Below are 56,698 nucleotides of genomic sequence, written 5' to 3'. Positions count from 1 at the left end.
TTTGCTGGGTCAAACTCAGCATATTTAAATAAATTGCGATTCATAAAGCGGCGGCAAAGGTCCTTCAAAATGGTATCCTCTTCCTCCTGCCACATTTGAAAATAATAAAGAATAATGGCTTCATCAAGTTTAATATAATCTTCAACTGTGATTTTTCCATTAAACATAGAGGAAAAATGATACGGATAGGATTTAAAGGAATAGCCTTGGCTTAGTAACGCTTTGGCACGATGCAAAATTTTCGTTAAAATAACCTCTGCACTTCGCGTAACAGGGTGAAAGTAAACTTGCCAATACATTTGGTACCGGCTCATAATATAGTCCTCAACCGCGTGCATGCCGCTTTGTCTAAATACAACCTGGTCTTCTCCTGGCTGCATCACACGCAAAATCCGCTCCATATCAAAATGGCCATAGCTAACCCCTGTAAAATAGGCGTCTCTTTGTAAATAATCCATGCGGTCAGCATCAATCTGACTGGAAATTAAGCTCACTACTAACTTGTTTTTCGATGTTTTCGCAATAACTTCTGCAACCTTCATAGGAAAATCCGGACTAATTGTTTTCAATACTTTATGAACCTCAGTGTCTCCGAGAATAATAGCTCTTGTAAAATGCTCGTGGTCGAGGTCAAAGACTTTTTCAAATGAATGGGAAAATGGACCATGTCCTAAATCGTGGAGTAATGCTGCGCATAGGGAGAGGAGCCGATCATCTTCATTCCATTCCGGCCTGCCAAAAAAGACATCATCTGCAATTCGCCGAATAATCTCATAAACCCCTAATGAATGATTAAAGCGGCTATGTTCAGCACCATGGAAGGTTAAATATGTAGTTCCTAGCTGCTTGATTCGTCTAAGACGCTGAAACTCTTTCGTTCCAATTAAATCCCAGATTACTCTATCCCTCACGTGAATATAGCGATGGACAGGGTCTTTAAATACCTTTTCTTCACGCAATTTCTCCACCGGATATGCCATCTTTTACCTCCGATTTTCTGATGTGTCTCTATTATATCCCGATTCCCACAACAATTCACTACAGAAATTCTGTCATTTCTACAGAATTCGACTGAAGCCTAGGTGTATAAAGGTTAAAAAGGTTTTGGGAAATTTATTACTTTTTTTGGAATTTGCTAAACCGCGATTAATAGGCTAAAAACGTTGATTTTTCCCGATTTTGGGCAATCGATATGTATCCCTTTTACCGTGGAACGTGCTTTTTCCCAGCTACGGGCAATGGAGACACGATCCTTTTACCGCGAAACGTCTTTTTCCACTGCTACGGGCAATGGAGACGCACTCCTTTTACCGGGGGACGACTTTTCCCACTGCTGCGGGCAATGGAGACACGATCCTTTTACCGCGGAACGTCTTTTTCCACTGCTACGGGCAATGGAGACGCACTCCTTTTACCACGGAACGTCTTTTTCCACTGCTGCAGGCAATGCAAACTCACTCCTTTTACCGCGGACTACCTTTTCTCCAATTAAGCCGTGTAATTGTAAAAAGAAAAAGGCTTCTGCACACTTTTCCCGCCCAAATAACTCAGAAAAACAAAAACCACCTCAAAGGTGGTTTTACTTTTTAAGCTTTTTGTTTATTTTTTCCATTAATTCTTCTTCCGTTAAACCGGCTAATGGACGATTATTCACGAATGCAAATGTTTTCTTTCGGCCTGGTCCGCAGTAGGACTGGCAGCCAATCTCAATACTCGCGTCCGGATCTATTTTCTTTAATAGAGGGATTAATGTTTTTAAATTCACACCCTGACAATCGTCGCAAACACGAAATTCGTTTGCCATATATATTACAACCCTTTCTACGGTCGAACGTGTAAATATTTATCGTTCATATATAAAATGAGCCAATGCGGCTACAAATAATTATTGTCCTTGCTGTATTTTACAGCTTCTTTCCTTTCAATGCAAGTTGCCCACATTATCTGGCAGTGAAATACGTTGCTAGAACATATGAATCTAAAGGGTATACATTACCTATCTAGTGAAAAACGAAAGAAAATAAAAAAATCTACTATCCTTATAATTCTCTTTGTATATTTTTCTTCTGAACTGTCCATCCTTAGATTAAGGAGTAAAAATGCAAATGAATTGGGAGTTGAGGAAATGAAAGTTCGTCAAGATGCATGGACGGAAGAAAATGATTTATTACTAGCGGAAACGGTTTTAAGACATGTGAGAGAAGGAAGCACACAATTAAATGCTTTTGAGGAGGTTGGTGATAAGCTCGACCGTACTTCGGCAGCGTGCGGATTTCGCTGGAATGCTGTTGTGAGGCATCAATACGAGAAAGCACTGCAGCTTGCGAAAAAGCAACGGAAACAAAGACATCGACTGCTTGGAAAGGAACAAGGTGGCAAGAAGAAGCTACTCTATTCCCCTCCAGTACCATCTGTGGCTGAAGTAGAATCTGTTACGACAACCGCCTTAATGATGGAAGCAGCTGAGGAACAAGCCGAGACAATGGAAATTATCGAAGCGCTGCCAGTCCCTTACTATTCTGAGGAAACGAGCTATTCAGGGGGAACCGAGATGAACCTTGATCATGTGATTGCTTACTTACAAACTTTAAAACATTCGAGTATTCAATTAGATATATTAAAAAATGAGAATGAAAGATTGAAGCGTGAGAATGCGCAAATTAAGAGCCGCAATGAAGAACTGGAAGGAAGAATTAGTCAGCTTGAAGAGAATTCAGACACGATCCAAGAAGATTACGAGACACTGATGAAAATTATGAATCGTGCCCGTAAGCTCGTCCTCTTTGAAGAAGAAGAGAGACCCGCCACCAAATTCAAAATGGACCGAAATGGAAACTTAGAGAAGGTTGCGGAGTAAAAAGAAAAGCGGAAGCGCCTAGGAGAGGGGAACTTCGACTAAAAACTGCCACGTCCTGTGGCAAACGTCGAAGTCAGCACATCCTGTGCAAGTCCGGCAAGCATAAGGCAAGCTGGCGAGAAGGTTGTACTTCACCTTCTTGACAGATTGACTTATGACCTCGAGGGGCTAGGCGCTCCTCCTAAAAGCTAACGCTTTTACTCGTGCGATGATAATCGCTACCGTAGCATTCCTTGTGGAGCTAGACAATAGAAAAAGTTCCAAGTTGGGAGTAAGGAGAAAGACAGCATATTCTCGATTAAGAAAAGCCGCAACAATTATGTTGACGGCTTTTCTTTATTTTCCTTCCCCTAGCACCTTTTCATTTCGTTCGACGATTCGTTTATGATAAGCATCAAACAATGCCATTTCTTCGCCTGTGAGCTCGCCTGAAAACAGATAGTTTGCTTTCTTTTTCAAGGCTTGCAAAAAGCGAAGCATCACATCTTGAATCGATAAGTTTGTTTGTAATAGTTCAGATAAGGAGGCCATGACTGAAGGCTTGATATTTGGATATTGAAATTTTGTGTCTACGTCTTTTTTGGAAATGGAATAAAAACGACCAATTTTTTCCGCACGGGCACTTCCGCTTCTATTGACACAAAGATAAATTTGCACAGCCACTCCATTTCGTAGGCGCCTTTGCGAAATCCCAGCAAACTTTTGATCATTTATACTTAAATCATAGCTCCCCGGACAATAGGATCCGACAATCTCTTTCGCTTCTATTTCAATATGAAAATCGAAAAACATTTCTTTTATGAGCATCCACATAGCGTCATAGCCCCGATTAATATCGATGCCTTTAACATTTTCCGAGAAAACAAGGGTTAAATTTAATACACCTTCATCCAAAACAACAGCAAGTCCGCCAGAGTTTCGTACGATGACACGATACCCTTCGCTTTCCAAATAGTCGATTCCCTCATCAAGATAAGGCAGCTTCGTATCCTGAATCCCTAGTACAATTGTATTATCGTGAACCCATGCTCTTGCAGTTGCTGGAGCCATGCCACCTCCAACTGATGCGCACAATGTATCATCCAATCCAAATGAATAGGTCGCATGTAAGTGAACGGCTAACGCCGATTGATCGATGATTCTCCATTTTTCTTGCAGTAAAAGGTCATTCATATTAAGTTCTCCTTTTTAGAGGATACTTTTCTAGTATAAAAATACATTTTATTAGTTGCTTTCAAACCATTTATGGGTGACTTTCATACTTTTATCGGCCACTTTCCCTATATATCGGCGACTTCTGGCCACCCCACATTATATCAGCTAAAAAGCTGAAAAAAAAGAGCCGAACAATGATGATCAGCTCTACTCTAATATCCTCATTTTAGCAAATAGCTTTAATCATTCAAAGCTTGCATCGCCGTAATCAATGCTAGCCTATAAACATCTTCTTCACTGCACCCGCGGGAAAGATCATTGACTGGCTTGTTCAAGCCTTGTAAAATCGGCCCAATTGCTGAAAAGTTCCCGAGACGCTGAGCTATTTTATAGCCAATATTACCCGCTTCTAGATTTGGGAAAACAAAAACATTGGCGTCGCCTTGAATTGGCGAATCCGGCGCCTTTTTCTTAGCGACAGATGGAACAAACGCCGCATCAAATTGAAATTCCCCATCAATCAATAGGAGTGGATTCCGTTTCTTCGCCTCATTTACAGCCTCTGACACTTTTTCTGTTTCCGGAGATTTGGCGGATCCTTTCGTTGAGAAGCTTAGCATCGCTACTCGTGGCTCGATATCGAACATTTTTGCTGTTTTCGCCGTCTCAATCGCGATTTCCGCTAAATCTTGGCTATCTGGGGCAATATTAATGGCGCAGTCAGCAAAGAGATACTTCTTATCCTCGCGAACCATGATGAAAACACCAGATGTTTTTCGTACCCCTTCTTTTGTTTTTATAATTTGCAATGCTGGCCGGACGGTATCAGCAGTTGAGTGGGCAGCCCCGCTTACAAGTCCATCTGCTTTATTCCTATAAACGAGCATCGTTCCGAAGTAAGTTTCATCTAAGAGAATTTTCCTCGCTTCCTCTTCCGATGCTTTTCCCTTTCTTCTTTCAACAAAAGCTACTATGAATTCATCTATTATTACAGATTTAGGATCGTAGATTTCTGTCCCAGCAAGGGAAAGATTTAACTCCAGCGCTTTTGCCATAATCTCTTCTCTCTTGCCAATTAAAATAGGGATGATGATATTTTCTGCAGCTAACCTTTCAGCCGCTGTTAAAATTCGTGGATCCGTTCCTTCTGAAAAGACAATTTTAATATTTTTTCCCTCTACCTTGTCTTTTAGCTTTCGAAATAAGTCAATCATTTGCATTCTCCTCATCAGGAACTTTGATAATGATATATTTTTATTATCCTCGCACTTTTTATATTTTCCTATGTTTAAATGATGACAATAGCTCCCTTTAACAAAATATCCACAATTTCGTCACACTATACTGACTTCGTGCTGGTTTTTGAGTTTTATTAGGAGGTTAATTGGAGAAACTATGTTATAGTAATGTTGATATTAAAGGAAGCCTCGCTTTTGGGAGTTAGTGATGACCTACTCCATTGCTTCCACATTTCTAGTACATAATAGGAGTGATCGTTATGAATGAAGCAGCAAAAACGCTCGAAGGCTGGTATTGTTTGCATGACTTCCGTGCCATTGATTGGACGACTTGGAAAATGACTTCAAATGAAGAGCGCCAAGCAGCTATTCAAGAGTTTTTATCCCTTGTTGATAAGTGGAACGGGGTTCAAAGCGAGAAAAACGGCAGCCATGCATTATATACAATTGTTGGCCAAAAAGCAGATTTTATGATGATGATTTTACGACCAACTTTAGAAGAATTAAACGAAATTGAAAATGAGTTCAATAAATCAAAACTTGCCGAATATACAGTTCCTGTTTATTCTTATGTATCAATAGTTGAATTAAGTAACTATCTTCCATCTGATCAGGATCCTTATCAAAGCCCTGAAATTTTGGCTCGCCTTTACCCGATCTTGCCGAAAGCTAAGCATGTTTGCTTCTATCCAATGGACAAACGCCGCCAAGGCAATGATAACTGGTATATGCTTCCGATGGAGGACCGCCGTAATATGATGCGCAGCCACGGCATGATTGGCCGCCAATATGCTGGCAAGGTAAGACAAGTTATTACCGGGTCTGTCGGTCTTGATGATTACGAATGGGGCGTCACTCTATTCTCTGATGAAGCTCTTCAATTCAAAAAACTTGTTTACGAAATGCGCTTCGATGAAGTAAGTGCGCGTTACGGCGAGTTTGGAGCCTTCTATATTGGAAACCTGCTAGAAGAGGATCAAGTTGCTAAGCTTCTTCATGTAAATTAATTCATTCTACTCCCAGATGAAAATCTGGGGGTTTTTTGTTTTTCAAACAAATTACTATATATATCCCTCAGCCCACAACCTATCTAAACTTGTTTTTTTCCTCTTAATAAAATGTCATAAATGAACATGCCCCCTCATACTCATGAAATAGTGAGTGATACTTCATATTTATTAAGTCTTTGCCTGTTTTTCTTAAAAGAAAAGTTTCTAACATTCTCTCAAAAGTTGCGCTTCCCTTGTGGAATTACTCTACCTTATTAATGCATGGGGACGGAGTTTGGTATGAATATATAGCTCCACTCCAACAGTCGATCTAAAGGAATTTTTCAATGCGGTCTTTCACGTTTAGTACCATTTTGAGTTTGGGAGGGGAAAAAATGAATCCATCAAATTATAATTCATATGCTGCTGCACCTTACTACGGGTACCAACAGCTTTATTCGGGTATGCAAGCACAGCAACAAAATCCTGTACAAGGAGTCCGGCCTGTGATGCCGCATACTGGGGGTATGGCCATCCCGCCAACTACAGGGATGGGCGCACCTGTTCATGGCCCACAAGTTCCAGGCATGCTGCCAATTGAGCAATCCTATATAGAAAACATCCTCCGTTTAAACAAAGGAAAGCTTGTCACTGTATACGCTACCTTTGAAAACAACAGTGAATGGAATGCGAAGAAATTTGAGGGGATTATCGAGGCTGCCGGTAGAGATCACGTGATTTTAAGTGATCCTCAATCAGGAATGAGATATTTAATTCCAATGGTTTATGTTGATTATGTAACCTTTTCTGAACCGATTGAATATGAATACCCTGGATTCACAGCGCCCCCTGGACTATTGTCGCAATATAGCCCAAGGTAATGACAAATTAAAGCTAATGATAGAAACGCAAGGTTATTTTACTAGCCTTGCGTTTTTCATAGTCTTTTATTGGTTAGCTTTTTAGGTGAACATCTTGGAAAACACGTGTTAATAGGCGGTCATGACTGCTTTAGACGGAGAACTTGATAAACCCATTCTATAAAGTGCTCATTCTTTCATGACAGACACATTTCAAGATATTTTAATGAAAGAAGCCATCCAGTAAGTCATAAAAATCCGACTTTCTGGACAGCCCCATTTTTTTTAAATCCCTCTTATAAATACTTCACCGCAGCAATAATTACTAGCACCCAGGCAACTAAAAAGGCTACTCCGCCAAGTGGAGTGATAGCACCCAGTACACTTATTTTTGTAACCGTTAATATGTAAAGACTGCCTGAGAAAAGAATAATTCCGATGAACATCATCCAGCCGGACCAAGATAATAATGAGCTCGCTGGTACTTTGCCAAGCAGTATTCCAATGACTAAAAGCCCTACTGCATGAAACATTTGATAATGTACGCCTGTTTTCCAAATTTCTAAATACTTCGGTTCCACTGTTTTCTCGAGACCGTGTGCTCCAAATGCGCCTAATGCCACTGACAGTAAAGCATTTAATGCTCCTAGAATAATAAACAACTTCATGTTCATTCCCTCACAATATTTATTGACTTTTTTAATATCGAACTAAATTCGCCCTACTGAATGAGAGCTCTTTAAAATTCATCCTACCAGCTAGAAAGTAGGAAGCTATAAGCTTTCATCGAACCGATAATTTTAAAAATCAAACAATGATTCGCCGTTTGCATCATCATCCATTTCCATTCGCTTTACCTGTTGAATGGATGATGACTGCACCTGCTGTGTGGTAGGCGGGACATAAGAGGAAAAAGCCTCCTTATTTTGTGCCGGTTCATCAAGAATCAATTCACAAAGTGCTTTAATGGCATGAACTCTTTCTCGCAGCCTAGCAGAAGTTGCACTCCCCTTTGCTTCTTTTAATTCTTCTTCCATTTTCCAGAGCAGTTGCTGGACAGAAATATTCAATAAAATCACCTCTTCGGTATAGTGACACTTCATTCAGTGGGGGGTCCTTTATCCCCCACTGAATGTTAGTTGCGGCCCACAGGATGTGGGTCACGCAGACGTTGCCACAGGACGTGGCGCTCTTAGTCTGCGGTCATTAAATCGGGCCTTTACGGGCAGTTGACCTTCCACTAAACTACCCCGATTCATCTAAAGTTAAGGTGGACGTCTTACTGCCCGTTAATCTGCGGTAAAACTTCTTTTTTCTGTTCAAAACGCAAGCAAGGCTGTCCCGATGCTCGAAACACTTCTATTGAAGGCAGCTTTGCCGTTTTAAACTGAAATGCTTTACACCCTTTCGGAAACCTTTGATCCCAAGTAACATAGAAAAATTCACACTTAAAACAATCCACTCTTTTATTTTTCATTATTTTATTAAGCTCCAAATTATTCAAACTATATTATACATCATAGAAAGTGGAATTTCGATTAAACGCACCTTTTGGGAAATTCTGTATGTTCCACGTGAAACATAGCGATTACTGTTGGAAAACATGGGAAAATGCGTAAATTTTGTCGATCATCTTTGAAGTTCCTCAAGGAGATAAAAAAAGCCCCAACCATCTTGATTAGGACTTGAATGTAATATCGTACTTTACCCAAGCAAGCGCTGGTAAATAGCCTTCGCTTGTGTTAAATCTTTTGTACCATGGATTAACGCACGTCCATCTTTGAAAATAACAAGGCGCTGCTCCTCCATTTCGATTGAGAGTAAATACGGATTTCCCTTTACAGAATAGCCAAGCGCTTTTAGTTGGCGGGACAAATCACCTAAATGAATATCGTGCTGGTGGGGCGGACGGATTTGTACGGTATCCCTTCCACAAAGGACTGTAGATTTCATCATATTTTCACTGTCGAGATATGGATAGGTCCGATTTTCTCCGCAAGAAAGGCAGCCTGAATCCTTCGCCTTCGAAACCTTCATACTAGAATATTGATTGCGCCATAAATCAAAGCTGACGAAAGAGGTTCGTACAGCATCCCAATCTTCGACAAGAATTTTCAAAACTTCAGCCGATTGGTGTGAGATGACCATTTGTACAGCCGGGGCAATGATCCCTCCTGTGTCACATGTCATCCCCTGAATCGGAATCGTCTTCAACAAACAATTCAAGCATGGTGTCTTTCCAGGAATGACCGTTAGGCTCATGCCAAAGCTGCCGACACAGCCCCCATAAATCCAAGGGATCTGATGCTTTTGTGAAATATCATTGATCATCATTCTTGTTTCAAAATTATCTGTTGCATCGATGATGACATCAACGCCTTCAACGAGATCTTCCATTTTTTCAGGAGTCGCATCCGTAATCACTGCATGAATTTGTACCTCTGAGTTAATGGCCTGCAGGCGCTTTGCCGCCGCAGCCGCTTTCGGAAGCTTTGCCTCTACATCCTCTTCAGTATAAAGCTGCTGGCGCTGAAGATTGCTTGCCTCCACATAATCGCGATCCACAATCGTTAGCTTGCCTATCCCCGCTCTCGTTAATATTTCAGCATTTCCCGATCCAAGCGCCCCCGCTCCGATCATAAGGACATGCTTTGTTCGGATTTTCTCCTGCCCCTCTATTCCAATATGCGGAAATAAAGTTTGCCGGGAATATCGATCATCCATCATCAAAACTCCTTTTAGATAGAAAAGCGCAAGCGCCTTGATCACCCCCGAGAAGCACAAGACAATCCTCACTGAAAGGTGTTCTTTACCTTTCTGGGAGGGGTGGCTTGTGACCTCGAGGGGGTAGGCGCTGGAGCTAGACATTTCTCTAACTTCAAAAAATTATACTTTATACTTTTTTCTCATTACCCTCCGCTAACCGGAGGAATAAAAGCAATGGCATCGCCTTGTTGAATCACTTCTTCATCGGAAGCAAATTCCTCATTAATGGCTGTCATCACATTCGTCAATGCAATCTCATACTTTTCTGAAATAAATTCCTTCAGTTCGGCGACAGTTTTGCCGTTCAAATCAAGCTGAATAGTTTCCTCACCAACGGCATCACGCAAATGGGCAAAAAATAAGATTTTATTCATTTAAGTCCCCCTCCTCCGGTTTTCCAGTTGGATACGCAACGGTTTCAAGCTGGTTGCCAATCCATTCCTCGCCGTCTTCCCAATGCTCTTTTTTCCAAATCGGGACGATCTCCTTGATTCGCTCAATGGCATATCGATTGGCTTCATAAGCATCTGCCCGATGGGGGGTTGAAACCGCAATTACTACAGCAATATCTGTAATATCGAGCTTCCCAACGCGGTGCGAAATCGCTACCTCCACCCCGCTCCAACGCTCCTTTATTTCATTGCCGATTTGCTCAAGTTTTTTTACCGCCATTGGTTCATAAGCCTCATAAATTAAATACGTTGTCTTTTTTCCATGAGTTAATTCTCGAACGGTGCCAATAAAGGTTGTAATTGCGCCCGCATTTCTTTGCACAACCTTATCAATCACGTCTTGTATGACAATCGGTTCCTTTGACATTTCGTAAAAGCTCAAAATATTCGCTCCTTTTTATGATTCTATCTCAAACATACCAAATTTCTAAAGGGATTCCAAAGGTTTACTACAATGGCTCCTATTAAAATAATTATATTAAGAATCATGAGCTATTTTCGTGTTAAATGAAACATTTAGCGTTATATTTTTAATTCGATACACATGTAGATATTACGCCTCTTTCGTTTTCGAGCAAAGAAGGGTTTTCCGAAAGATTTATTGAAGTAATAGAGGTGTGTTTTTGTAAAGTTTCAGGCTATGAAAAACTTAAGGAGAAAAATTATGGGATTATTTTTTTGGCCATTTATGATTGCCTCTATTATCCTCTCGTTTATTGCTTTAGTTTTGAAGAAGCCCATTTTACTTGTGATATCTTGCCTGCTCATCACGCCACTATCACTCTACTTAGCTGCAACACCACGTTTTGAATGGTGGGGACTGATCTTTCCATTCTATCGGCGTTGTTAATCTCCCCAAACATTTTCCTAGTTGGATGGCTTTGGTATATTGTATTAAATCAATAATGATTTCAAATTAATACAGCGATTGCACTCCCCTAATATCAAAGGCACTATGTTATGTTGACAATAGTCAGGTTATGCCAGTCCCTTTCATAGGCAAAAAAGCTGTTTTTTTTATCACAAAAATGATACTTATTATAATAATAACTTCATAGGAGAGGGATTAGATGTATGCAAAACTAAAGTTTGCTATCTCCATGGCCATATTCGGTTCAATCGGTTTATTTTCGGAAAAAACAGGTTTGCACTCGATAGAATTAGTTTTTATACGATGTCTTAGTGCAAGTATTCTTTTAGGGACCATATGGGGATTTAGTACACTAACAACAAAGCAAAAGAGGGATCCTATTCCTCGACGGGAGTATTTACTTGCCTTACTATGCGGATTATTCCTAATCATCAATTGGGTCTTTTTCTTTCGTTCTTTAGAAGTGATGTCGATTACTGTTGCCGTATCGATTTATCATTTAGCGCCAGTAATTGTGCTCCTTTTAGGCTCTTTCCTCTTTAAAGAAAAAATATCGGGAATGGGATTGGTCTTTTTCTTTGTTTGTCTTTCAGGAACATTATTAGTTGGAGGCATTCACCAACACACAAGTATGGCTGGATTTTTATCAACGGGTGTTTTATGGGCGTTTGCGGCTGCCCTCTTCTACGCTCTTACTTCGATCACAGGAAAGGGCATTCAATTGCTCAACCCTTTGTTAACAACCGTTATTCAAACGAGTCTCGGTGTTTTATTACTGATGCCACTTGTGGATTGGTCGTACTTTACTCAACTAACCTGGGAAAACTGGTTCTATATTCTTATGACAGGATTTATTCATACTGGCTTTGTCTATTACTTGTTTTTCGATAGTTTGCGTGAATTAAAGGCACAAACCATTGCTATTTTAGTCTTTGTTGATCCAGTCGTCGCCATCTTACTTGACGTATCCATTTTGAGCTACCGTCCTGATATGTACCAGCTGCTCGGAATCCTGCTCGTGTTTGTGGGGATTAGTTACTCTCCTAAAAAGGAAAGAAGGTTGAAAGCGGCGTAAAAAAGTGCCTGTGCACTCCCCGATATTCGATTAAATCGGGAGTGGCAGGCACTTTTTTTAAAAATCAGCATCTATCTTTTTCGCCTTTTCAAATTCCTCTGGATGATTCATATTAAAAAGATGCTTCTCATGAAAAATAAATTTTAGGTCTTGAAGATCGTTCTCTGTCACAAATTTCGTCTTAATATTGTTTAAAAACTGCCTAATGCGGAGCTCTTGCTTTTGCAAGGATTGAGTAACTTCATCTAGAGCATCTTTCCGGTAAGTGGCAAACAAAGGGTGAAGCTGACCAGTAATAATGGGGACAGCAGCCTGATTTTCATCAAGGAAGTCAAGCAAAACCCCGCCTAATTGGGCTGATATAAACGGCATGTCACAAGCTACAACAAGGTTTTTTTCCGTACTTGAGGCGTTCAGCCCAGCATGAATGCCAGCGAGCGGCCCCATATCCTGCCACTGATCACAGACCATCGGAAGCCCTAAAAATCGATAATCTTCATATGAGTTCGTGACAATAATAATTTCCGAGACTGTCCCCTTTAGCTCAGAAACAATTTTTTCAACAACCGTCTTTCCGCCAATTTTAAGCAGTGCCTTATTCGTCCCCATCCTACTTGACTTGCCGCCAGCTATAATAATTCCGGTTGCTTGCATGATTAAACACCTGCCTATTATTAAAATTGCTGTCGATACATCATTGCTTGTCTATCCGTTTTCTCATATCTTCATTTAAGTATACTCTTTGCCGTCTTATAAGGCTTAATTTTATTCTGCTATGTTGGAGGAAGCTGAGCTAGTTTTTTGGCAAGTATCCATCTCTACTACGTATAGGGGCCGAAAAGCATCGGTTCTAAAACTGATGCTTTTTCCCTTAATTTAATTAGGTTTTACTTTTGTCCCCTAATAGAGAGACCTAGAATACTAAACTTCCTTTCTCTGAAAATAAATAAAGCCTGATACAAAAAATAGCACAAGCCCGCCAAGTATAACTATCATCAGGGTTCCCAATGGAACATTCAGCGCTCCGAAGCTATCTCCTGCCCCAGGCATCATTAGCAGGAAGGGCTGACCCCACGGATAATAAGGACCGAATTTCTCTGAATTGACGACTAAAATATTTGGCAGGGTAAAGATGACATTGATGGCTAATGGCGTGGCAAAGCTGGACCAAGCAATTGAGACAAACAGCTGCAGGGCAGCGAGCGGCAGGCAGGCAATCCACCCTCCAATGACACTTGTTGCAATCATCTTCCATGGAATAGCAGCTTCAAACCCTTGAAGCTGTCCAATAATTAGGAGCCCTGCAGTGAATAAAATTTGAGTTAGTGCAAGCAAGCCCACCACTAAAATGAATTTCGTAATAAATACATTGCCTCTTGAAACTGGCATAGCCAGCAGCTGCTTCCACCCTCCTCCTGTATGCTCATAGCGGCAGACGAATGCAGAGAAAACACCTGTTAGTAAGGGCAAAAAAAGCAATGCATGCAGAAAAACCATGATACTTAAAGTCATTTCCCATTGATAAGCAAGGGAATCCCTTGAGATTTCACCTAGTCCGGTTAATGAGGCGAGAATGGGGCTAATAAAAATGAGCAGCCAAATCGATGATTTCCGCAGCTTTAAAAATTCCGACCGCAGCACTTTTCCCATTTATTGCACATCCTTTCTTCCAAAATCAATCGTCCCCAGCAAATAAATAATGAGCCCGAGACCAAGCCCAGCCAGCGCAGAGTAAAGCGGTGAATTCCAGCTTTCATTTAAGTAAAGCCAATTCCATGGAAACCAATCAGGAAAATCGAAGTAACCCAGTGTAACAATTGTGCTTAAAATCCCTATCGTTAAAGGAATCGCTTGATTCTTTATCGTAACCGACAGCCAAAGCTGAAAGGCCATAAAGGGCATGGCTGCGAAATATGTGAAATAGGCCATTTTTAGCAGGCTGAGAATGGGCATATCTGTGCCAAACTTTAAACCAATTCCTAAAATGATGATCCCAACAAAAAGCAATGTACTTGAAAGAAATAATAGAATCGCAGTAATCATAAATTTCCCTGTAAACGCCCGCAATCTTGAAATCGGCAATGCTAAGAGCTGCTTCCATGCGTTTGTCTGATGCTCAATGCCCGCAATCATCGACGAAATAATGGTCAACCCAAGCATAAGAGCGGGGATAGCTAAAAAGCTAGCTTGCCCAATAAGCCCTCCCCACAGGTCAGCCTCATAAATCTTCGTTAAATAATCATATCGGAGGCCATAGTTGACCGCTTCAAGCGCCACAACGCCAAAGGGTCCGAGAAAAATAAGAAACCAAATCATTTTTCGCTTCATTTTAATGAAGTCAGACATGAGGTTCTTTACCATTACAAGCTCGCCTCCCCGCCGGTAAGCTCCAGGAAGATTTCCTCTAATGATTTTTTCTCTTCTTGCACCCGAAACACCGAAATGTGATTATAGACGAGCTCATCAATAACGGCAGAAACCTGTTCGTCAGATGAAAACGGCAAAAATAATCGATTATTTTCCACCTCAGCTTGGATGCCTTTTGACAACAGCAGCCGCCATGCCTGTTCAGTTTCATTTACTTTTAGTAAAATTTTGCTTTGTGATCTTTGTCTTAACGTTTCAATGGAATTTTGGAAAATCATTTTGCCTTTTGAAATGATCCCTACTTGAGTGGCCATTTGATCGATTTCAGAGAGCAAATGGCTAGAAACTAGAATAGTCATCCCATGCTCCTTTGGCATACTCTTGATTAATTCTCTTATTTCCAATATGCCGGAAGGGTCTAGTCCGTTTGTCGGTTCATCTAAAATAAGCAATTCCGGATTTCCTAGTAAAGCAGCCGCAATTCCGAGCCTTTGCTTCATTCCAAGCGAAAACCCTTTAACCGGTCGTTTTGCTTCTTTAGAAAGGCGGACAATGCGCAGGACCTCTTCTATTCTTGATTTTGGAGCATCTAGTAAAATACGAATGGCTTCCAAGTTCTCGTACGCTGTTAAATGACCGTAATAAGAAGGATATTCGACTAATGAGCCTACCTTTTTTAGCACCGAGAGCTTTTCCTTTTTCATGTCCTTGCCAAAAATTCGAATAGAGCCGTATGTCGGCTTCGCTAACCCAAGGAGCATCCGGATCGTCGTAGTTTTCCCCGCTCCATTTGGCCCTAGAAAGCCATAAATTTCTCCTTGTTTAATTTGTAAATTAACTGCTTCCACTGCATAGCGCTTTTTAAATTTCTTTGTTAATTGATTGGTTTCGATAATTAAAACACTCATCTCCATCACCTCAAACTCTATCTTAACCAGCCTTGGTTAAAACGAAGGTGTGGCGAAGTTTAAAATTGGTTTAAATTTTGTGTATCAACTCCAATATTATGCATTCTTTTTACTTATAAATAGGATTTGTTTAGAAAAAGCTGACTAAAACAAGTCAGCTCCTCCGTTTTTCCTCTTTATTCGAATGATCGTTCCCGCTTCACCAGTCTCCACATCCCAACGTAGATTCATATCCTTCAACATGAGGGACACAATGGTCAGCCCTATGCCTGCGCCTTTTCCGGCGGATTCGCCGCTCATTCCTGGTCCACGGTCTGCAATGATGATTTGCTCCTGCCCGATGTCTACCCTCACACCGATATACTTTCCACCCCTCGCATGGCGGTAAATGTTTTGATAAATATTATCCAATACTCGTTCCAGCCATTGCGAATCGATTTCCCAATAGAAGGTTTTCTCTGGGAGCTCCATGTTCATCTCAAAATCGATATCTTCAAAAACTGGGTACCAGGCAGCAAATGAGGTTTTGACGAGCCGGACGATATCTACCTCCTTTGGATGGTACGGGTATTTTCCGGATGTCAGCAATGTATAGGATAATAGATTTTCAATTAATTGGGCTAAATAGCCAATTTTATTATCAATTAAATCAAGCGACTTCTTCCCCTGTTCGCTCAATGGCTCTTTTTTCAAACTGTAGGCATGGCCTCTTATTGTGGTTAACGGTGTTCTTAGGTCATGAGATAAATTGGCAATCAGCTGTCTTCTAAGCGTTTCCTCTTCCAACTCACGCTGCCGCCCTTCTTCAAGCTGATGAACCATTTCATTGAACGATAATTCAAGCTGGCCAATTTCATCTTTTTTCTCCACACTAATCGGATCTGGAAGCCCGTTTTCAGTCGGGCTGGACATCGCCTGCCGAAGCTTTAACAGACGCTTTCTAATTTTGTAAAAGAAGATCCAGGAGATGAAAATAAAAATCGTTAGAACCGCCACAACGGCTAAAACAATCAAATAACTATACTTATCTTGAATACGCTGCCCTGTTGGCAGCATAGCAGAACGAGGAATTTGCATAACCATAAAGCCCTCATTTTTATGTTCACCAATTAAGGCCACAACTGTATAAGGGTCCACTGTTTCTCCCCGATTCTTTTTCATAAAATCGATTGTTTCAGTCGGGGACCATCTGGCTGAAACCGATAAATTCTCAGGGATTGTTAACTTTGTCTCTCCTGCTTCATCAACCCAAAATATAGCTGCTTTATCATACTCTTTTCGAATTTGCTGGAGCTTTTCATTTATTTGTGCCTCTGAAGCACCCGACAAACTTCTTGCTTCTTTATGCCACATTTTTTCTAAGTCCGTGCCATTTTGATATTTATTCGGCTCTTCTACCGTTGCGAAATGTGTATAAAATGTAATGGTCACAAGAAAAAAAGAACCTGGCAAAATCATGATGGCTAGTAAAATAATTAATAAATATTGATTTAATAAAGAGTTTTTTAATTTCATTGCTTCACCCGATAGCCAATTCCCCTAATGGTTTCAATAATTTCAGGAGACCCGGGGTTTTTCTCGACTTTTTCGCGGAGATAGCGGATGTGAACCATTAAGGTTTTATCACCTTCGATATACGGTTCTCCCCAAACCGCTTCATAGATTTGCTCCTTCGTTAAAATCTGGTTTGGATGCCGCAAAAAATGCATGAAAATTTGATATTGCTTGCCTGTCAAAATAATTTCCGCTCCCGAACGGCGATCCAATATTCTATTTTCTAAAAAGTTAACGGTCAAATGCCCTAAGTTCACCTCATTCGAGAGGGAGAGACCTGATCTTCTCATCAATACGTCAATTCTTGCCGCCAATTCATCTGGATGGAAGGGTTTCGTTAAATAATCATCTGCAAATTGCAGGCCATGGAGCTTATCTTCAACAGCCGTCCGGGCAGAAAGCATTAATATGGGGATATGCGGCGCCTCCCTCTTCAACCTTTGGCCAATCGTAAAACCGTCAAGGCCTGGAAGCATTACATCCAATATGACAAGATCAAAATTGGAAACAATATTTTCCGCTCCTTCACCCGATTGTAACCATTGCACTTTAAATCCCCTTTGCTCTAAATCTCCCTTTGTCCAGCTACCAATCTCCACATCATCTTCAATATATAAAATTCTTCTCATTTTCCATCACCTAAATCAATAATAGAGGAAAAATTCTGGAAATAAAAGTATGGAACATTAAAGTTCCGGCAAATAATAATTATTGCTATAATTAAAAAATAGATTAATTATTCATAAATTGAACCTGATATTGGGAGGAAAGTGCAATGACAATGAAAAAGGTTATGACAATTGCTGGCTCAGATACGAGCGGAGGTGCCGGAATCCAAGCTGATCTTAAAACATTCCAGGAGCTTGGTGTATATGGAATGACCGCTTTAACTACGATTGTAACGATGGATCCGAAAAATAACTGGAACCATAACGTGTTCCCAATTGCACTTGATACACTACGCACGCAAATAGAAACGATTCTATCAACGGGAATCGATGCGATGAAAACGGGCATGCTTGGTTCTGTAGAAATCATCGAGCTCGCTGCGCAAACAATCGACGAAAATAAATTAGAAATAGCAGTCATTGACCCTGTGCTAGTATGTAAAGGAGAAGATGAAGTACTTCACCCTGAAACAGCAGATGCGCTAAGAAATATTTTAGTTCCTCGTGCAACCGTTGTTACACCGAACCTTTTTGAAGCGGGACAGCTTGCAAAAACGGGACCAATCAAAACAATCGATGATATGAAAGAAGCTGCGGCAAGAATTCACGAACTTGGCGCTAAAAATGTAGTAATCAAAGGTGGCAGCAAGCTAAACCATGAGAAAGCCGTCGATCTTTTTTATGATGGAAAGGAATTTAAGCTATTAGAATCCGAGCTTATCCAAACGACTTACACACATGGCGCCGGCTGCACATTTGCATCTGCGATTACAGCAGAGCTAGCTAAAGGCAAAACAGTAAATGAAGCTGTTGAAACAGCTAAGGATTTCATCACTGCAGCGATCAATCATGGATTTAAATTGAACCAATATGTGGGACCAACCATGCATGGCGCATACCGCCTATTTGGCGCTGGTCGACCAGAAACGAACTAATATGATTGAACAGGGCCTTTAAAGGGCTCTGTTTTTTTGCACATTAAAATGTATAAATTGTCAGCGGGGAAGTAGATTCGACGTAGCCGCCAATTTTAGGAATTAAGTATAAGTGCAACTAACGCTTCTGTCTTCGCCTTTCCAAGGCTTGCCAATCAGCGAGTTTTCTTTAAGCGTTAATTTCGCTTTTGGGATCTTTTTTTAGTAAAATAATTGGGTAATTGTTAAACAAATTGTTAAGCTAAGATTTATGTGGGTTGGGGATTTTTACAGCATGACGACCGTTTCATGCGGAGTTAGGTCCTAACGATTGCTATGAGATCATCTTAGTAGCTGTTTTATCTTGATCTAACAAACATTCACTAAAACTAAGCATATTTAATATAGTTTGGAAAGGAGGCCCATCATGGAAGAAGTAATATTTGAACAAGTTCAAAAAGAAATAGACCGTTTTGCTAAAAAAGATGTGTATATCCACTTAGAAACGACAAATGGGGCCTATGCTTCCCATTTTGATAAATCATTTTTCTCTTCTGGGGCTTATATTCGGAATGCTCATCTGCAATATGAGCACGGAAAAGTTATTGGGAATGGTCCATATCGAGTGGGATTAAAACTGAGCTTTGGCTGGGTGTATGCCGAGGGAATTACCCATTTTGAAGTCGACGAAAAAGGGCGGCTTCTTTTAGCAGGGCATGATTTCGATGGCAAGCTTGCTGTAGCGCTGCAAATAGGCGAAACACCGTTTTAACAACTTTTTATAGAAAGGAGAAAAGATGATATGGAAAAAGAAAGACATGTTCTAGTTGTTTTCCCCCATCCGGATGATGAGGCGTTTGGTGTATCTGGAACGATTGCCTCCTATACCGATAGCGGCACACCGGTAACCTATGCCTGCTTGACATTGGGAGAAATGGGACGCAATATGGGAAATCCCCCTTTTGCCACTAGGGAATCATTGCCGGATATTCGAAAAAAAGAATTGCAGGATGCGGCAAATATTCTAGGAATCAAGGATTTAAGAATGCTTGGCTACCGGGATAAAACGTTGGAATTTGAGAATGAGGAAGTGGTGGCAGCGCATATTAGCTCCATCATTAAAGACGTGAATCCTTCCTTAATCATTACCTTCTATCCTGGCTATGCGGTGCATCCCGACCATGATGCAAGCGGTGCGGCGGTCATCCGGGCAGTGAGAGACATGCCTGCTGAAAACCGTCCTAAAGTGCATTGTGTCGCCTTTTCACATAATTGTGAGGAGGACCTCGGTCCAGCAGATGTTGTCAATAACATTTCCGCTTTTGCCGATCGAAAGCTTGCAACGATTAAAGCCCATGTATCCCAAACCCAGATTGTCAGCAGCCAGATCGCGATAAACTTAGAAAATCAAGATCCGGAAGTTGTCGCGAGATTTCATAACGAGCGTTTTTGGACATACAAGTTTTAAAGGGATGGTTGAGGCAGTCGGTTTTAAAGGACCGATTGCCTTTTTAGTACTATTCACTAGTATTTGAAAATCCCGATCCACTTGCTGGATTCCCTTTTTTCTCCCGCTATTGATCTTCACTTTTACTCTCTTCAAGCATGTCCTTTAAATATTCCAACTGAAATCCATCTTCTTTCTTGATCATGTTGACAATAAAACGCTTTGTCATTTTCATGATTAGGCCGCTCGTTTTCACAAATGCGTCCAGCTCCACTTGTGTGCCTTCCTCAATTTCGTGGAAAGCATAAGCATACTCGACAATTAATCCGTTTGAGTTACTCCTCGTTGTAAAGGAGTGGTCCTGTTTAAATCCGACCATTTCAATTTCTGCATTGACCTTCTTTCCCCTTACAGACCGCGTTTCCTTAAATTTTGTCCCTTTGCCGATCGGCCCCTCTGTCAGCTTTTCCATTTTCACGACATTGGGCATAATTTCAGGAGTATTCTCCATGCTCGTTATGTATTGAAATACCTCAGCAATCGGTTTATTAATAATTACACTTGAACGGAACTCTGCCATCCTTTGCACCTCTGTACTATGATTTTTGCTTATATTATACATGAGAAAACGGCGTGATTGCCTTGTTTTATTACTATTCAAGGTTTTAATGGCTAGCGCGGATACTTGGCATTTACCGAAAAGGAGAAAAAGCAGCGCCCTTAGGCAATGGAAGGTCTGTGCTTTTACCGAAAGTGAGAATAGGTGGCGCCCTCGGGCATTGGGAGGGCTGTCCTTTTACCGAAAATAAGAAAAGGTGGGGCTCTCGGGCAATGGAAGGGCTGTCCTTTTACCGAATAGGAGAAAAGGCGGGGCTCTCGGGCAATGGAAGGGCTGTCCTTTTACCGAAAATGAGAATAGGTGGGGCTCTCGGGCAATGGAAGGGCTGTCCTTTTACCGAATAGGAGAAAAGGCAGCGCCCTTGGGCAATGGAAGGGCTGTGCTTTTACCGAAAGTGAGAATAGGTGGCGCCCTCGGGCAATGGGAATGACGGCCATTTACCGAAAAAGAAAAAATAAGGTTCTTTCAGGCAATGAAGCAGTAGTTCTTCTCTAATTAATATAAAAAAGAGCATTGCATTTAAACAACGCTCTCCTCTGGTACCTCTATAATTTATGATGGAAAAGGGAGCAAAATCTGCACCAATCTGAAATGATAATGGTTTTTCCTCTTACTTCAATAATGCCATCTTTTTTAAGCTTAGAGAATACGCGGCTGACGCTTTCTCTTGTCGTTCCTACAAGAGTTGAGAATTCCTGGACAGTAATAGGAAGCTCGATATGCATGCGATTGCAATGATTCGCGCCAAACTTTAAAGCGAGACGCTCTAAAGTTCGAATCGTTTTCATATACACGTCAAGCAGCGCGATGTCTCTTAAAATAGTCGTAAAATCACGAAGCTGTTCGCTCATATAGCGGATCATTTGGACGGCCATTTCTGGAGAGACGAGAAATTCCTGCTCCAAGTCCTTCGTTTTTAAAAAATACAATTGGCCATCCTGGATCATTGTGGCCGTTGCCGGATAGCAAGTCCCCTCCGCATTAAAAAGGCATGCCTCTGCAAAAATTTCTCCCTTTTTCTTTATGCAAGTAATCATTTCATTCCCTTGATTATCCTCCTTCGTTAATTTTACGATCCCTGAATGAACGAAGAAAACTCCCTCTGCTTTATCAAATTCAGAGATAATCTGGTCCCCTTTTTTAAACGCTTTTCTGCTAATTCTTTTATCTAGCAGCTGGACAGACTGTTTCGGGAGATTTTTAAAGATCTCAATTTTCCCAAGAAAATACTCGATATCGGACTGATGTGCTGAATGAGTCATACCAATACACCTCCTCCAAGTCACTTACTTTTCATTCTATCGAAGCAACATGACTGGGTATGTGACTTATCGCACACAAAGCGCCAGATCTCTGGTTCAGAACCGTTTGCTAAATGACATAATTTTATTCAAAAAAATAAAATTGAAGCATATATATAAATAGTGAGTGATTACTCACTTTACAAATGGTTTTATTGTCCGTTAAACTGTTAATGAGTGATTACTCACTCCTAATAAAAAAGAGGTGATTTTCCGTGGGAGAAACGATTGTTTCTATTCAAAATGTATGTAAGGCTTTTGGAAAACATCAAGTTCTGCAAAACATCAGCTTAGAAATAGCTTCCGGTGAAATTTTTGGCCTCCTTGGCCCTTCCGGTGCTGGGAAAACGACACTAGTCAAGCAGCTTGTCGGGCTGGATCTTCCGACTAAGGGAGAGAATTATATTTTTCAAGAGAAAATGCCTAGCCTTAAGCTCGTTGAGAAAATCGGTTATATGGCTCAGTCAGATGCTTTATACGAAGAGCTTTCCGCAAAAGAGAATCTTGAATTTTTTGCCGCCCTTTACGGATTAAAAGGAGCGAAACGAAAGACGCGGATCGTTGAGGTGATGGAAACTGTTTCTTTATCCGATCATCTCAATAAGCTTGTTTCAGCCTACTCTGGCGGCATGAAACGGCGACTCTCGCTCGCCATTTCGCTGTTGCATCAGCCAAAGTTGCTCATTCTCGACGAGCCGACAGTAGGCATTGATCCTGTATTAAGGAAAAGTATTTGGGAAGCATTTTATAAGCTGAAAGAAAACGGCACAACCATTATCGTTACAACCCACGTGATGGATGAAGCCGAGAAATGCGACCGGCTCGGCATGATTCGGGAAGGACAGCTTATTGCGATAGGCACCCCTGACGAATTGAAGGAAAAAACAAATTCTGCAAGCATTGAAGATGCATTTTTAGTATTTGGAGGTGCTGCCCAATGAGGATTACAGCTTTAGTCATTCGCATTCTCCGCCAAATTGTCCGGGATAAACGAACGATGGCTCTGTTAATTTTTGCGCCAATTCTTGTATTGTCGATGCTTTATTTCGTTTTTAACGGAGGAGATTATCAGCCAAAAATTGGTTTAGTCAATCTCCCTGATCAAATCCAAAATCAATTAAATTTAGATAATGCCGAAATTAAACAATATAACTCTACTAGTGAAGCTGAAAAGGATTTAAAAGACCGAGTGATAGATGGATATTTGCTTTTCGAAAATCAGGAACCTTCCGTTTTTCTTGAGGGCAGCGATCCAGGCATGAACGGCTCTGTGCTAAAATGGCTGCAGGATGCGCTGAAGCCTTTACAGCAAAACAGTCCGCAGAAGGACATAAAGGTGGATTATTTATACGGCTCGAGTGAAATGGGTCAGTTTGATTATTTAGGCCCTATCCTATTAGGCTATTTCGTTTTCTTCTTTGTTTTCCTCATTGCTGGCGTTTCCTTTTTACGGGAAAGAACGACGGGAACATTGGAAAGATTATTATCCAGTCCGCTTAGGAAATGGGAAATTGTCACTGGCTATGTAATTGGCTTTGGCATTTTTACGATGATCCAGGCCGCCATTATCGCCTGGTACACCATTTATGTATTAGATATGATGATGGAGGGCGCATTCGGCTATGTTCTGCTGATTACTTTACTCGTCTCTTTTTCAGCGCTGACGTTAGGAACTTTATTATCGTCTTTTGCCAATAATGAGCTGCAAATGATTCAATTTATCCCGCTCGTTATTGTTCCGCAGCTTTTCTTTTCTGGCCTATTTAATGCGGACACGATCTCTAAGTGGCTAAGCTGGATTGGACCATTGACTCCTCTATATTATGCGAATGAAGCGTTACGAAATGTTATGATTAGAGGATTTGGCTGGGATATGATTTACAAAGACTTGCTCATCTTGGCGGGCTTTTCCCTTCTGTTCATGATTCTTAATGTGGCAGCATTAAGAAAGTATAGAAAGCTATAATCTTTCATTTATAATGTAAGGAAGATGTCGAAAAAAGGAGCTGTTCACCATAACTGAGCAAGATTCATTGATTACTCAACTTTTCGATAATGAAGACGAGTTAACAGATAAACAGAAAAAGATTATTATCGCTGCGATTGATTCCTTTTCGGAAAAGGGCTATGCCGCTACATCAACAAGTGAAATTGCGAAGAAAGCGGGCGTAGCGGAAGGGACAATTTTCCGGCACTATAAGACAAAAAAAGATTTGCTGTTAGGCATTGTTGCCCCTACTATGGCTAAGTTGCTTGCCCCTTTTGTCATTAAGGATTTATATAAAGTGCTTGATACAAAATATGAGAATTTTGAAGACTTTCTGAGAGCCATGATTGAAAATCGTGTCGTCTTTGCGAAAAAAAATTTGCCTCTTTTGAAGATCTTAATTCAGGAAATTCCTTTTCATCCCGAGCTGAAGGATCAATTTTTCGAACATATTATTAAAAAGGTATTTGATCGCTATGTGAAAGTAACGGAACATTATCAAGAAAAAGGCCAAATTATTGATATTCCGCCACAGCAAGTCATCCGTTTAACCCTCACAACGATTATGGGCTATCTAATCGGACGATATATTCTATTCCCTAATGCCGATTGGAACGACGAAGACGAAATCGAAGCCACCATTCAATTTCTCATGCGTGGCTTGGGTATCACGGATTAGGTGTCAGACACCTCTCGTGGGCAAAGTGGACAGTTTTTCCATGTGGGGATGGACAGAAAACACGCGTGAATATTAACCCGCTATTTTAACTTCTTAACAAAAAAGAATTGCCCCGCTGCTGTCATGAATTCAAGACAGCAGCGGGAGCAATTCTCTTATTTTTAATTATTCATTGACTGCTAGTTCTACTAAAGATCCCGCTTATGGCGTGCTCCCAATTGTGCCATGGTTTTCAACGAATAATAATATTTTTCCGCGGTCTAGTTTCATTTCATATACATCTGCTTCCTCTTTCGAAAGCCCCATTTCTTGCATTTTATTACGAAGGGTATTACCAGTGCTTTCAAAAAAACTTTTGAGCGCGGTCCCGATTCCTTCTTCCTTCAGCCCAATGGTATTGACTCCTAACTGGCTCGCGATTTCATTTGTACGACCTTTTTCGTGGGCTAGCACATACATATCATCTGACTGTACACCGCTTGATTCAAACGCCTTCACTTCATTGAGGACTTGGACTGCATTATCACATTCTCTAACAATTAGTCTTGTGTTCATTCCTATTTCCTCCTTTTTTGTCTGTCAAGCAAATCTAGCTTTTCGGTTACTCGCGGCAACCTTACTAGTTTTGTACCACCGCATCTTTAGATTTAAACCTTTTTTCTCCGTTTAATTGAATTGTAATCTCTCTGAAATATTTAATAGATTGCATCCTATTTATTTTTAAAAATTATGTTTCTCTCCCTATTAAAAGGGTATAAATATGGAAAATAGAACAGGAGGTGAAAGCAAGCGTTATAAATCCCAATCATTAAAAAGGAGGCTTTACTATGAAACGTGCCTTAAGTATTGGAATGGGATCAGTCATGATAGCAGGGATTGGAGCTTCCGCCGCGGTATGGTTATCTTCTAAACCGAATAGATTAAAAGCAGAAAATTTATTAAGAGATTGGAAGCGGAAAATCATACCTTCTCCTTTAGATAAAAGTAATATACTTCCAGTAGAAAAGGCGGGAAACCCGCATCCTCAAGATATTGAAGACAATGCGATGGTTAGTGAAGGGGCCTTGTATTCGGTGAAGTATTATAATCAGAAGATGCAGTAATTACGAATGGCTTTAGGTGAAATGTCCGTCATGACTCTTATGACGGACATTTTGCCGAATTCCCCAAGCTTTTTCCTCCTACTGTGCAGATAATTCAACACGATATAGCTTATCATCCTTCTCAAGCGGATTTCCCCGCCCGTCTGTGTTGTTGCTAATGAAATAGAGGCTGTTGCCCTCAATAAATACATCTCTTATGCGGCCAAGCCCTGTTATGATTTCCCTTTGCTCTTTCGTTTGCGGGTTAAATTCAATTATTGCGTTTCCTCTTAAGGCGGCCACGTAAAGTTTGCCGTTAGCGTAAGCCATTCCTGAAGGCGCCCAAGTGTTGTTAGCTCCAGACGTAAATAGCGGTGATTCTATAGCTGCTTTTTTCTCTATCCCTTTAATAACCGGCCAACCGTAATTTTTTCCCGCCTGTATTAGGTTGATTTCATCATTGGCTGATGGTCCGTGCTCGCTTTCATAGAGCGTTCCTTCAGAAGTCCAGGCAAGACCTTGCGGATTCCGGTGGCCAAAGCTATAGACATAGGAGTTAGGGACTGGATTGTCATCAGGAATTGAACCGTCTACATTCATTCGTAAAATTTTCCCGCCTAATGATTGAAGATCCTGTGCGATTTCGGGATTCGTTGCGGCATCCCCTGTTGTGGCATAGAGTTTGCCGTCTGGTCCGATTTTCATCCTGCCTCCGTGATGATATTGGCCGCTCGGAATTTTATCGACAAGCAGACGCTTCTCTTTCCATACACTATTCTCAAGCTGAAGCACGACAATTCGGTTAAATTGGCCCGACGAATCCTTATAAGTGTAGTAGGCAAAGGCTTCATTCGTTTGTAAAAAGTCAGGCGTAAGGACAAATCCTAAAAGCCCCGCCTCCGCGGCCGTTGCCAGTTCTTTTTCCAACATGACCTTTTGTCGTTCCCTTTTCCCATCTTCTATTTTTACGATGGATCCCGGTCTTTCCGTTAAGTAGAAGATTTCACCAATCTGTGAAATGGACCAAGGAATATGCAGTTCATCAGCGAGAACCTGAAGCTCTGACAATTGGACACTTGCTTCCTTATCCTCTACTTCCCTTTTTTCTTCATTTGAGCACCCTGCAGCAACTATAACTGCAAGAAAAATAAAAGCTAATAAACGGGCCATTCCGCTTCTCCTTCCGAATCTACTATTAACCCTATTTTCGCCAGTTCATTACAAGCTTTAAACCTCGCGTAAATAAATTTGTCGGCCAATTTAAGGCATTTGTCAGCAAGTTCAATCGGTTTGTCAGCCAATTAACCTATCAAGAAATATATTTACTCCCCTCCCTCACACTCAAGCTCGGCAAGGAAGTCGATTCAATGAAGCTCTTGACAGAGTCAGGGTTGGTTTTCGAGTATTCTCTTAACGCCCAGCCAATCGCTTTTTGGATAAAAAACTCTTTATCTTCTTTATTTTGCCGAATATAGCGGTAGAGGAGGTCCTCATCTGTTTTCTCTTTATATTTAAGCTGAAAAAGTATAGCTGTTCTGCGGAGCCAGAGATGATCGCCATAAGCCCAGCCTTCGATAGATTCCGCAATGACTTCTGGGTTCTTGGCAGCGATCGCCCCCACCGCTTTCGATGCAAGCAAATCTACCGTATCCCACCACGGCCTTGTTTGAATCAGCTGCTCGATTAAAGGAAGGTACTGCCTGTCCAGCTTTTTCAGAAACCGCTCCAAATAATCCATTGCTGCATACTGGTATTCCCTTTCCTCCTTATCCCAAAGAGCTGTCACAAAGTCTGGCTGAAATTCCTGTTTTAGCACACCGCTTTCCTGAAAAAATTGCTTCATTAAAGCTTTTCTTTCCGGTGATTTGATGCCAAGAAAACGGAAGTGGTTTTTCATGTAATTTTCCATTGGGACAGCTTTTTCTTCATCCCGATTCTGTTCAAAAAGATCAATTAATAATTGGATCATTTTATCGCTCCTTATTCATTTTCATATATTCTAGCATCTTCTAACCATATGAAAAAAGGGCATCACCGCGCTCAAAAGCAATAGCAGTCATACCCTTCTTAATAATGTTAAAATGGTCCGTCCGAATGGTCATTTTTCGCATTATGCATATACGATTCAACATAAGCTCTTTCCGATTCTGACACATGCTTCTGATTTTCCTCTTGGTCGAAGCCTTTGCCATTTTTCTTATTCCACCAATCAATTAAAACGCCAATGCCAAGCAATGATACACAAAGGATGATCAGGAACCACATCATCTTTCATCACTCCTTTGTATAATTTTAACATTTTTCAGAAATTAATTGTAGCCTAAGAAAAGCAAAAGACGAACAATTGATAGTTCGCCTTTTTTGTTTCCTAATAGTATTCCTATTTTTAAAGTGTCCACCCCAAAAAAATAAATTTATCACACTGTCCACGGTCGGTGTCTGACACCTAGAAGCAGACACCTAGAAGCATCGTAAGTGGTAGATTCTGCGGATGTCTGTGCCCCAGTATACCCAGCGGTTTTGTCTTCTGCTCCAGCGCCAGCCAGCAACAAAGTTCCTTCCTATAGATACTGGATAGAACCAGAAGCTACGGCCACTGTCCAGCCAAACATGAGTAAAGCGGTACAAGCATCTTCTTATCGAAGCCAGTTCAACTGCATAAGGGGTAAAGGACTGAAGCATTTGCGGAATAAAGGCAGGTGGAGGCGAAGATGGCGGTCCTCCTAGCTGCCCTCCCGACGGATATCCCGGTTGAAACCCTCCTGGTGGAGGCGAAGGTGGCGGTCCTCCTGGCGGAAATCCTGGAGGGCCAAATCCTCCACCAGGAAATGCTCTTTCATCAAAAGCAGGCTGATTTACATGTAAGGGCAATGAATAAGGGTAATTTCTAATATCCATTTATTTAACTCCTCCTCATTTAAGCTCCCTTTAATGTATGCAAATCGCCTATGTTGGGTGTTTAGCAGTATCAATTGTTTTGTTTGTTACATAGCCAATCGCCATTATGCCTTTTCAGTCAGTTGTAGAATTTCCGCGCGGATATTCTTTCGCATTTGATCAACTTTCGTAAAATCCATGGCCTCTATATAAATTTTCTCTAATGCCTCCCGCTGCGCCTTCGCCCGGGCTAAATAGGTAATGGCTTCCTTCATTTTAGCTTTATATTGCCCGCTAATTTCTGATATTTGTTCGGCAAAAATCTCATCCGTGCCTGGAGTGACCGTGATTTCGTACGTATCAATAATTTCATCTCCCGCCCGGTCTGGAAAATATTCGTGCGGACTTGTGCTATCAAAAATGGCAAGACCGAGCTCACGGAAAATTAGCATATCAAGGCTATGAGGGTCGAATCCGCAATGGTAAATTTCAATATCAATCCCGCGTTCCTCCGCCTCCGCCGCTAATGCTCTCAGCAACGTCGATTTCCCCGTCCCTGCACGGCCTTTTAGAAAGTAACGCTTTGACAGTCCTTCTGTTAAGTTTTGAACAAAATCAACGGCGCCTAGCGGAGTGGCCGCTCCAAGGAAGCGATGCTTAATATCAGAGGATTTATTCAAATGCATATTTCCGAAGAATTTCTTTAGTAATTGTCTTTTGAGCTGATCGGCTTTCGTAAAGTCCATATTTTCAATATAAACTTTTTCCCATTTATCATGTATTTTAAGCGCTTCTGCTAAACGGCTATAAGCTGTTTCAAAAGAAAGACTCACCTGCTGATTAATTCGCGTAATGTCATCCTTCTGTTCTGTCAACGCTTCTCGGTTCCATGCCTCACCAAGATTTACATATTCTTCAATGGCACCAGGCGTTTTCGGTTCAATTACATGTGGAGCTGTCCCGTCGACAATTCCTACTTTTAGCGCAGGAATGATCACTCCATCAATCGAGTTGTTGTCTGACGAGCAATGAATATACTCAATATCATATCCCTTTTCCGCCCATTCCGCTCCAATCGCTTTCATGAGTGAAGACTTTCCCGTTCCAGGACCGCCTTTTAAGATGAATAACCGTTCAAGCCCTTGTAGGTTTGACTCGAACAAGCTGTAAAAACCACGTGCTGTATTTCCGCCACCAAAGTAATTTAAAATTTTTCCAGCCACAATTACACGTCCTTTCCCGTTCACTTGCCTAATTTATCTTCATCTTTACCATATGCTAAATGAGGGGAATGGGTGAAAGCCTACTTAGGGAATTGTTTTCGCTTTCCACGGACAGGCCGTTAAAAAGTAGAGATTCAGTAGTCGAGGTTTCCTTTCGGACAGCTTTCTCCTCTTTGGCACTTTCCTGCCCAAAAAAAACCACGGAACTCAAAGTCCGTGGCAGAATCCCTATTCCTATCAACCATTTTAATCCTTACAAATATCTGCTAGCTCAGCTTGAATAACATTGGTCAGATCCTCGACGGCCAGCTCGACCTGAATCCCAATTTTCCCGCCGCTGACTATGATAGTTTCAAGCTCCAAAGCCTGTTTATCAATAAAGCTTGGATACTGCTTTTTCATGCCGATGGGTGAGCAGCCGCCGCGGATATAGCCCGACAGCTTTTGAATATCTTTGACCGCAATCATTTCTATCTTCTTTTCGCCGGCTGCCTTTGCCGCCCTCTTTAAATCTAGCTCTGCCTCCACTGGAATGATAAATACATATATTTGCTTGCTGTTTCCATGAGCAACTAGAGTTTTATACACTTCCTGCAGATCTTTTTGGATCTTTTCGGCGACAGAGACGCCGTCAATTTTTCCATCTTGATTTTCATAAGTGATCAATTCATATCGTACTTTTTTCGAATCGAGAATGCGCATTGCATTTGTTTTCCCTTGAGCCATGTTCAGTACTCCTTGTCAAAATGTTTCCTTTATTTTACCACTTTTACTTGGAGGTGAAAAAGTGTTTAAATCAGATAGACACGTGCCTCATAAGGCTTTAAAGCTAGTGATGATGTTGGCTCGTGAGGTTGAACTGTGTAATTATGCAGAAGGAGCTGTTCCGAGCTCACACGTAATTTCCCCATCCTAAAATAGGCATCCCGTACAGATAAATTCGTTATAACGATTGCTTTCTCACCTTTAAATGTGCGTGTATAAGCGTAAATTTGCTTGTCTTTTTTCTTCAATAAATCATATTTTCCATTGATAAACACTTGATGCCTTTTCCGCAACTGAATCATTTTTCGATAAAAAGAAAGGACAGATCCATCATCCTGCAACTGCGCCTCAATATGAATGTTTTTGAAATTTGGATTGACCTTTAACCACGGCTGGCCTGTTGTAAATCCCGCGTTAGCCTTGGCTGACCATTGCATTGGTGTACGGCAATTGTCCCGTGAAGAAGCCCTGATGAGTTCCATTATATCCTCATGATCTATGCCTTCACTTTGATTTTTCTTATAAAGATTTTTCGTTGCCACATCATTAAAATCCTCAATTGAAGTAAATGGAACATTTGTCATACCGATTTCTTGTCCTTGATAAATAAATGGTGTCCCTTTCATGAAGAAATACATCGCTCCAAAGGCAGTGGCACTTTCCCGCCAATATAGCCCATCATTTCCCCAAGTTGACACAATACGCGGTTTATCATGATTTTCGAGGAATAATGCATTCCAGCCATCGTTTTCCAAACCCTTTTGCCATTTTGTCATCACCTTTTTTAATTCAACAATATCCAATTCTCGTTTATTTTCAACAGGGTCCCAAAGGCCGAGATGTTCAAACTGAAAGATCATATTCATCTTCCCGTGCTTAGACCCTACCCACAGGTTTGCATCCTCGACCGATGCTCCGTTTGCCTCCCCGACCGTCATGACATTTGTGCGTCCATAGGTCTCGTTTTTGAACTCCTCTAAAAAGTCATGAATTCCTTCTTGATTCAGATGCATAGGAAAGGAAGGGACATATTTCAACTTCTTCCGGTTAGGAAGATCGGGAAGGCCAGCCCGCTTTTTAATATGGCTAATGGCATCAATCCGAAAGCCATCAATCCCCTTATCGATCCACCAATTGACTATTTCGTAAAGGGCATCGCGAACCGCTTTATTTTCCCAATTTAAATCAGGCTGCTTTACTGAAAAAATATGAAGATAATATTGCTTTGTCTTCTCGTCGTACTCCCAAGCCGAACCGCCAAAAATACTTTCCCAGTTATTCGGTTCACGGCCGTCTTTTCCATCACGCCAAATATACCAATCTCTTTTCGGGTGATCCTTCGAAGAACGGGATTCAATGAACCAAGGATGCTCATCACTCGTATGATTGAGCACAAGATCAATGATCAGCTTCATTCCCCGGTTATGAACCTCGTCAAGCAGCTGATCAAAGTCGTCCATTGTGCCAAAATCATCCATGATCTCTTTATAATCCGCAATATCATAGCCATTATCATCATTCGGGGATTTAAACATCGGACAAATCCAAATGGTATCTACCCCTAAGCTCTGAATGTAATCCAACCTTTGAATGATCCCTTGAATGTCTCCAATCCCATCCCCATTGGAGTCTTGAAAGCTCCGCGGATAAATTTGATACACAATCGCTTCCTTCCACCATTCCTTCATGCCGCAGGACCCCCCTATTATTTTTTAACCAAGAGAGTTGTATAACAATTGCGACCCGGTAATCAGCAAAATAATATAAATAAGAATCATAAAAAGCCTTTCATTCATCCTCTTGTATAGGAATTGCCCTAATATAAGCCCAATTATGATAAGGGGAATTGCATAAGCACTAGAGAACCATATTACTTTCGCTGTGCCGGCAAAAGTGACATGGGATATTAAACTGATGGAGTAAATAAACAAATAAAAGGCAAGTGCAGTGCTCCGCAGCTTTTCTTTTTCTGTATCGGTTCCGGCAAAATAAAGCAATAATGGCGGCCCGGCAATTCCCATACTCACCGTAAAAGCTCCGGAAATTCCACCTACGATGAAATCTCTAACTTTTGTCTGTTTAATACGAAGTTTGAGCATAAGCAATACGGTTGATAAAAGAATAATGATGCTTATAACAACCTTCAATATATTCAAATTTAATACTAAATAAACGAGAAGTCCTATAGGTAGCCCAGCCACACTGCCGATGGTAATTCTCTTTAAAACGGCAAAGTCGATTTCGTTTTTCAATTTCGGAACTAATGTACAAGAAATCGCAAGGGATAATATTAAGTTAATCTGGACGGCCTCCCGGGGTTCAAATATTAAAAACAGAAAGGGAGTAGCCATCAGAGAAAAGCCAAACCCCGTGCTCGCCTGCAAAACGGACGCTAATAAAACAATGAAAATAAACAAAATGGTCGTTAACATAAGCAAACTCCTTTTCACCGCAATTTTTTTAAAATTTATCCCCTTTCCCCATTTTACAAAGAGATAAAGAGATTTATGATTGCACCTAAAATAGAAAAGCGTAAGCGCCTTCGGAACAATTAAAGGACAATTGTTCCTGCGATGATTAATCATAGAAGCTTTCCTTTGTGTTCACCCCCGACAAGCACAAGACGATCGGCCCGGAAAGGTGTACTTTACCTTTCTGGGCCGATTGGCTTGTGACCTCGAGGTCGACAAAAACGCGACGTCCTGTCGCATTGTCGACACTAGTACGTCCTGTACGTCGGGGGTAGGCGCTGGAGCTAGACAAACGAAAGAAGCAGGAATATCTATCTCCCGCTTCTCTTATTTTGTCTGCTATTCTTTTTTCGCAAATGTGCTTGGCATGACGACGGCGATTACCTCTCCGCGGGCACAAGGCGTATCATTTGCCAAAACCTCTACATCCACTCGCCACTTTTTCGGATGGATTTCTGTCACCGTCCCGACCACTTTTAAAGGGACACCTTGTGGAGTTGGTTTAAGAAAATCAACCTTTAAAGAACCTGTGACAAATCGCGGCGGTTCGACGCCGTCTCCGACCTCATGCCCATTTTTACGATGAAGGGCTAATGACGCTGAGCCTGTCCCATGGCAATCAACTAAAGAGGCAATCAAGCCGCCATATACAAAACCCGGAATGGCTGTATGTTCTTCTTTCGGTGTATAAATAGTAACTGTTTGCTCCCCTTGCCAGCCTGTCCGGAAGTGATGCCCCCCCTCATTTAAGCGGCCACATCCATAACACCAGGCGAAATCATCCGGATATATATCTTGAACTGCATGAAGTACTATTTCTTCCATTCCTTCTCCCCCTTTTATCCAATATTATATAATATTTGGCAAAAATAAGAGATGCATTTTCAGATTATTTTAAAAACAATAAGAGAAATTCGTTTCATCATTTTTGTGTCTTTTGCAAATAGTAAAACCAATCTATCCTATCTGAATTTAATTATTATTTCAAAAAAATTTACTTTTCTTCGCCCTCGAACGCCAAAGGCTTGATAAACCTAGACTTTTAAAGAAACCCCTTCACTTTTCCAAAAATAGTTTTTGACAATTTCAAACTCTCAAAAGTATTATAGTATAACATAAGGAGGTTTTTGCATGTCTGCTTTTGATAAAAAGAAAATTTATGAAAGCGTTCCTCAAAAAGGATTCTTTGGTCATCCAAAAGGACTATTAACTCTGTTCTTTACGGAGTTCTGGGAGCGTTTCTCTTACTACGGAATGAGAGCAATCCTTGTTTATTATATGTACTATGAAGTGTCTAAAGGCGGCCTAGGAATTGACGAGCCTACCGCGCTTGCCATTATGTCCATATATGGTTCACTCGTATACATGTCAGGAATTATCGGGGGCTGGCTGGCTGACCGGGTTTTCGGAACGTCAAAGGGTGTATTCTATGGCGGAATATTAATCATGCTTGGCCATATCGCCTTAGCGATACCAGGTAATATTACATTATTCTTCGTGTCCATGGTTCTTATTGTTCTTGGTACTGGTTTATTGAAACCAAACGTATCAAGTGTTGTCGGTGAAATCTATAGCGAAGAAGATAATCGCCGTGATTCCGGCTTTAGTATTTTCTATATGAGTATTAACCTTGGAGGATTCCTTTCTCCGTTAATTGTCGGCGGTGTGATGAAATATAGCTTCCATTTAGGTTTTGGAATTGCCGCTGTCGGAATGTTTTTAGGATTATTAGTATTTATTTTTACAAAGAAAAAAAATCTTGGTCTAGCTGGAGCGATTGTTCACAACCCGCTTTCACCGGATGAAAAGAAGAAGGTATTCACAAGATTTGGACTTGCTGCCGTTGTGATTGCTGTACTAATTGCGATTGCGATTCCAAATGGGCTTTTAACATTTGATAGCTTTATTGCACTTGTAGGAATATTAGGTATTTTACTCCCAACAGCCTATTTCATTGTGATGTATCGCAGCAAGAAAACAAATGATGTAGAGCGTTCACGCATCATTGCTTATATCCCGCTTTTCATTGCTTCAGTTATGTTCTGGGCGATTCAAGAGCAAGGTTCAACCATTTTAGCTAGTTATGCGGATAAACGCACACAGCTAGAATTTGCGGGAATTACCATTTCCCCTGCTTGGTTCCAATCGTTGAACCCGTTATTTATTATTGTCTTAGCGCCTGTTTTTGCATGGTTGTGGGTGAAATTAGGAAAACGCCAGCCAACTATTCCGCAAAAATTCTCACTTGCTCTATTGTTCTCGGGAATATCATTCCTTGTGATCCTGTTACCGGCTTATTTTGGCGGCTCCGATTCATTGGTTAATCCATTATGGCTTGTTCTTAGCTATTTTATTGTTGTACTTGGTGAATTATGTTTATCACCAGTTGGTCTTTCAGCTACGACTAAATTAGCGCCTGCAGCCTTCTCAGCGCAAACGATGAGCCTATGGTTCTTATCAAGCGCAGCTGCTCAAGCAATTAATGCACAAATCGTTAAATTCTACACACCTGCAACAGAAATGACTTACTTTGGCGTTATTGGCGGAGCATCCATCGTGCTTGCCATCATCCTTTTTGCTTTAGCGCCAAAGATTCAAGGCTTTATGAAGGGTATTCAATAATAGAATAGCGGAAGCGCCTTGATCAGGGGCTCGAGCTAGACACAATTAATAAAGGGTCAGACTCGTTATGAGACTGACCCTTCTTAAATTTTTTAAACCTATATCTCAACTTCGCTTCCCACACCAAGCTTAATAGCCTTTTCATAGACAGCCGCAGCAACAGCCAAGTCAAAATAAGCAATCCCTACTGATTTAAAGAAAGTAATTTCTTCGTCTGATTCCCTACCAGAGATTTTCCCTGCTGCAAGCTCCCCAATTTCACCATGGAGTTCAGAAAAACTCCACTCCCCTTTATTTGCCGGGATGATGAAGTCACCTGCCTCATCCTTAACGCCTTCAATCGTATCCGCGACAATTTTTGAACACTTTAGGAGAGTCTGCACGTCTACCTCCTGCATATGCGGCAAATAGGAACCAACTCCATTAATATGTGTTCCTGGCTGCAGCGCCTCCCCTGAAAATACTGGTGTTTCAGAGCGTGTGCTGCAAATAACGATTTCCGCTTGCGAAACAGCTTCATCGGAATCATTCATAATTAGTATTTCACCTTCAAATCCAGGGCTTAAATCTGCAATTCTATCAGCAAATATATGTGCTTTTTCGACAGTCCGGTTATAAAGCATGATTTTCTTAATGTTGCGGACTTCAAGCACTGCCTGAAGCTGTTCCTCCGCCATTCCCCCGCAGCCAATAACAGCGACTGTAGATGCTGTTTCCTTTGCGAGATACTTCGTTGCAATCCCGCTCACTGCCCCTGTCCGCAGCCTCGTTAAATAAGAGGCATTCATGCAAGCAAGATGGTCTCCATTTTCAGTATCACTCAGAATAATAACACCTTGGGTGGTCTTCTTCCCTAACGAAGGATTATCGGGGAAAACCGTTACTACCTTAACAGCCGTTTTTCCGCTCTGTTCCATCGCACACGGCATGTATAGTGCCGATGCCTGTTTTTCGGGGAATTCAAGAACAGTCCGCTGCGGATTGAGAATTTTCCCTTCAATGTATTGAATTAAAGCCTGTTCTAAATCCTGAATAGCGTCTGTCATTGTATATAAAGATCGTATATGTTTTTCCGATAGGACTAGCATATTGAATACCCTCTTTCTGAAAAAGGAACCGCATAATCACGATTCCTGCTTCCTTTTTTAAGCTACTTCCGAATCCAATTCCTCATTCTTACGATCACGCACCGCGGAAACGGCAATAAGAGAAATGAGTGCTGCTAATATAATATATAACGCTACAGGGACGTACGAATTTCCATAGGCTGCTAGAAGTGCTGTTGCCACTAGCGGAGCCGTTCCTCCAGCAACCGCGGCTCCAATTTGATAGCCAAGCGAAATACCCGTATACCTAACATTTGACTTAAAAATTTCCGAGAACATTGTTCCAAGGACAGCTGTAATTGGCGCCCAAATAATACCAAGCCCTAATATAGTTGCTACAATCAGCAAGAATGCGGATTGCTGATGCAATAGCCAGAAGTAAGGGAATGCATAAAGCATCATGAGCACAGTTCCCCCTACATAGAGCTTTTTCCGGCCAATTTTATCAGAAAGCTTCCCCATAATTGGAATTAATAATGTAGTAACGATAGTTGCAATTGTCACAGCGTTCAGCGTTACCGTACGTGAGAAGCCGAGCTGGGTTGTCGCATAAGAAACGATAAATGTCCCAAAAATATAGAATGGCGCTGTTTCAACAACTTTTGCCCCAATCGCGATCAATACTTCCTTCCAATGGGTGCGCATTGTTTCCAAAAATGGAACTTCAGCAATTTCCCCTTTTTCTTTTGCCTTTTTAAACGAGGGTGTTTCATCGATCCCCTTCCGAATCCATAAACCAAAAAAGACTAGCAACGCACTTAAAATAAACGGCACCCGCCATCCCCACGTCAAAAATTCGTTTTCAGGAAGCAGCGTCATAATAGATAAAGCAAGTGTTCCGAGGAGCATTCCTATCGTTACACCCATTTGTGGAATACTTCCGTAAAATCCACGTTTCTCTTTTGGCGCGTATTCTACTGCTAGAAGAAGCGCGCCTCCCCATTCTCCACCTAGTCCAATCCCTTGAATAAGACGAAGAATAATTAATAGAATAGGAGCGGCCACTCCAATTGAATTATATGTAGGCAGAAATCCCATTAAAACCGTTGCTCCCCCCATAAGAGAGAGTGTAAGAACAAGAGTCTTTTTCCGGCCAATTCTATCGCCGATATGGCTAAAGATCACTCCCCCAATCGGACGAATGAAAAACGCTAAAGCAAATGAAGCATAGGCCAGCATGAGGCCAACAGTAGGATCATTACTATGAAAAAACATTTGATTAAACACAAGGGCTGCAACAGTCCCATACAAAAAATAATCAAACCATTCAATCGAGCTTCCAATAAGGCTCGCAATTAATACCTTTTTGGCAACCTTATTTTCCATGATATACCTCCTCTATGTTTATCACCATCATAACGGCTGTAGGAGGATTTAACAATATCAAAATCTGACTGTTTCAATATTTCTAAATATTATTGGCGCCGCTGAGAGAGAAAAGGCAGTACCTTTACCATCATCCCAAATTTGATGTAGATAAGGATACGATTCCGGCGGGTATTGAAACAATGCTTCAGCTGGCTTTAAACGCTTAAACAAAATAAATGAAAGTCATCACATTGAAAGAGAGAGCCGTCCCTCTTTTTTTATTTGGCTAAGTTGCCTCTTAAATTGTAATACTAAAATAGTATCTCCTAATATTTCTATTTACTTATCATATTTCATCATGTTATCATGATAATATGGTAACGCACTAAAGGATTACGACAAAAGGTGGTTTAATACTAATGAAAAAACTTTCTGCTATGATACTAGCTTTATTAACAGTTTTTGCAACTTTAACAGGCTGCGCCTCAGGCTCTAGCTCTGATAAAAAAGATAACGCCATTGTTATTGGGGTTGATGATAAATTTGCCCCAATGGGATTCCGGGATAAAGATAATAACCTCGTCGGCTTTGATATTGATTTAGCGAAAGCAGCGGTAGAAAAGATGGGCAAAGAAGCTAAGTTCCAGCCGATCGATTGGCAAACAAAAGAATCTGAATTAAGCAGCGGACGAATTGACTTAATCTGGAATGGATATACCATTACTGATAAACGTAAAGAAATGGTTCTTTTCACAAAGCCTTACTTAGCAAATGCACAGGTGATTGCGACAAAGGCTGGCTCGGATATTAAAACAATTGATGATTTAAAAGGAAAAGTAGTTGGTCTGCAAACGCTATCCTCTGCATCTGATGCCTTAAATGCTAACCCAATTAAAGATAGCATTAAGTCTATTTCTGAATATGCCGATAATGTACTCGCATTAAGCGACTTAAAATCAGGACGCGTAGATGCCGTTATTATTGACGAAGTTGTCCTTGACTACTATATGTCCCAGCAGGAAGGCACATATAAAATGCTTGATGAAACACTTGCACCTGAGGAATATGGAGTCGGTGTGAAAAAAGGAAACGAAAAATTATTAAAAGAACTGCAAAAAGCATTGGATGAGATGAATCAAGACGGAACAGCAGCACAAATCTCAGAAAAATGGTTTGGGGAAAAAAAAGTATTGAAGTAAGAAAAGCGTAAGCGCCTTGATCAGCCCCGACAAGCATAAGACAAGCCTCACGGAAAGGTGTTCTTTACCTTTCTGGGGGGATTGTCTTATGACCTCGAGGGGCTAGGCGCTGGAGCTAGACAGAGAAAAGCGTAAGCGCCTTGTCCAGGGGCGACAAGCATAAGGTAAGCTGACAGAAAGGTTGTTCTTTAACCTTTTTGGCAGATTGACTTATGACCTCGAGCCCCTAGGCGCTGAAGCTAGACAGTTCTCAAATTCGAGAAATATACATTTCTTATCTTAAAATAGAAGCATACAGGGTTTCCCTAGGAAAGCCTGTTTTGTTTTTGGAGGAATTCTTCATGATGGATTACATCATTTCAATCATAAAACCGATGCTCGAAGGAGCAGAAATGACTATACTTCTATTTTTAATCGCCATTGTCGTATCGATTCCATTAGGCTTCTTACTGACATTGGCTGTTAAAAGTTCAATAAAACCAATTTCATGGCTGGCACAAGCGTATATTTATGTGATGCGCGGAACCCCTCTTTTACTACAGCTATTATTCATCTGCTTCGGGCTTCCATTAATCCCTGTCATAGGGGAATATTTAGTATTGGATCGTTTTGTGGCTGCCTGTTTAGGTTTTATTTTGAACTATGCTGCCTATTTTGCAGAAATTTTCCGCGGCGGTTTGTTAGCAATCGATAAAGGACAATATGAGGCATCAAAAGTTCTAGGCTTGAACAAATGGCAGACAACGACTCGAATTATTTTGCCGCAAATGTTCCGGATTGCCCTCCCAGCCGTTTCTAACGAATCCGTTACGCTTGTAAAGGATACGGCATTGCTCTATGCTGTTGCCGTACCTGAGTTGCTGCATTTTGCCCAGACTGCTGTAAACCGCGATTTTACCATTGTGCCGTTTTTCTTAGCGGGCATTATTTATTTATTAATAACGCTTGTCTTAACGCTGTTCTTTAAATGGCTGGAAAAGCGTTATAAATTTGCATAAGAAGGATTGATATAGATGGCTCTCATAGAAGTCTCCAACCTAAAGAAATCATACGGAAATCTGGATGTTCTTAAACAAATTACATTTGATGTTCATAAAAATGATGTGATTGCAGTGATCGGTCCTTCCGGTTCAGGAAAAAGTACAATGCTTCGAAGTCTTATCCATCTTGAGGAAATAGATTGCGGCAGCATTCATATCGGTGGCGATTACCTTGTAAAAGATGACGTTTATTCAAAACCGCAGGAAATCAATCGGATTACAGCAAAAATGGGGATGGTTTTTCAACATTTTAACCTCTTCCCTCATTTAACGGTGAAAGAGAATCTGGAAATTGCCCCTAAAATGGTTAAAAAAGAAGGGGCCCAAAAGCTTCAGCAGCGTAGTATGGAAATTTTGGAGAAAATCGGGCTAGCTGATAAGGCATCCGTCTACCCTGGGAACCTTTCAGGTGGGCAAAAACAAAGAGTCGCTATTGCCCGAGCGCTAATGATGGAGCCTGAAATTCTTTTGTTTGATGAACCTACATCTGCCCTGGACCCAGAATTAACAGGCGAAGTGCTGCAAGTTATGAAAAAGCTAGCCGAAGAGCAAATGACGATGATCGTCGTAACGCATGAGATGGGATTTGCTAAAGAGGTTGCTAATAAAGTTCTGTTCATGGATAACGGAGAAATTGCAGAGGCTGGGCACCCAGATGAATTATTTACGAATCCTCAACTCGATAGAACAAAGGAATTTTTAAATCGGGTATTGTAATTGGAAGCATATTTCTCAATAAGCTTGCAATTGCGGGAAATTTCAGCTAGTATTGAATACAATTATATATTTTCTTATTTCAAGATCTTTTTGAAGTGAGGATAGAGGTGCAAAAACCATTAGTACACAATTGGAGGATAATGAGGTCCTATGATAATTGTAGAAAGGGGAATTTGCCGAAGCTTAAAAGAATCTCATATTCTATTAAGCTGGGTCTGTGTTGAATAAATACAGAACTGTCATATAGGAGACTATATGGAGGGCTATCGCACAAGAAACGATTATTGTTTCTATAGCAACAGCGAGCGCCTCGTTGTTGCTTTTTTGCGTTTAGTATTAAAGGCCCTAGCACCTCTAATTTTGTCAAAAAAATAAAAAAAGGGTGTGTTAAGTGATGAATTTTGGCCAAGTTTTAACAGCAATGGTTACGCCATTCGATCATAACGGTGAGGTTGATTTTGAAGCGACAAGAAATTTAATTGAGCATTTAATTGGAAATGGATCAGATGGATTAGTTGTTGCCGGTACTACTGGTGAATCCCCTACTTTAACTGAAGAGGAAAAAGTAGCTTTATTTAAGTTTGTAGTCGAAACTGTTGCCGGGAGAGTTCCAGTGATTGCAGGTACGGGTTCCAATAATACGAGAGCTTCCATTAGCTTAACACGAAAAGCTGAGGAAGCAGGAGTTGACGGTATTATGCTTGTCGCGCCATATTATAATAAGCCTTCTCAGGAGGGAATGTACCAGCATTTTAAAGCGATTGCTGAGTCCACGTCCTTACCGGTTATGCTTTATAATATTCCAGGCAGAAGCGTTGTGAATATGGCTGTTGAGACGGTTGTTAGACTTTCAGCTATTCGTAATATTGTCGCTATTAAAGAAGCGAGTGGTGACCTGGATATGATGGCGCAGATCATTAGCGAGACGCCAGATGACTTTACCTTATACAGCGGAGATGACGGCTTAACATTACCCGTTCTCGCAATTGGCGGAGCAGGAATTGTTTCAGTTGCAGCCCATATCATCGGCAATGAAATGCAAGGAATGATCAATAGCTTTAAAAAGGGAGAGCTTCAGTCAGCTGCTAAAGCACACCGCCAGTTACTTCCTATTATGAATGCATTATTTACATCACCAAACCCAACGCCATTGAAAGCTGCGTTAAATATGAAGGGAATCCAAGTAGGCGGAGTTCGCCTGCCATTAGTCCCTTTGAATCGTGAAGAAGAAAGTGCATTGCAGGAAGTATTGCATTCTCTGCAACCGGTAAATGTGAAATAAATGGGTTTGATCTGAATAAGGTGATGAAGGGGCTGTCCAGAAGTTCGTATAACTTACTGGAGAGTCTCTTTTATTTTGGGCAGGACGATTCATGGAACGTATTTTATAAGGGTTCTCGCTAAAAAGGAGTACCATGAGCCTTTCATGGAACGCGTTTTCGTGGGGAACCACCTATAATGTGCCTCATGAATCACTCATGAGACGCATTTTCGCGGGACATCACCTAAAATGTGCTTCATGAAACACCCATGGGACGCGTTTTCGTGAGGCACCTCCTAAAACGTGCTTCATGAAACATTCATGGGACGCGTTTTCATGGGACACCTCCTAAAATGTGCTTCATGGAACACTCATGGGACGCGTTTTCGTGGGGAACCACCTAAAATGTGCTTCATGAAACACTCATGGGACGCGTTTTCATGGGACACCTCCTAAAATGTGCTTCATGAAACACTCATGGGACGCGTTTTCATGGGACACCTCCTAAAATGTGCTTCATGAACCTCTCATGGGACGCGTTTTCATGGGACACCTCCTAAAATGTGCTTCATGGAACACTCATGGGACGCGTTTTCGTGGGGAACCACCTAAAATGTGCTTCATGAACCACCCATGGGACGCGTTTTCGTGAGGCACCACCTATAATGTGCTTCATGAACCTCTCATGGAACGCGTTTTCAGGGACACCACCTATAATGTGCTTCATGAACCTCTCATGGGACGCGTTTTCGTGGGACACCACCTATAATGTACGTCATGAAACACTCATGGGACGCGTTTTCAAGGGACACATTTTCGTGGGACACCGCCTAACCAGCACAGTGAAAGTAGACTGATCGACATTTACATACTCGGCTAAGAAGAATCTAAAAAAGCTGGATGTCTTCTCGACATCCAGCTTCATTTACACAAGCCAAGCTTAGCGTTTTCCAACATCATAAGGCTCCCCTAATGCCTTCGGTGCACGTGCTTTTCCTGTAAACACAAGAACTAGCAGTGTCAACAAATACGGAAGCATATAGAAAAACTCTGTTGGAATCTTCGCAGCAAACTCTAATATTTGGAATTGGTCCTTGACTGCCTGGGCTAATCCGAAGAATAATGCAGCGAGCATCGCCCCTACAGGATGCCATTTTCCGAAAATAACAGCGGCAAGAGCAATATACCCCTGACCTGAGATCGTATTAAAAGCAAAGTTGCTGTTTGAAGTTAGAACAATGGTCGCTCCGCCTAACGCAGCAAGAGAGCCACTTAGCATAACTGCAGTATAACGGATCCGGTTAACTTTAATTCCCGCTGTATCAGCAGCACTCGGATGCTCACCTACAGCCCGTAATCTTAAACCACTTGGTGTCTTAAATAAAATAAAGAAAATAACAATGACTAACAAAATTGCAAGATAAGTTGTCGGATATGCAGAGAAAATTACTTTCCCGATAAAAGGAATATCGCTTAAATAAGGAATCCTCACCTTATGAAACACATTTGCTAACATCGGTGTTTCTGCTGAACCTTGAAAGATCATCTTCACAAAAAAGAAAGTCGTGCTAGCCGCAAGAATATTAATAACTACTCCGCTCACGACTTGATTGGCTTTATATTTAATCGTAGCTAGAGCATGAATAATAGAGAAAATAACTGTAAAAATAAATGCCCCAAGTAAGCCAATCCAAGGAGAGAGGGCCCCTAACCCTGCCGTTTCAGCATAGTAAGCAATTATCGCCGAAAAGAAAGCTCCTGATACCATGAATCCTTCAAGTCCAATATTTATGACACCTGATCGTTCTGATATGAGTCCTCCTAATGCGGCAAAAATAAATGGTGTAGAAAAGACCAACATTCCACTTAGGAGATTTCCGATGACTTCCATATGCTACGCCTCCTTTTTAGACTTCTTTTTCACTGAAGGGAAGAATGTCTTCACAATTCCCGGTGCAGCAACGAAGAATATGATAAATCCAATGACCATGCGAATGATCTCACCAGGCACGTCTGCCCCAAAGCTCATCCCTTGAGATCCATAAGTGAGTGCGCCTACTAAAATACCAGATAGCAGCACACCTAGAGCGGTATTGCCGCCCAAAATTGCGACCGCAATTCCATCAAAGCCGATACCAGAAGTAGTTGAACTAATGGCTACATATTTAAAAACACCTAGAACTTCGAACGTTCCAATTAAGCCGCCAAATACACCGGAAATAAACATCGCCCGGACAACGACATTCGGCACTTTCATCCCTGCATAAAAGGCAGCATGCTGACTTTGGCCAACCGCGCGAAGCTCATAACCCCACTTCGTTTTATTTAAATAAACAGAATAAAAAATAACAGCTAGAATCATAAGTACAAAGCCCCAGTGCATCCTTGCACCGCCCATCAATTGGGAAAGCCAGCCAATCTGAATACTTGCGGATTCTTTAATCATTTCAGATCTCTGTGTACCTGCTTGCGCCATAAATAGACGAATAAAGAATTGGCTGATGTAAAGGGCAATAAAGTTAAACATGATGGAAGTAATAACTTCATTAATGCCTCTTTTCGCCTTAATGTATCCGATTAAGGCACCCCATAGCCCACCAAGCAACGCACCAAATAATACTGATAATGTTGCATGTAAAATAGGTGGAAGACTCAACTGCGTCCCAATAATAAGAGCCCCTAAAGCCCCCATGACAATTTGTCCATCGACCCCGATATTAAATAATCCAGAGCGAAAGGCAATGCCAACAGCTAAACCGCTCATGACAAGCGGAATGATTGTCCGAATGGCTTCACCAATATCGTAACTGCTTCCAAAAATCTTTGAAATTAATGATTGGTAAGCTAAGATTGGATCATAGCCGCCAATTATCATGATGATGGCACCAAGGAGTAAGCCAACGATTATGGCTACGAAAGGAACCAATAACGACTCACTTTTGAGCCCTTTATACAATTTATCCATTCATACTCCCTCCTTCATGTTTTCCTGCCATCATTAGGCCTAATTCTTGATCACTCGTAGTTTCAGGAGTCGTCTCCCCTACCACTTCGCCGTCGAATAAGACGAGAATACGATCGGCTACATTAAGAATTTCTTCCAGCTCAAATGAGATGAGAAGGACCCCTTTTCCTTGATCGCGTTGAGAAATAAGTTGCTTATGAACAAACTCAATCGCACCGACATCGAGACCACGTGTTGGCTGCGCAGCAATTAACACGTTTGGATTTCTCTCAATCTCACGGGCAATAATAACCTTTTGCTGATTTCCACCTGACATCGAGCGAACCTTCGTCTCAATTCCCGGAGTACGAATATCAAATTCCTTTACTAACCGAGTGGATAATTCATCCATAGCCTTCTTATTAATAAACCCATTCGGACTCATTTCTTTTTGATAATACGTTTGTAGAATTGCATTTTCACTCACGCTGAAATCGAGAACAAGACCATGTTTATGGCGGTCCTCAGGAATATGGGAAATCCCTGCCTCTGAAATGGTTCGAGGGGACTGATTCACAATACTTTTCCCTTCGAGAAGAATGTCTCCGGATTGAACCGGACGCATACCTGTCAGAGCTTCGATCAATTCGGTTTGACCATTTCCGTCAACTCCGGCAATACCAACGATTTCTCCAGCACGAAGGGAGAAGGATAGTTGTTTTACAGCATTTCTTCCTTTTTCTCCAGCTACGACAAGATCTTTTACATCGAGAAGAAAATCTTTTGGGGTCGCTTTTTGTTTCTCTGTTTTAAAATTAACAGCCTTTCCAACCATCTTTTCCGCTAATTCCTGCGGATTTGATCGGGCTACCTCCAAGCTTTCTATCACTTTACCTCGTCTAATAATGGTACAGGTATCAGCAATTTCCATAATTTCCTTTAATTTATGGGTAATTAAAATAATGGACTTTCCTTCTGCTACGAGTCGTCTCATAATCTCTAGCAATTCGCCAATCTCTTGAGGAGTCAGAACAGCAGTAGGCTCATCAAATATTAAAGTATCAGCCCCGCGGTAAAGCGTTTTAATAATTTCCACCCGTTGCTGCATACCAACACTGATCGAGTCTATTGTTGCCGACGGGTCTACATCAAGACCATATTTTTCGGAAAGCTCTTTAACTTTCTTGCTAGCACCTTTAATATCTATTTTCGCGCCGTTTTTAGGCTCCATGCCCAAAATAATGTTTTCCGTTACCGTAAACGGCTCAACGAGTTTAAAGTGCTGATGCACCATTCCAATGCCCTTTTCAATCGCTTTATTGGGATTATCCATGACAACAGGTTGCCCATTAACATAGATTTCCCCTTCATCAGGCTGATATAATCCAAATACAATACTCATTAGGGTGGACTTTCCCGCGCCATTTTCCCCTAGCAGGGCATGAATTTCCCCACGCTTTAATTGAAAACTAATTGAATCATTGGCAACCACTCCAGGAAAACGCTTCGTGATCCCTTTTAATTCGAGCACAATGTCAGACGTTGTCAAACGGATACACTCCCTAAAACATTTTTGGGGTTGCCTCAAGCAGAGACTAACCCCTCTGCATTTAAGACAACCCTAAAATTAGTATTATTTTTCAGGTACGACAATCTCACCATTAATAATTTTTTGGCGATATTCTTCTACTTTTTCAAGTACTTCTGGCGCTACATTTTTCTTAGATGTCGGAGCAATATCGACACCATTTTCTTTTAATCCCATTAGCGTTACTTTTCCGCCTGGGAAATTGCCTTCAGCTAAGTCTTTTGAAACTTGGTAAACAGCTTCATCAACCTTTTTGATCATAGAAGTTAATGTAACATCGTCGCCAAATGTTAAGCTTTGGTCTTTATCTACACCAATAACCCAAACTTTTCCGCCTTTGCTGTTACGCTCTTTTGCTTCGTTAAATACACCATTTCCTGTTAAGCCTGCTGCGTGGAAAATAATATCTGCGCCATCGTTATAAATCGTTGAAGCAGCAGATTTCCCCATATCAACACGGTTAAATAAACCTGTATAGTTTACAATTAATTTTGCATCTGGATTTACGGCTTTAATTCCTTCTCTGAAACCAGCTTCAAAGCGTTTAATAACTGGAATTTCCATTCCGCCGACGAAACCAATTTTATTTGTTTTTGTTGTTAAACCTGCAATGACACCAACAAGAAATGCTCCTTCTTGCTCCTTAAAGGATACTGCCGCAACGTTTGGCACAACAATATCAGAGTCTACAATCCCAAATTTTGCATCCGGGTTTTCTTTAGCAAGTTGAGTAATCGCATCTGCTAAAGTAAAGGCTGTTGCCCAAGTTAAATCATAGCCGCCTTTGACAAATTGCAGAAGGTTAGGCATAACATCTGCATCCGTTTTTGGCTCTAAGTATTTCACTTCAAATCCGTAATCTTTGTTTAGCTGTTGTAGTGCTTCCCATGCACTTTGGTTAAATGATTTATCATTCACGCTTCCTAAGTCAGTAACCATCCCAACTTTAAGCTTTTTAACGCCTTCATTATTGCCATTATCAGTACCTGTATCGTTTGTGTTATTTTTTTGACCACATGCCGAAAGAACAAGGGTAAGGATCAAAACGATCGGTAAAAATTTTCCTAATAGGCTTTTCATTACTGTTTCCTCCTTAAAAAAATCTTCTTTATAATTTTGTCCGACTAAGCGGTTAAAACCCAAAATTTTCTTTTCCTTTCGCAATCCATTCCAAAGGGTAAATCATGATATAATTGTTTTTTATCATTCCAAAAACCTCGAAAAAAAAATCATTATTTTAAAATAGAAAGGATGGATTCCTTTGATTTCCAACATTATCGAAAGCTCAATCTTCTCGGAAATCCCAGAGGATGAACTTCCGAATATTCTTCCTCTGTTAAAAGAGCGTCATTTCAAAAAAAACCATGTTCTCATGTTTGAAAATGATCAAAGTGATGAGGTTTATATCATTCGTTCTGGTATGGCCAAAGTTTGCCGCATACATGAAGGCAGGGAGATTGTCCTCGGAATCGTCATGCCAGGGGATGTGATTGGTGAAACAGAAGCATTATCCAATGATCAATATCGAATTTCTTCTATTGAAGCTTTAGAAAATGTATCCGCGTGGCTGATTTCAAGGAATGATTTTCTAGGCATTGCGGAAAAATATCCGTCCGTCTTGAAAAAGGCCTATTTGATTCTCGTTGAGAGAACTCGCATTCTGAACCGTTTAGTTCGCTATTTAACTTTTTACGATGTCCGTACAAAAGTAGCAAACTTGATCATGGATCTTTATTATAATTTCGGAGAGAACTGTGATAACGGTTGCAAAATTGACCTGAAAATCAATCAATCATTACTTGCCAATATGCTTGGTGTTACGAGAGAATCTATTTCAAAAACTTTAAGCGACTTTCAGAATGAAGGTTTAATTGATCAACATGGAAAGTATTTTTATATTCTTGATTTAAATAAACTTGAATCTATATGTAATGAAACGGAAGAAAATCCAACGCTGCGAAAATGGCATTACTTATAGACTTACCCTGACCAAATATAGCAAATGAACGTGTTATAATTCAGTTACCCCATTCACATAAATTTTGTGAACCACTTCACATTTTTATCGTTATCCCTTTAACGGAAGGCATATTTTTATTGTGTTATGATTTCTTGGGAATTTGTGTATACAAATATTGAAAATAGCACAAATAAAGATTGCTATCTTTTTTAAAATTGGAGGGTAAATCATATGAGTTTTCATATCGAGGCAAAAGCTGGAGAGATTGCAGAATCCGTATTACTACCAGGAGATCCACTGCGTGCCAAATACATTGCAGAGACTTTTCTTGAAGATGCTTTCTGCTATAACCAAGTAAGAGGCATGCTTGGCTTTACTGGTACATATAAAGGGAAACGCGTTTCTGTTCAAGGAACAGGAATGGGTATGCCATCAGCATCGATTTATATTCATGAGTTAATTAATGATTATGGTGCAAAAAATCTTGTACGTATCGGTACTTGCGGAGCGATTCAAGAAAATGTAAAAATCCGTGATGTCATTATTGCTCAAGCGGCTGCAACAAACTCATCAATCATCCGCAATGATTTCCCTGGGTTTGACTTTCCGCAAATTGGGAACTTCGGATTAATGAAGGACTCATACGAAATCGGTGTGGAGAAGGGCCTTAATCTTCATGTAGGAAATGTTCTATCTTCTGACCTTTTCTATACAGATGATACAGAGGCATTCTTAAAGCTAGGAAAATTCGGTGTTTACGCTGTTGAAATGGAAACGGCGGGACTTTATTATTTAGCAACAAAATTCGGCGTAAAAGCTTTATCCCTTTTAACTGTGAGTGACCACCTTATTACTCATGAACAAACAACTGCTCAAGAAAGACAAACAACATTTAATGACATGATCGAGGTTGCATTAGAAACTGTAACGAAATAAGAATATCGCAATAGAAAAGTAGTGCATTTTCATATGATGAAAAGCACTACTTTTTTCTATTTATTCATCTTCGTAAGGAAATCTCCGAGCAAATCATCAAGATTAAGTTCCATTTCATCATTCTCTTGATCTGCTTCTTCAGGCTCATTTTGCTTGGCGCTTTCCCAATCAAATGCCATTAAGTCATCTTCTGGAGTATCTAAACCCGCAGCTGACTCTAACTCATGATTAGATTGGATGGGTTCCTCTTCTGAGTTGGCAAGGAGGTCATCATTTATTACGGTCTCCTCCTGCAAATATAAAGCCTCATTGATGTCGACAGAGCTGCTATTTAATGAAGCGAGCAAGGCGGTCGAGCGAACAGGGTCCATAAGCAGCTGATAAATAATGCTGCCGAGTAAGGCTTCGGAATGCTCATGCTTTAGCCAATCGCGCTGAGCTTTGCTTAATCGGTGAGGAACGGGAATCGTAATCGTTTCCCGCTCCCTCGAATAGGAATTTCCAACCCCCTGCAGCACAAATTCAGCCATCTTGCTTGAGAAATTCCTTTTTTCCGTTTCTTTTAGCTTTTGCAAATGTTTTAATAAGTGTTCAGGTGTATCTGACGGGAGGCGAAAGGATATCGCCTGGCCCCTTTTAATTGTCGCGGATTTTGACTTTTCCATGGATTCACCCTATTTTTTCACAGGCTCTTTGATCGCTTTTGCCTTCTCGACTTTCCTAGTATAGTCGGAAATTAACTTATAATAAGCGTTGGCCATCATCCAAATGCTCTCTTTTTCATCTTCAAAAAAGTCAATATTATACCCGTCTAAATGATTGTTTAATGTTTTAATATATTCCTTTAACACAGTGGCTCCGCCGCCGACAAAATAGCAAATTTCGGTTTGGGAGTTCTTCTGCCAAACATTTCGCAGTAAGCGATATTGTTTCTTTGCTAAATCAAGCATAATCCGATCTGTAATATCATGAACGCTTGTCCGGCTGCCTTTCACCATAATATGATTGCGGTCATTTTTCTTCGTAATAATTTCAACGACATCTCTCCGACTGTCTAATTCAACCCCATGCTTCGAGCGGATTTCTTCTCTGATCGCTTCTAATGATTCAGATACACCAAGATTGAACCCTTGCGCCTTATCATCATCAACATTGCGATTTTTAATGACCGCGATATCAGTAGAAAGCCCGCCAATATCTTGAATGATAATCCGTTTGTCGATTAAATCCTTATTAATAATTTTTAAATCATTGTCCATAACCAGATTAATATAAGCCGCAAATCCCTCTGGATACACTTTAATCTCATTAAACTTAAGATTTACTTTTAATCCTTGATACTTAGGAGTGACAAGAAATTCAACCTGATGTACAGATCCTAATAATTTCGACCGGTATCCCGCATCCTTGCCTTCTTTTACCTCACGAAGAGGCAGTCCAGTTCCGAGCGTATAGTTCGCATCAATGATATTCTTCGTCTGCGGGAAAAGTTCTTTATTTTCTGCCCTAACCGCATCTAAGGCCAATGTGGCAAAAAGCATAATCAGTGTCTGATCTTCTTCTGATTTGCTGCTGCCCGGATCAAGCTCAGTGGCGCTATTGCTTTTTGTGGCTAATGAGCCAACACGGAAAATAACGTTATTTTCTTTTAAAGCTGGTGAGTGCACTTTAATATGTATGCCATCAAGCGGGTTTTTCTGATTTAATTCTTCAATTCCAATAACAGGGCGATCCTCTGTATCCCGAGCGATAATATTAGGAATATTTAACTCGTAATCTAATTCTCCAAAAATAGCTTTGACCGAATCATTTCCAACATCAACTGCAGCAATTCTCGATTTCGTCATATTATCTATCATCCCTTTTCGATTAAATTGTTTGTGTATGTAATTAGCAGTATCTGCCTTTAAGATTATATGGTATAGATGAAATCTTCAATGGGACAGGCTGAAATAAAATACAACTGTAAATTTGTAAACATTTTGTAAACTAAAAAATTTCTTGTAAACAATTTTGTATACTTGTGTAACAATGTGTACACATGTTGATATATTGGGATGTGTACACATTTGTGTACATGTAAACGTATTTGTATACTATTTGTTTACATCTCGTGTACATGTAATCTTATTTGTAAACATAACGTTTATAACAAATGTGATTTAGTTTTTTGCACAAAAAATAAGGGGACAAAGACAATTACATCCTCCCCATTGTCTTTGTCCCCTTCCTGTATTGTTTATATGAACTAGTTTTCAAACAACCCTTTAAACTCTCCATATCCCTCGTCTTCAAGCTTTTCCTTCGGGATAAACCTTAGAGCAGCCGAGTTAATGCAATATCTAGAACCGTCCGGGCCAGGACCGTCGTCAAATACATGACCAAGATGGGAGTCGGACGATTTTGCCCGAACTTCAATTCTTCTCATTCCGTATGAAGTATCAAGCTTGTCCTCAATCTCCGTCCGGCGCAAAGGTTGGGTGAAGCTTGGCCAGCCGCAGCCCGCGTCATATTTATCTTTGGAACTAAACAGTGGCTCGCCAGAAATAATATCAACATAGATTCCCTCTTCCGTATGGTCCCAATATTCATTACGGAATGGCGGCTCTGTTCCATTATTCCTTGTCACTTCATATTGAATGGGGGTTAGCTCCTGCTTTAATTGTTCATCACTTTTACGGTTTTTCCAGTTCTCACGAATAAAACGGGCTCGCCCTGATCCTTCTCTATACAGATTGTAGTGGAAAGAATTTTTCTTGTAGTAATCCTGATGCCTTTCTTCTGCCCGATAAAAGCGGCTTGCTGGAAGAATCTCCGTGACAATCGGTTTTTGAAAACGTCCGCTCGCTGCCAGCTTATTTTTCGATGCCTCTGCCAGTGCCCTCTGTTCTTCATTATGATAAAAAATCGCTGTTCGATAGCTCAAGCCCCTATCATTAAACTGCCCCCCGGCATCTGTTGGATCGATTTGCTGCCAAAACAAATCAAGTAATTTTTCATATGGATAGATGGCCGGATCAAAAGTAATTTGGACCGCTTCATAGTGTCCCGTTGTATCTGAGCACACCTCTTCATAAGTCGGGTTCTCTGTATGACCGCCTATGTAACCGGAGTTAATTTCCTTTATCCCCGGCTGCTCGTCAAATGGTGAAACCATACACCAGAAACAGCCTCCAGCAAACGTCGCTAGCTCTAATCGTTCTGACATTACACATTCCAACTCCTTTTCCTATTAATTACTATCATATTACCCCAAAAAATAGACGAGAGCATCTTTACTCTCGTCTTTTTACTCATATTTATCAATGCAAGCTGCCTTAAAAAGGTTTGTTCGGCTCATAGGTTGGCTGTTGATTTTGTGCCTGATATGCTTGGCTTTTAGCAATCGCTTCTTGAACACTTTCTTCTAAGGAAAACTCTGTATCCGTCCGATCAAAATGCCCCGCTTGATTTTGGGCAGCAATGATGCGCTGATGTTCCATAGCGGCATTTCTATAACGTTGCATTGGCATGTCATCACTCTCCTATCTATCCTTCATAGATAGAATATCCACAGATGTTGACATTATGCCGATTTAATTCAAAGAGAGGCGGCTTTCTTCTGATCCTCGTGACCGACGCGACGCTTGAACTGAAGATAAAAGTATGCCGTCAGCCCAATGGAAATGACACCGAAAATAACAACCATTATTTGTATTCCAACTAAATCCAAGAAAAATCCCGTACTTAATAGAACGACTTGGAACATTACGCGCTCTAACATACTGCGAAAAGAAAAGAAGCGTCCATGGAAATCTTTTGGCATTCTCGTTTGAAAAATAGTCGCAGCTGTTGGAAAGAAGCAGCCAACAGAAAAACCGACAACAGCGAAAGCCGCAACAACTAGTATTTTAGAATCAACGAAAAACAACGACATTTGCGCAAACCCAACAATAAGCGAAAAGAAAAACATGATGCTATATGGAGACCAGCGTTCACTCATTTTCTTCACAGCCATGGCCCCTATCATAAAGGCAATCCCCTCAGCAGAATAAATAATTCCCTTAATTAATTGATCATCGTGAATCTCACTTATTTTAATGACCATTAAGTTAAAGCCGCCTAGGAATAAAAGCGGAACGAGCGTTAAAACAAGCGTCATAAAAACAACTGGCAGCCCTTTAATGACAGGCAGCACTTCTTTAAATCCTCCCTTCGACTTGGACGAGCCCTTTGTTTCCTTTTTATCCGGTTCGTCAATTTTTAAAAACAGTGTAAAAAGGAATAAAAGAAAATAAGCGATAAAGGAAGATAAATACAGCATAAATAGTGACATCATAACTAGAAGAATGCCCGCTAAAGACGTGCCAATAATTCGAGCAATCGTGGCCACATTCATATGGGCTCCGTTCATTCTTAATAATTCACTTCCGCCGACAATTAAAGGAATCGCCGCCTGCAGTGCCGGGAAGTAGAAGGACGCAGCAATCTGGATGCTAATGCCAAAGGCTATAAGCCAAAAAACGGAGCCTGTATATAAGGCAATAAACATAAAGAGAACGCTAGCCATCCTCCCTAAACCAGCATAAAGCATCACAGTCTTTTTCTTTTTTTGGTCCGTAATCCTGCCAGCAATCGGCCCGACAATTATTCCGGCTAAAAGTCCAATTGCTAAAATCACTGATTTCATTAGATCAGACGGCACCTTTTCTTGCATAAATTCAAGATTCCCAATAATCCCCATCCATAGGCCTAACCCAGCAATTAATTCCCCACATAAAATAATCCAAACATTCCTGTTCTGCCACATCCCCAATGTTCCCCTCAAATTTTATCGCAGATTAGCGGGCTGTAAGACTCCCAATTCAATAAGTTATAGGACCCATAAAAGTTACATGGGAGATCCAACAGCCCGTAAAAGCTCGATTTGTTCAACTTACATTTAGCGGGATTGGAAAGAACCCCACTAAATGAAGTTTCACTTTATTCGATAATCGAAATATATATGATTATATCCTAAATATTATGTATATTGTATTAAAATGTTTGGGGAGAGATAGAAAAAGGCACACAATTCATTTGTACGCCTTTGCAAGACTTAGAGCTTGTCTTAAATCATTTATTTTTTCAGTGTTTCAATTAGCATGTTTATAAATCTTTCACTGTCCACTTCTAAGCAAACATCGATATTCGGTTCTTTCTTCAGTTTGTTTTTAAAGTCACATATTGTATGTCCGTCGCATAATTCACTCTTTGTTTCTACGTCAACATAAAACTTTTTTGTTTTTACAAGCGACTTATCTAATGCAATTCCTACAGCTAATGGGTCATGCATGGAACATTTTCTTCTTCCGTAAACTTCTTCATAATGATCGAGATAGTGAGCTGTACTGTTTTTGACAAATTCCCCTATGATGTTTCCTTGCATTTTTTCAATATCTTCATCAGAAAGCGTTGTAATTTCCGTTACATCTAAGCTAACTAATGTAATAGGGAGGCCTGAGTGAAAAACAATTTTGGCTGCCTCAGGGTCAACATAAATGTTAAATTCAGCAGCTGGTGTGACATTACCGGCTTTATCCAAGGCCCCTCCCATGATAACAAGCTCTTTGATCCATTCCTTTAATTTCGGCTGCTTCCGAAGAGCAAGAGCCATGTTCGTTAGGGGAGCAGTCAGGATTATCGTGATTTCCCCTTTGTGCTTCTCAGCTTGTTCAATGATAAAATCAGGAGCAAATCCTTCATCAATCAGTTCTACTTCCATATCTTCAAGAGCTCCGCCAAGCCCGTTATCCCCATGAACGCCAAATTCATAGAATGGCTTACGCACTAACGGGTGAGTTGCCCCTTGAACCACTTTAATTTCATTTTCTTTCCCGAGCAGCGTTAGCACTTTTTTCGTGTTAATTGTTGCTTGTTCTAAAGAAACATTTCCGCAAACCGTTGTGATTCCAAGGATATCGCAAAGTCCGCTTTTCGCAGCTAGCAAGATGCCCATTGCATCATCAATTCCAGTATCTACATCAATAATAACTTTTTTCATTCTTTAACCCGCCTTTTCTGCCTTTTTGCTTAGCTTTTATAAAGTAAAACTTTATTCAGTGATAGTAAAAGTCTTTCAGGCTGTTAATCTGCGCTGACCTCTTCATAATAGGGCATGCCCTCTTGTGCGCCAAACTTTGTAACTGACTGACCAGAAGCTTTTACAGCAAAGGATACAGCTTGGTCAAGGGGCCAGTCAGATGCAATTCCGAAAGCAAGTGCCGCATTGAACGAATCGCCTGCGCCTGTCGTATCCACAACCTTTACCTTTTCTGATGGAATGATTTTGATGCTTTTATTGTCTAAATACGCACTGCCCTTTTCACCAAGAGTGACAATTAGCGTATTGTTGTATTTTTCCTGCCAATCTTTCATTGCTTTTTCTAATTCCTGTTCAGAGGCTATCTGAAAGCCTAATAAAACTTCTAATTCCGTTTCATTTGGGGTAATATAATCAGCTAAAGCAAGCAGCTGAGGTGTCAAATGCTGTGCTGGAGCTGGATTCAATATCGTTTTCACACCATGCTGTTTCGCAATCGAAAGAACGTATTGAACCGTTTCAAGCGGAATTTCCAATTGCACAAGCAAAACCTTCGCTTGTGCAATGATTTGTTCGATTCTTTTTGTGATTCGATTAGATGTAAAACTATAATTCGCACCGGGAATAACGGTTATACAATTATCACTTTCGGTATGAAAAATAGAAGCAACACCAGTCGCTGCATTTGGGATTCTTTCAATATGTTCTGTATCGACTTTATAATGATGAAGCTGGTCTAAAATGGCATCACTAAACGAATCTTCGCCTACCGCTCCGACCATTTTCACGTCCCCGCCTAATTTGGCAATGCCGACGGCCTGGTTAGCCCCC

Annotated in this window: 59 protein-coding genes and 1 riboswitch (2 of these 60 only partly in view); of the genes, 19 read left to right on the top strand and 40 right to left on the bottom strand. The window is 40.9% G+C overall.

What is annotated here, in order from left to right:
- On the bottom strand, positions 1-980 hold the 5' portion of the coding sequence (locus tag F7731_RS16580) for an HD domain-containing protein (protein WP_151535915.1). Its footprint begins 334 nt before the window's first position; only the first 980 of its 1,314 coding nucleotides appear in the window; it begins with the start codon at positions 978-980; its stop codon lies off the left edge, out of view.
- A gap of 599 nt (positions 981-1,579) precedes the next feature.
- Entirely contained in the window at positions 1,580-1,804 is a 225-nt protein-coding gene (locus F7731_RS16575) for a YuzB family protein (RefSeq protein WP_151535914.1), read from the bottom strand.
- 321 nt (positions 1,805-2,125) lie between these two features.
- Between F7731_RS16575 and F7731_RS16570 the strand changes: the two genes are divergently transcribed.
- Positions 2,126-2,857, top strand: a complete 732-nt coding sequence (locus F7731_RS16570; RefSeq protein WP_151535913.1) for an RsfA family transcriptional regulator — start codon at positions 2,126-2,128, stop codon at positions 2,855-2,857.
- 336 nt (positions 2,858-3,193) lie between these two features.
- Here the strand turns inward: F7731_RS16570 and lipL are convergent, their stop codons facing one another.
- Positions 3,194-4,030: an octanoyl-[GcvH]:protein N-octanoyltransferase gene (lipL, locus tag F7731_RS16565; RefSeq protein WP_151535912.1), complete on the bottom strand. Its 837-nt coding sequence runs from the start codon at positions 4,028-4,030 to the stop codon at positions 3,194-3,196.
- Positions 4,031-4,251: 221 nt separating this feature from the next.
- Entirely contained in the window at positions 4,252-5,226 is a 975-nt protein-coding gene (gene pta, locus F7731_RS16560; protein ID WP_151535911.1) for a phosphate acetyltransferase, read from the bottom strand.
- 284 nt (positions 5,227-5,510) lie between these two features.
- Between pta and hemQ the strand changes: the two genes are divergently transcribed.
- Together hemQ and gerQ are read left to right on the top strand one after the other, a co-directional pair.
- Positions 5,511-6,257, top strand: a complete 747-nt coding sequence (gene hemQ, locus F7731_RS16555; RefSeq protein WP_151535910.1) for a hydrogen peroxide-dependent heme synthase — start codon at positions 5,511-5,513, stop codon at positions 6,255-6,257.
- Between the two features lie 377 nt (positions 6,258-6,634).
- A complete protein-coding gene (gerQ, locus tag F7731_RS16550) occupies positions 6,635-7,120 on the top strand; it encodes a spore coat protein GerQ (protein ID WP_246197242.1) in 486 nt (161 codons plus the stop codon).
- Positions 7,121-7,395: 275 nt separating this feature from the next.
- Here gerQ and F7731_RS16545 read toward each other — a convergent pair whose 3' ends face one another.
- The 5 genes from F7731_RS16545 to F7731_RS16520 form a co-directional block, all read right to left on the bottom strand.
- Positions 7,396-7,767 (bottom strand): DUF423 domain-containing protein, encoded by a 372-nt coding sequence (locus tag F7731_RS16545; protein WP_151535909.1) that lies wholly within the window; start codon positions 7,765-7,767, stop codon positions 7,396-7,398.
- A 132-nt stretch (positions 7,768-7,899) separates the two neighbouring features.
- On the bottom strand, positions 7,900-8,169 hold the full coding sequence (locus F7731_RS16540; protein ID WP_151535908.1) for a YwdI family protein: 270 nt from the start codon (positions 8,167-8,169) through the stop codon (positions 7,900-7,902).
- Positions 8,170-8,803: 634 nt separating this feature from the next.
- A complete protein-coding gene (locus tag F7731_RS16530) occupies positions 8,804-9,823 on the bottom strand; it encodes a MoeB/ThiF family adenylyltransferase (protein WP_151535906.1) in 1,020 nt (339 codons plus the stop codon).
- A gap of 185 nt (positions 9,824-10,008) precedes the next feature.
- Entirely contained in the window at positions 10,009-10,239 is a 231-nt protein-coding gene (gene moaD / locus F7731_RS16525; protein WP_151535905.1) for a molybdopterin converting factor subunit 1, read from the bottom strand.
- Positions 10,232-10,684, bottom strand: a complete 453-nt coding sequence (locus tag F7731_RS16520; RefSeq protein ID WP_151535952.1) for a molybdenum cofactor biosynthesis protein MoaE — start codon at positions 10,682-10,684, stop codon at positions 10,232-10,234. Before F7731_RS16520 ends, moaD begins: the two co-directional genes overlap by 8 nt.
- Before the next feature lie 297 nt (positions 10,685-10,981).
- Here F7731_RS16520 and F7731_RS16515 point away from each other — a divergent pair, with 297 nt between their 5' ends.
- Positions 10,982-11,167, top strand: a complete 186-nt coding sequence (locus tag F7731_RS16515; protein WP_246197241.1) for a hypothetical protein — start codon at positions 10,982-10,984, stop codon at positions 11,165-11,167.
- 220 nt (positions 11,168-11,387) lie between these two features.
- The gene (locus tag F7731_RS16510; RefSeq protein WP_151535904.1) at positions 11,388-12,263 is read left to right on the top strand and encodes a DMT family transporter; all 876 of its coding nucleotides are present in this window, start codon (positions 11,388-11,390) and stop codon (positions 12,261-12,263) included.
- A 57-nt stretch (positions 12,264-12,320) separates the two neighbouring features.
- On the opposite strand, the gene mobA is transcribed toward F7731_RS16510, so the two are convergent.
- The 6 genes from mobA to F7731_RS16480 form a co-directional block, all read right to left on the bottom strand.
- Positions 12,321-12,917, bottom strand: a complete 597-nt coding sequence (mobA, locus tag F7731_RS16505; RefSeq protein WP_151535903.1) for a molybdenum cofactor guanylyltransferase — start codon at positions 12,915-12,917, stop codon at positions 12,321-12,323.
- Between the two features lie 267 nt (positions 12,918-13,184).
- Positions 13,185-13,913: an ABC transporter permease gene (locus F7731_RS16500; protein ID WP_151535902.1), complete on the bottom strand. Its 729-nt coding sequence runs from the start codon at positions 13,911-13,913 to the stop codon at positions 13,185-13,187.
- Positions 13,914-14,624 (bottom strand): ABC transporter permease, encoded by a 711-nt coding sequence (locus F7731_RS16495; protein WP_151535901.1) that lies wholly within the window; start codon positions 14,622-14,624, stop codon positions 13,914-13,916. It lies immediately after the preceding gene.
- A complete protein-coding gene (locus F7731_RS16490; RefSeq protein ID WP_151535900.1) occupies positions 14,624-15,538 on the bottom strand; it encodes an ABC transporter ATP-binding protein in 915 nt (304 codons plus the stop codon). Before F7731_RS16490 ends, F7731_RS16495 begins: the two co-directional genes overlap by 1 nt.
- 144 nt (positions 15,539-15,682) lie before the next feature.
- On the bottom strand, positions 15,683-17,053 hold the full coding sequence (locus F7731_RS16485) for a HAMP domain-containing sensor histidine kinase (protein ID WP_151535899.1): 1,371 nt from the start codon (positions 17,051-17,053) through the stop codon (positions 15,683-15,685).
- Positions 17,050-17,721 carry a response regulator transcription factor gene (locus F7731_RS16480; protein WP_151535898.1) on the bottom strand — a complete coding sequence of 224 codons (672 nt, stop codon included), beginning with the start codon at positions 17,719-17,721 and terminating at the stop codon, positions 17,050-17,052. Before F7731_RS16480 ends, F7731_RS16485 begins: the two co-directional genes overlap by 4 nt.
- A gap of 146 nt (positions 17,722-17,867) precedes the next feature.
- On the opposite strand from F7731_RS16480, the gene pdxK reads away from it, so the two are divergent.
- The 3 genes from pdxK to bshB2 all read left to right on the top strand — a co-directional run bounded on the left by pdxK (position 17,868) and on the right by bshB2 (position 20,142).
- Positions 17,868-18,695 carry a pyridoxine/pyridoxal/pyridoxamine kinase gene (pdxK, locus tag F7731_RS16475; RefSeq protein ID WP_151535897.1) on the top strand — a complete coding sequence of 276 codons (828 nt, stop codon included), beginning with the start codon at positions 17,868-17,870 and terminating at the stop codon, positions 18,693-18,695.
- 406 nt (positions 18,696-19,101) lie between these two features.
- Positions 19,102-19,446 (top strand): YojF family protein, encoded by a 345-nt coding sequence (locus tag F7731_RS16470; protein ID WP_151535896.1) that lies wholly within the window; start codon positions 19,102-19,104, stop codon positions 19,444-19,446.
- Positions 19,447-19,476: 30 nt separating this feature from the next.
- Positions 19,477-20,142 carry a bacillithiol biosynthesis deacetylase BshB2 gene (gene bshB2, locus F7731_RS16465; RefSeq protein ID WP_151535895.1) on the top strand — a complete coding sequence of 222 codons (666 nt, stop codon included), beginning with the start codon at positions 19,477-19,479 and terminating at the stop codon, positions 20,140-20,142.
- A gap of 106 nt (positions 20,143-20,248) precedes the next feature.
- Here bshB2 and F7731_RS16460 read toward each other — a convergent pair whose 3' ends face one another.
- Positions 20,249-20,701, bottom strand: coding sequence for an SRPBCC family protein (locus tag F7731_RS16460; protein WP_151535894.1), 453 nt, complete (start codon positions 20,699-20,701; stop codon positions 20,249-20,251).
- Between the two features lie 584 nt (positions 20,702-21,285).
- Positions 21,286-22,002 carry a Crp/Fnr family transcriptional regulator gene (locus F7731_RS16455; protein WP_151535893.1) on the bottom strand — a complete coding sequence of 239 codons (717 nt, stop codon included), beginning with the start codon at positions 22,000-22,002 and terminating at the stop codon, positions 21,286-21,288.
- 254 nt (positions 22,003-22,256) lie between these two features.
- On the opposite strand from F7731_RS16455, the gene F7731_RS16450 reads away from it, so the two are divergent.
- From F7731_RS16450 to F7731_RS16440, 3 genes are read left to right on the top strand one after another with little or no spacing between them, the layout of a single operon-like run.
- Positions 22,257-22,982 carry an ABC transporter ATP-binding protein gene (locus F7731_RS16450; RefSeq protein WP_151535892.1) on the top strand — a complete coding sequence of 242 codons (726 nt, stop codon included), beginning with the start codon at positions 22,257-22,259 and terminating at the stop codon, positions 22,980-22,982.
- Entirely contained in the window at positions 22,979-24,007 is a 1,029-nt protein-coding gene (locus F7731_RS16445; protein ID WP_151535891.1) for an ABC transporter permease, read from the top strand. Before F7731_RS16450 ends, F7731_RS16445 begins: the two co-directional genes overlap by 4 nt.
- Positions 24,008-24,056: 49 nt before the next feature.
- Complete coding sequence (locus F7731_RS16440; RefSeq protein ID WP_151535890.1) at positions 24,057-24,707, top strand: TetR/AcrR family transcriptional regulator; 651 nt, start codon at positions 24,057-24,059, stop codon at positions 24,705-24,707.
- A gap of 201 nt (positions 24,708-24,908) precedes the next feature.
- Here the strand turns inward: F7731_RS16440 and F7731_RS16435 are convergent, their stop codons facing one another.
- Positions 24,909-25,262 carry a YflT domain-containing protein gene (locus tag F7731_RS16435; RefSeq protein ID WP_151535889.1) on the bottom strand — a complete coding sequence of 118 codons (354 nt, stop codon included), beginning with the start codon at positions 25,260-25,262 and terminating at the stop codon, positions 24,909-24,911.
- 272 nt (positions 25,263-25,534) lie between these two features.
- Here F7731_RS16435 and F7731_RS16430 point away from each other — a divergent pair, with 272 nt between their 5' ends.
- Positions 25,535-25,810, top strand: coding sequence for a hypothetical protein (locus tag F7731_RS16430; protein ID WP_151535888.1), 276 nt, complete (start codon positions 25,535-25,537; stop codon positions 25,808-25,810).
- Positions 25,811-25,888: 78 nt separating this feature from the next.
- Here F7731_RS16430 and F7731_RS16425 read toward each other — a convergent pair whose 3' ends face one another.
- From F7731_RS16425 to F7731_RS16385, 9 genes are all read right to left on the bottom strand, one after another.
- The gene (locus F7731_RS16425; protein ID WP_151535887.1) at positions 25,889-26,959 is read right to left on the bottom strand and encodes a PQQ-dependent sugar dehydrogenase; all 1,071 of its coding nucleotides are present in this window, start codon (positions 26,957-26,959) and stop codon (positions 25,889-25,891) included.
- 139 nt (positions 26,960-27,098) lie between these two features.
- Entirely contained in the window at positions 27,099-27,758 is a 660-nt protein-coding gene (locus F7731_RS16420) for a DNA alkylation repair protein (protein ID WP_151535886.1), read from the bottom strand.
- 107 nt (positions 27,759-27,865) lie between these two features.
- Entirely contained in the window at positions 27,866-28,057 is a 192-nt protein-coding gene (locus F7731_RS16415; protein WP_151535885.1) for a hypothetical protein, read from the bottom strand.
- A 192-nt stretch (positions 28,058-28,249) separates the two neighbouring features.
- Positions 28,250-28,687, bottom strand: a complete 438-nt coding sequence (locus F7731_RS16410; protein ID WP_246197240.1) for a hypothetical protein — start codon at positions 28,685-28,687, stop codon at positions 28,250-28,252.
- A 104-nt stretch (positions 28,688-28,791) separates the two neighbouring features.
- Entirely contained in the window at positions 28,792-29,889 is a 1,098-nt protein-coding gene (locus F7731_RS16405) for a PRK06851 family protein (protein ID WP_151535884.1), read from the bottom strand.
- Positions 29,890-30,135: 246 nt separating this feature from the next.
- The gene (ybaK, locus tag F7731_RS16400; RefSeq protein ID WP_151535883.1) at positions 30,136-30,615 is read right to left on the bottom strand and encodes a Cys-tRNA(Pro) deacylase; all 480 of its coding nucleotides are present in this window, start codon (positions 30,613-30,615) and stop codon (positions 30,136-30,138) included.
- A gap of 65 nt (positions 30,616-30,680) precedes the next feature.
- Positions 30,681-32,342 carry an alpha-glucosidase gene (locus tag F7731_RS16395; RefSeq protein ID WP_151535882.1) on the bottom strand — a complete coding sequence of 554 codons (1,662 nt, stop codon included), beginning with the start codon at positions 32,340-32,342 and terminating at the stop codon, positions 30,681-30,683.
- A 24-nt stretch (positions 32,343-32,366) separates the two neighbouring features.
- On the bottom strand, positions 32,367-33,086 hold the full coding sequence (locus F7731_RS16390) for a sulfite exporter TauE/SafE family protein (RefSeq protein WP_151535881.1): 720 nt from the start codon (positions 33,084-33,086) through the stop codon (positions 32,367-32,369).
- A gap of 378 nt (positions 33,087-33,464) precedes the next feature.
- Positions 33,465-33,950, bottom strand: coding sequence for a PaaI family thioesterase (locus tag F7731_RS16385; RefSeq protein ID WP_151535880.1), 486 nt, complete (start codon positions 33,948-33,950; stop codon positions 33,465-33,467).
- Positions 33,951-34,256: 306 nt separating this feature from the next.
- On the opposite strand from F7731_RS16385, the gene F7731_RS16380 reads away from it, so the two are divergent.
- Positions 34,257-35,747: a peptide MFS transporter gene (locus F7731_RS16380; protein ID WP_151535879.1), complete on the top strand. Its 1,491-nt coding sequence runs from the start codon at positions 34,257-34,259 to the stop codon at positions 35,745-35,747.
- Between the two features lie 98 nt (positions 35,748-35,845).
- Here the strand turns inward: F7731_RS16380 and F7731_RS16375 are convergent, their stop codons facing one another.
- Together F7731_RS16375 and F7731_RS16370 are read right to left on the bottom strand one after the other, a co-directional pair.
- On the bottom strand, positions 35,846-36,835 hold the full coding sequence (locus F7731_RS16375; protein WP_151535878.1) for an ornithine cyclodeaminase family protein: 990 nt from the start codon (positions 36,833-36,835) through the stop codon (positions 35,846-35,848).
- A gap of 57 nt (positions 36,836-36,892) precedes the next feature.
- Positions 36,893-38,179, bottom strand: a complete 1,287-nt coding sequence (locus F7731_RS16370; protein ID WP_151535877.1) for an MFS transporter — start codon at positions 38,177-38,179, stop codon at positions 36,893-36,895.
- A gap of 401 nt (positions 38,180-38,580) precedes the next feature.
- Between F7731_RS16370 and F7731_RS16365 the strand changes: the two genes are divergently transcribed.
- From F7731_RS16365 to dapA, 4 genes are all read left to right on the top strand, one after another.
- Complete coding sequence (locus F7731_RS16365; RefSeq protein WP_151535876.1) at positions 38,581-39,360, top strand: amino acid ABC transporter substrate-binding protein; 780 nt, start codon at positions 38,581-38,583, stop codon at positions 39,358-39,360.
- Between the two features lie 341 nt (positions 39,361-39,701).
- Complete coding sequence (locus F7731_RS16360; RefSeq protein WP_151535875.1) at positions 39,702-40,358, top strand: amino acid ABC transporter permease; 657 nt, start codon at positions 39,702-39,704, stop codon at positions 40,356-40,358.
- A gap of 15 nt (positions 40,359-40,373) precedes the next feature.
- Positions 40,374-41,117, top strand: coding sequence for an amino acid ABC transporter ATP-binding protein (locus F7731_RS16355; protein WP_151535874.1), 744 nt, complete (start codon positions 40,374-40,376; stop codon positions 41,115-41,117).
- 94 nt (positions 41,118-41,211) lie between these two features.
- Positions 41,212-41,391: riboswitch (Lysine riboswitch) on the top strand.
- Positions 41,392-41,511: 120 nt separating this feature from the next.
- Positions 41,512-42,399, top strand: a complete 888-nt coding sequence (gene dapA, locus F7731_RS16350; RefSeq protein WP_151535873.1) for a 4-hydroxy-tetrahydrodipicolinate synthase — start codon at positions 41,512-41,514, stop codon at positions 42,397-42,399.
- Positions 42,400-43,318: 919 nt separating this feature from the next.
- Here dapA and F7731_RS16345 read toward each other — a convergent pair.
- From F7731_RS16345 to F7731_RS16330, 4 genes are all read right to left on the bottom strand, one after another.
- On the bottom strand, positions 43,319-44,269 hold the full coding sequence (locus F7731_RS16345; protein ID WP_151535872.1) for an ABC transporter permease: 951 nt from the start codon (positions 44,267-44,269) through the stop codon (positions 43,319-43,321).
- Between the two features lie 3 nt (positions 44,270-44,272).
- Entirely contained in the window at positions 44,273-45,343 is a 1,071-nt protein-coding gene (locus F7731_RS16340; protein ID WP_151535871.1) for an ABC transporter permease, read from the bottom strand.
- Positions 45,336-46,871: an ABC transporter ATP-binding protein gene (locus tag F7731_RS16335; RefSeq protein ID WP_151535870.1), complete on the bottom strand. Its 1,536-nt coding sequence runs from the start codon at positions 46,869-46,871 to the stop codon at positions 45,336-45,338. Before F7731_RS16335 ends, F7731_RS16340 begins: the two co-directional genes overlap by 8 nt.
- Before the next feature lie 84 nt (positions 46,872-46,955).
- Positions 46,956-47,990, bottom strand: coding sequence for a BMP family lipoprotein (locus tag F7731_RS16330; protein ID WP_151535869.1), 1,035 nt, complete (start codon positions 47,988-47,990; stop codon positions 46,956-46,958).
- Positions 47,991-48,171: 181 nt separating this feature from the next.
- Here F7731_RS16330 and F7731_RS16325 point away from each other — a divergent pair, with 181 nt between their 5' ends.
- Entirely contained in the window at positions 48,172-48,888 is a 717-nt protein-coding gene (locus F7731_RS16325) for a Crp/Fnr family transcriptional regulator (protein WP_151535868.1), read from the top strand.
- Positions 48,889-49,101: 213 nt separating this feature from the next.
- Positions 49,102-49,806: a purine-nucleoside phosphorylase gene (deoD, locus tag F7731_RS16320; protein WP_151535867.1), complete on the top strand. Its 705-nt coding sequence runs from the start codon at positions 49,102-49,104 to the stop codon at positions 49,804-49,806.
- 56 nt (positions 49,807-49,862) lie between these two features.
- On the opposite strand, the gene F7731_RS16315 is transcribed toward deoD, so the two are convergent.
- The 7 genes from F7731_RS16315 to rbsK form a co-directional block, all read right to left on the bottom strand.
- Positions 49,863-50,471, bottom strand: a complete 609-nt coding sequence (locus F7731_RS16315; protein WP_151535866.1) for a hypothetical protein — start codon at positions 50,469-50,471, stop codon at positions 49,863-49,865.
- Between the two features lie 9 nt (positions 50,472-50,480).
- Positions 50,481-51,653, bottom strand: coding sequence for a ParM/StbA family protein (locus tag F7731_RS16310; protein ID WP_151535865.1), 1,173 nt, complete (start codon positions 51,651-51,653; stop codon positions 50,481-50,483).
- 401 nt (positions 51,654-52,054) lie between these two features.
- Positions 52,055-53,014, bottom strand: coding sequence for a peptide-methionine (R)-S-oxide reductase MsrB (msrB, locus tag F7731_RS16305; RefSeq protein WP_151535863.1), 960 nt, complete (start codon positions 53,012-53,014; stop codon positions 52,055-52,057).
- Between the two features lie 109 nt (positions 53,015-53,123).
- Complete coding sequence (locus F7731_RS16300) at positions 53,124-53,318, bottom strand: hypothetical protein (RefSeq protein WP_212031205.1); 195 nt, start codon at positions 53,316-53,318, stop codon at positions 53,124-53,126.
- Between the two features lie 68 nt (positions 53,319-53,386).
- A complete protein-coding gene (locus F7731_RS16295; RefSeq protein WP_151535861.1) occupies positions 53,387-54,595 on the bottom strand; it encodes an MFS transporter in 1,209 nt (402 codons plus the stop codon).
- Positions 54,596-54,904: 309 nt separating this feature from the next.
- Entirely contained in the window at positions 54,905-55,828 is a 924-nt protein-coding gene (locus F7731_RS16290; RefSeq protein ID WP_151535859.1) for a nucleoside hydrolase, read from the bottom strand.
- A gap of 83 nt (positions 55,829-55,911) precedes the next feature.
- Positions 55,912-56,698 carry the 3' portion of a ribokinase gene (rbsK, locus tag F7731_RS16285; RefSeq protein ID WP_151535857.1) on the bottom strand. The gene runs 122 nt beyond the window's last position, so only the last 787 of its 909 coding nucleotides appear in the window; its start codon lies beyond the right edge, outside the window — the gene reads right to left on this strand; its stop codon occupies positions 55,912-55,914.

Source organism: Cytobacillus depressus, from assembly GCF_008923245.1.
Classification (GTDB): domain Bacteria; phylum Bacillota; class Bacilli; order Bacillales; family Cytobacillaceae; genus Cytobacillus; species Cytobacillus depressus.
This window is presented reverse-complemented; position numbering and strand designations above follow the sequence as displayed.

What these genes read in the sequence shown, in the direction of transcription:
- F7731_RS16575 (WP_151535914.1), bottom strand. Translation starts at nt 1,804, where the DNA reads ATGGCAAACGAATTTCGTGTTTGCGACGATTGTCAGGGTGTGAATTTA.
- F7731_RS16570 (WP_151535913.1), top strand. Translation starts at nt 2,126, where the DNA reads ATGAAAGTTCGTCAAGATGCATGGACGGAAGAAAATGATTTATTACTA.
- lipL (WP_151535912.1), bottom strand. Translation starts at nt 4,030, where the DNA reads ATGAATGACCTTTTACTGCAAGAAAAATGGAGAATCATCGATCAATCG.
- pta (WP_151535911.1), bottom strand. Translation starts at nt 5,226, where the DNA reads ATGATTGACTTATTTCGAAAGCTAAAAGACAAGGTAGAGGGAAAAAAT.
- hemQ (WP_151535910.1), top strand. Translation starts at nt 5,511, where the DNA reads ATGAATGAAGCAGCAAAAACGCTCGAAGGCTGGTATTGTTTGCATGAC.
- gerQ (WP_246197242.1), top strand. Translation starts at nt 6,635, where the DNA reads ATGAATCCATCAAATTATAATTCATATGCTGCTGCACCTTACTACGGG.
- F7731_RS16545 (WP_151535909.1), bottom strand. Translation starts at nt 7,767, where the DNA reads ATGAAGTTGTTTATTATTCTAGGAGCATTAAATGCTTTACTGTCAGTG.
- F7731_RS16530 (WP_151535906.1), bottom strand. Translation starts at nt 9,823, where the DNA reads ATGGATGATCGATATTCCCGGCAAACTTTATTTCCGCATATTGGAATA.
- moaD (WP_151535905.1), bottom strand. Translation starts at nt 10,239, where the DNA reads ATGAATAAAATCTTATTTTTTGCCCATTTGCGTGATGCCGTTGGTGAG.
- F7731_RS16520 (WP_151535952.1), bottom strand. Translation starts at nt 10,684, where the DNA reads ATGTCAAAGGAACCGATTGTCATACAAGACGTGATTGATAAGGTTGTG.
- F7731_RS16515 (WP_246197241.1), top strand. Translation starts at nt 10,982, where the DNA reads ATGGGATTATTTTTTTGGCCATTTATGATTGCCTCTATTATCCTCTCG.
- F7731_RS16510 (WP_151535904.1), top strand. Translation starts at nt 11,388, where the DNA reads ATGTATGCAAAACTAAAGTTTGCTATCTCCATGGCCATATTCGGTTCA.
- mobA (WP_151535903.1), bottom strand. Translation starts at nt 12,917, where the DNA reads ATGCAAGCAACCGGAATTATTATAGCTGGCGGCAAGTCAAGTAGGATG.
- F7731_RS16500 (WP_151535902.1), bottom strand. Translation starts at nt 13,913, where the DNA reads ATGGGAAAAGTGCTGCGGTCGGAATTTTTAAAGCTGCGGAAATCATCG.
- F7731_RS16495 (WP_151535901.1), bottom strand. Translation starts at nt 14,624, where the DNA reads ATGGTAAAGAACCTCATGTCTGACTTCATTAAAATGAAGCGAAAAATG.
- F7731_RS16490 (WP_151535900.1), bottom strand. Translation starts at nt 15,538, where the DNA reads ATGAGTGTTTTAATTATCGAAACCAATCAATTAACAAAGAAATTTAAA.
- F7731_RS16485 (WP_151535899.1), bottom strand. Translation starts at nt 17,053, where the DNA reads ATGAAATTAAAAAACTCTTTATTAAATCAATATTTATTAATTATTTTA.
- F7731_RS16480 (WP_151535898.1), bottom strand. Translation starts at nt 17,721, where the DNA reads ATGAGAAGAATTTTATATATTGAAGATGATGTGGAGATTGGTAGCTGG.
- pdxK (WP_151535897.1), top strand. Translation starts at nt 17,868, where the DNA reads ATGACAATGAAAAAGGTTATGACAATTGCTGGCTCAGATACGAGCGGA.
- F7731_RS16470 (WP_151535896.1), top strand. Translation starts at nt 19,102, where the DNA reads ATGGAAGAAGTAATATTTGAACAAGTTCAAAAAGAAATAGACCGTTTT.
- bshB2 (WP_151535895.1), top strand. Translation starts at nt 19,477, where the DNA reads ATGGAAAAAGAAAGACATGTTCTAGTTGTTTTCCCCCATCCGGATGAT.
- F7731_RS16460 (WP_151535894.1), bottom strand. Translation starts at nt 20,701, where the DNA reads ATGGCAGAGTTCCGTTCAAGTGTAATTATTAATAAACCGATTGCTGAG.
- F7731_RS16455 (WP_151535893.1), bottom strand. Translation starts at nt 22,002, where the DNA reads ATGACTCATTCAGCACATCAGTCCGATATCGAGTATTTTCTTGGGAAA.
- F7731_RS16445 (WP_151535891.1), top strand. Translation starts at nt 22,979, where the DNA reads ATGAGGATTACAGCTTTAGTCATTCGCATTCTCCGCCAAATTGTCCGG.
- F7731_RS16435 (WP_151535889.1), bottom strand. Translation starts at nt 25,262, where the DNA reads ATGAACACAAGACTAATTGTTAGAGAATGTGATAATGCAGTCCAAGTC.
- F7731_RS16430 (WP_151535888.1), top strand. Translation starts at nt 25,535, where the DNA reads ATGAAACGTGCCTTAAGTATTGGAATGGGATCAGTCATGATAGCAGGG.
- F7731_RS16425 (WP_151535887.1), bottom strand. Translation starts at nt 26,959, where the DNA reads ATGGCCCGTTTATTAGCTTTTATTTTTCTTGCAGTTATAGTTGCTGCA.
- F7731_RS16420 (WP_151535886.1), bottom strand. Translation starts at nt 27,758, where the DNA reads ATGATCCAATTATTAATTGATCTTTTTGAACAGAATCGGGATGAAGAA.
- F7731_RS16415 (WP_151535885.1), bottom strand. Translation starts at nt 28,057, where the DNA reads ATGATGTGGTTCCTGATCATCCTTTGTGTATCATTGCTTGGCATTGGC.
- F7731_RS16410 (WP_246197240.1), bottom strand. Translation starts at nt 28,687, where the DNA reads ATGGATATTAGAAATTACCCTTATTCATTGCCCTTACATGTAAATCAG.
- ybaK (WP_151535883.1), bottom strand. Translation starts at nt 30,615, where the DNA reads ATGGCTCAAGGGAAAACAAATGCAATGCGCATTCTCGATTCGAAAAAA.
- F7731_RS16395 (WP_151535882.1), bottom strand. Translation starts at nt 32,342, where the DNA reads ATGAAGGAATGGTGGAAGGAAGCGATTGTGTATCAAATTTATCCGCGG.
- F7731_RS16390 (WP_151535881.1), bottom strand. Translation starts at nt 33,086, where the DNA reads ATGTTAACGACCATTTTGTTTATTTTCATTGTTTTATTAGCGTCCGTT.
- F7731_RS16385 (WP_151535880.1), bottom strand. Translation starts at nt 33,950, where the DNA reads ATGGAAGAAATAGTACTTCATGCAGTTCAAGATATATATCCGGATGAT.
- F7731_RS16380 (WP_151535879.1), top strand. Translation starts at nt 34,257, where the DNA reads ATGTCTGCTTTTGATAAAAAGAAAATTTATGAAAGCGTTCCTCAAAAA.
- F7731_RS16375 (WP_151535878.1), bottom strand. Translation starts at nt 36,835, where the DNA reads ATGCTAGTCCTATCGGAAAAACATATACGATCTTTATATACAATGACA.
- F7731_RS16370 (WP_151535877.1), bottom strand. Translation starts at nt 38,179, where the DNA reads ATGGAAAATAAGGTTGCCAAAAAGGTATTAATTGCGAGCCTTATTGGA.
- F7731_RS16365 (WP_151535876.1), top strand. Translation starts at nt 38,581, where the DNA reads ATGAAAAAACTTTCTGCTATGATACTAGCTTTATTAACAGTTTTTGCA.
- F7731_RS16360 (WP_151535875.1), top strand. Translation starts at nt 39,702, where the DNA reads ATGATGGATTACATCATTTCAATCATAAAACCGATGCTCGAAGGAGCA.
- F7731_RS16355 (WP_151535874.1), top strand. Translation starts at nt 40,374, where the DNA reads ATGGCTCTCATAGAAGTCTCCAACCTAAAGAAATCATACGGAAATCTG.
- dapA (WP_151535873.1), top strand. Translation starts at nt 41,512, where the DNA reads ATGAATTTTGGCCAAGTTTTAACAGCAATGGTTACGCCATTCGATCAT.
- F7731_RS16345 (WP_151535872.1), bottom strand. Translation starts at nt 44,269, where the DNA reads ATGGAAGTCATCGGAAATCTCCTAAGTGGAATGTTGGTCTTTTCTACA.
- F7731_RS16340 (WP_151535871.1), bottom strand. Translation starts at nt 45,343, where the DNA reads ATGGATAAATTGTATAAAGGGCTCAAAAGTGAGTCGTTATTGGTTCCT.
- F7731_RS16330 (WP_151535869.1), bottom strand. Translation starts at nt 47,990, where the DNA reads ATGAAAAGCCTATTAGGAAAATTTTTACCGATCGTTTTGATCCTTACC.
- deoD (WP_151535867.1), top strand. Translation starts at nt 49,102, where the DNA reads ATGAGTTTTCATATCGAGGCAAAAGCTGGAGAGATTGCAGAATCCGTA.
- F7731_RS16315 (WP_151535866.1), bottom strand. Translation starts at nt 50,471, where the DNA reads ATGGAAAAGTCAAAATCCGCGACAATTAAAAGGGGCCAGGCGATATCC.
- F7731_RS16310 (WP_151535865.1), bottom strand. Translation starts at nt 51,653, where the DNA reads ATGACGAAATCGAGAATTGCTGCAGTTGATGTTGGAAATGATTCGGTC.
- msrB (WP_151535863.1), bottom strand. Translation starts at nt 53,014, where the DNA reads ATGTCAGAACGATTAGAGCTAGCGACGTTTGCTGGAGGCTGTTTCTGG.
- F7731_RS16300 (WP_212031205.1), bottom strand. Translation starts at nt 53,318, where the DNA reads ATGCCAATGCAACGTTATAGAAATGCCGCTATGGAACATCAGCGCATC.
- F7731_RS16295 (WP_151535861.1), bottom strand. Translation starts at nt 54,595, where the DNA reads ATGTGGCAGAACAGGAATGTTTGGATTATTTTATGTGGGGAATTAATT.
- F7731_RS16290 (WP_151535859.1), bottom strand. Translation starts at nt 55,828, where the DNA reads ATGAAAAAAGTTATTATTGATGTAGATACTGGAATTGATGATGCAATG.